Consider the following 56,451-nt stretch of genomic DNA (forward strand, 5'->3'; position numbering starts at 1 on the left):
GACAGCGACGACGTCCCCGTAGGTCTTGCGCAGGGCCACCACCGACAACGCCTTGCCGGTCGAGGCGGCCGGCGTGCCGCCGGCCACCTTGACGGACGGTGTGGCGACATCGAATTCAGCCACGAGCCCACTCCAACCAGCGCTTGGTGACGGCGGCTTCGTTCTTCAGCCACCAGTCGATGTCCGCGTCGAAACCCTGGTCGTAGAACTTCGGCGCGCCGGACAGTGCGTTGCGCTCGTCCTCGGTGAGCTTGTCGTAGGCCAGCGGAGAAGCCGGGTTCGACGGGAACGCCTTGGCCACGTTGGCCTGGCTCTCGGCCCGCAGCGAGAAGTCCATGAGCTGGTAGGCGCCGTCCACGTTGGCCGCGCCCTTGGCAATCGCGTAGCCCTGGAACTGGCGGCGCATACCGTTGAGCTGCCGCTCCACCGGCACGCCCTGCTTTTGCAGGTCGGCGAGCCGGCCGTCCCAGACGGTGGCCATCGTCACTTCCTCGCGGCTCAGGAGCACACCGGGCAGCGGGCCGCTGTCCCAGAACTTCTTGATGTCGCCCCGCAGCCGGGTCAGCACCTTGAAGGCACGGTCCACATCCAGCGGATACAGCTTGTCCATGGGCACACCGTCGGCCAGCAGCGCGAACTCCAGCTCCGGCAGGTCACCGTCCGGGCTGACCATCGAACGCCCGCCCTTGAACGCCTTGGTGTCCCAGAAATCCGCCCACGACTCCGGCTTCTTACCCCCGAAGGCATCCGTGCGGTACCCGATGCACTGGCCGTAGAAGGCGTGGCCGACGGCATGCTCGGTGATCTGGTTCTCCGGGATCTTCGCGCTCTTCACGCTCTTGACCCGGTCCAGGTCCAGCGCCTCCAGGGCGTCCTGCTTGACGTACTTGGTGTGCGACATCATCGAGTTGTTGATGAGGTCGCACTGCGGGCGGCCCTGCTTGATCTGGGCGAGCAGCGGAGCATCGTCCAGGTTGAGCACCTTGACGCTGATACCGGTCTCCTGCGTGAACGGCGTGTAGATCGCCTTCTGCAGGGCCGCACCGTAGGAACCGCCGCTGTCACGGACGACCACCGTCTTGCCGCCGCCCTTACCCCCACCGGACGACACACGGCTGGTGCCGGTGCCGCAGGCGGCGAGGGAGGGAAGAGCGGCGAGGGCGGCGAGGCCGCCTGCTCCGCGCAGGAGCGCTCTACGACCGATCTGGGCATCACTCATGGCAATACTCCTCATCTGGGGACGCGTGGACCAGCTGTGCGGGGCTTTACCTCGCAGGTGCGGGGGGGTGGGATGGTGCAGGGCGGCGAACGCGGACAGAGCATCGCCCGCTTGCGTTGCCGATCGCCGCTTTGGGCGCGTGATCGCCGTGGATCGAAGTCCCCGACGACCTTGTCGTCGGAGCGACGCCGGCTAGAGGACCGGGTGAGTAGCGATGGGGAAGCTGGAGCCGTGACAGGCGGTGACCAGCGGAGTGCCCGTATGGATCGACTCCCCACGGGCGACGTCCTGGGCCCAGGTCTTGAAGGCGGGGTTGCCGGAAATCAGGCGTTCCGGGAGCGGGCCGGACTCTCGCGGCGCGAAGGAGGGATTGGTGTCGATGGCCTTCAGGAGCGCTACGCCTCTCCTTTTTGAGCTTGAGAAGTTGGTAGCCGCGGCCACGGTCGATGAGCCGTTGCCGAGCGGCGTCTGGCACGCACTCGTGGGCGTTACGGGCGCACTGTGGGTGGCACCGTTCGAGTGCGGCGAATGGGGTACGCGCTCGACGCGTGTGCGATCGTTCATGCCGCAATCGGCGGTCGCCCGAGGCAGAAGGCGAGACGGAGAGCAGGTCGTTCAGTCCATTGCTGGTGGGGATGCCCAGCAGGGACGTTCAGAAAGCGGTGTACCCGCCGTCGACGGTCAGGACCGATCCGGTCACGTACGACGACTCCGACGAGGCGAAGAAGAGCACCGCGTCAGCGACCTCTTCAGGAGTGGCGAGGCGTTGGAGCGGGATCTGGCTCTCGCGCTCGCGGCGGTAGGCCTCGGGGTCGGGCTTGCTCTGGAACGCCGCTTCGATGATCGGGGTGGCGGTCAGGCCCGGAGCGACGACGTTGACACGGATGTTGCGCGGGGCCCATTCGATGGCAGCGCCCTTGGCGAGCATGATGAGGCCCCCCTTGGCGGCGGAATACAGCACCTGCCCGGCCATGCCGACCATGCCCAGTCGTGAACTGACGCAGACGAACGAGCCACCGGTCTCGGGCATCAGCGGCGCGAAGTGCTTCATCACCAGGAACGCGCTGAGCAGGTTGCTCTCGAGCACGTTCTTCGCGTCGTCGCAGGCCATCTCGGTGAGCGGACTGACGGCCTGCAGGCCGTGGTTGAGGACGACGACGTCGACGGTGCCGAGGGACTCGGCGGCCTGCTTGGCCAGGCTCTCGACGAACGCCTCGTCGTTGAGGTCTCCGGGAACGTACAGGTCGTCGGGCTGAGCGCTGTCGAGTCGCTCCTTGCGGCCGGTGAGCAGCAGCCGCGCGCCCTCGCGGCGGAAGTGGGAACTCACCGCCTGCCCGATGCCACTGCTGGCGCCTGTCACCAGGGCCGTGACGTTCTTGAGTCTCATGTCAGGCACTCCTTTACGGGGGAGATCGGTCGTCGGGTTGGGGCTCGGCCACGGGGTCTTGTCCCTGGGGCCGGTCAGTTGAGGAATCCGCGGGCGTCGACCGGCCAGCGCTGCAGCGACGTGCCCGTGCTGTCGGTGACGATCAGTTCCTCGAAACCGAGGACGACGGGGCATACGTGGTTCGGCACCACCGGTACGACGGTGCCGACGCTGGGGCGGAACTCGCCGTCCGGCAGCGGAAGGAACCCGTGGTACTCGTTGACCTTGGACAGGACCGCCTTCGTGCCGGCGATGCCGCCGTAGCCGATCTCGGGGCTGCCTTCCTTGCTGAGGGCCTTGTTGCCCACATCGACGATGACCTGACCGGGGATCCAGTCGCTGACCACGGTGCCGGCCACGAACAGCGCGATCTGGTCCTCCGTGCAGGAGCCCAGCCGGACGTTGTTCAGATCGCCGAAGACATACTCGCCGGGACGGATCTCGGTGATCACGCCGCTCGTGGAGAATTCGAGGGTGGGAGTGGAGCCGGCACTGACCACCTCCGCGGTGACTCCGACACCTTCGAGGCTGCGTACCGCGATGGTGAGCGCGGCCTCCTGGTCCTGCGCGGCGCGCCCGCGAGCGTCCCGACCCGCGCCGCCGTGACCGGGATAGGTGAAGACGCCCACCGGCATCAGACCGCGCTTGCGGGCGGCGAGCGCGAGATCGCCCGCAGCCTCGGGCGGCGCCCCGGAACGACGGGCGCCACAGTCGACCTCGATCACGACCTGTAGCCGGCCCGGTTCGTCTCCCATCGCGTCGGCGAGGGCCTCGATCGCCGCGACGTTGTCGACGCCGACCCGCAGCCGGACGGACTCGGCGAGCCGGCGGATCCGGGCTCGCTTCGTTCCCGCGGCCCAGATCGGGTAGGCGAGGAAGATGTCGTCGAACCCGGCCGCGGCGAAGACCTCGGCCTCACCGACGTTTCCCGCGGTGATTCCGACCGCGCCGGCCTCGATCTGGCGTCGCCCGATCTCCACACACTTGTGCGTCTTGACGTGCGGCCTGACCTTGAGGTTGCGCTGGTCGGCGAAGCCCTGAATGCGGTCGATGTTGCCCTGCATGACGTCGACCAGCACGATCGGCGCGGGGGTGTCGATCCGCTCGACCAGAGCGTCGAGTGCTCGTTGCAGCCGGTTCACGCTGCCCTCCTTGTGGTTATGCCTGGAATGATCGAGGGGCGCGGGTGCTGACTCCCCCTGGATGCCGAACGCGCGCGGCCCGCGATAGCGCTCGCTTGCGTACACCCCCGTCGGCCCCGGCCTACACAGCGGTGCAGACCATCTGGATCTCGACCGGACTGTTGAGCGGCAGCCCGGCGACACCGATCGCGGTGCGAGCGTGCCGTCCGTTCTCACCCAGCACCTCGATGAGCAGTTCACTGGCCGCGCTGGCGACGTTCGACTGCTCACCGAAGTCCGGCGTACTGGCCACGAAGACCAGCATCTGCACGATCCGGACCCGGTCCAGGTCGCCCACCGCCTGCACAGCGGCAGCGAGCGCATTGAGCACGGCATGGCGCGCGAGCTCACGAGCCGTCTCCAGCTCGACCTCCCGGCCGACAATGCCCTGACCCAGCAGCCAACCGTCCTTGTAAGGCAGTTGACCCGAGATGTAGATGCTGGAGCCCACGGTCCGGTGGTGCACGTAGTACGGGTTGTCACGGAGCTCGGGAAGGGCCAGCCCCAAGGCCTGGAGCCGATCGGAAGCCGAGTCGGTATTCGCTGCCGAAGTCACGGACTGGCTCATCGCGCCACCTCCGCGGACGGAGCAGGGCACAAACCCTCGCAGTTGGCCACGAGAACCTGCTTCGCGTGAATCTTGATCATCTGCACTCGGTTCTCCTCTCGAGCAACAGTGGCGACATAACGCCGTATGACGGCTTAAAGCCTCCACTCGATTGTCGTTTGTCGACCATATGGGTGCCCGTCGAGCACTGTCAATACAAACTTCGGCCTCGAATGCGACCTCGGAACACCACGTGCGGCGGGATTCTCGAGCGGTTGACACGGATGGTCGACCTCACGCCCGACGAGATCCCCATGCCACAAGAGCGGCTTGGCCTGCTGCCCGGTTGTTCCGGCAAGGCCTACAGCGACTGGCTGCAAGCCCGTGGTGACGAGCTCGGCAACGGCGTCGCGCGGCGACACTGGACCCGTTCACGACCAGAAGAACGCCGTCGGCCTTCAGGTGGATCCGGCAGGAAGACGACCGTGACGCGGAGGCAACTCACCGACGAACAGCGGAGGTTGATCGCGCCGTTCCCGCCGATAGGCAAGTACGGCCCCCTACGACATCTCGTCGTCCGCGGTCGCGCCTCCTGCATGGCGCACCCAGCCGTGGCCACGGCTGAGGCCCGGACGCTGCGGCAGTGATCAGGGACGGCGTCCGGGCAGGCCAAGAACGCATGCTCGGACGGACAGAGCGCATTCGGCGACCGGTGATGCGGGTGCGACATGCGCACCATGCGGTCAGTTCGCCGTCTCGGCCATATCGCAGGTGTGGCATACCACCCTGCGTGCCGGGATACGGCCGAACGCAGCACCCATGCCGACCTGGCGGGTGACCTGTACCTGACGTACGCGGGCGTGGTTCTCGCAGGTGGCCAAGCCGCAGCGCGAGCACACACCGATGCCGGTGGTGTCGCTGCGCGCCTCCTGGAGGCAGTCGTAGCACCTCATGTCCAACTCCGATTTCAGCAGGGGCCGGATGTGGCGGCCAACCGGCACGAACAAAACCACCCAGGCCACGCACACCTACTCAAGGAGCTTGAAAAGTAGGCTCTAGTTTAGACTTTGTCAAGACTAAGACTCGATCGTGATCGTATGGCCGGTGGTGATGCAGCGAAGCAAACGCCAGCACGGTGCGGACGGCGCTGCCGGGCTGCAACTCCGACCCGTCCGCCAGGAGAGCCCGGCTGAGGGAGGCGAGGCGTCCTCAGGGCAGTGGCCGACGGCGGGCCGGGACCGCAAGATCCAGGGAGCGGGCACCTTCATGGCCTCGCCTGGCTGCCCATGGCGGGCAGTTGCCTCCGGGTTCTGGCCGGCCTGGCCTACCGGATACCGGCGCTTCGCCCAGGGGGCCGAAGCCAGGGGCAGAACCGGTGATGGCGGTGACCTGCCTGGATGGCACCAGCCGCACCGAGTTGTATCGCTTCGCGTCCACCCCGCCCCGGCGCGACGTCGTCACCAGCCGGCGCTGTGCAGACCGGTTCCTGGAACGGGCCCGCCCGCGCAGCTGACCGCGCAGCCGTAAACGCCCACGTCGCCCCCTACCCGCCCCACCGTGCCGACGGCCGGCAACCGGCAACCGGCACTCAAGATCCGCTACAAGATCGGACGCTTCACGCACGCCGGCATGACCTCATGCATGCCGGGGCGCGCGTTCCCCTGGATCTCCCGTCTGGACCCCCAGCCCCATGGGGAAATGGGCAGCCAGTTCCTGGCGGAACGCGTCGGTGTCGCCTTCCAGGGCAACCGCGGCCAACCTCTCGTGCTCGACGACCAATTGATGCGGGTCGTCGCTGTAAGTGCGGTGATCGACGCTGAGGTGGAGGCGCAGCTTGGTCTCCCAGCCGTTCCAGAGACTCTGCAGGACGCCGTGCCCCGAGAGATCGTAGAAGAGCCTGTGGAAGCGGAGGTGCGCGTCGATGCTGGCCGGGATGTCGTCCTTCTCCATTGCCCGGCGGAGATCCTCGACGGTTTGCAGCAACTGGGGCCGCTCAGGACCGCGCAGGGCTTCGGCCGAGAGCTCGGCGGCGTACGGCTCGACACGCAGCCGGACCGAGTCGATCTCGGCGACCTCACGAGCGCTCACCTCTACGACGAACGCCCCACGGTAGGGGATCTTGACGACGAGCCCTTCCTCCTCCAGCTTGGTCAGCGCCTCGCGCAGCGGGGACCGGCTGATCCCGAGATCCCCGGCGATGTGCGCCTCGCGCAGCTGGCCACCGGGAGGTACGGTCCCGTCGAGGATGGCGGCACGCAGTGTGCGGTAGACGCCGTCCGGCGTCGTCGTCCGCTGCTCCTGCCACTCGAACTTGTGGTCCACCCCGTTGCCCTCCCTCAACACTTGCCGACCATTTGGTCGTTTGTCGACTATACCTCTGCTGGTGCATCCCCACCTCAAGTTGGTTGTCTGGCACGGAGCTCACTGAATTCACAGCGGTGCCCCATCCGGCTCACGGGTCGCGGTAACAGGTCGGTGTCTCGGGTGGTGCCGTTTGGTTGTCAGGCCGATGCCGGTCCGGCGACGCGAGTGCAGGACGCACGACGCAACACCTTCGCGTCTCCGGACGCCGACTCTTCGGCCTTCGTCGTCCAGTCGGTACCTGGTCTTGCGTGAGAAGCCGAGCATCTGGCCGGCCGCTGACGTTGCCGATACCACGACCTGGCGGAACGGCTCGCACTTGCCGAGGCGCTCCTCTGATGCTGTTGACAGTCGAGACCAGTTGGTCGACAATCGACTAAACGATGGTCGACAATCGACCAGGCATCAGACTGCTCCACTGAAACACTAGGAGGACCAGTGGGATTCGACGTCAAACCCAAGTTCGTGACGTTCGACATGAACGGAACGCTGATCAAGTTCAGCATCAACGACACGATGCGTGAGGTCCTGGGCGACCGACTGCCGGCCGAGGTCGCCGATGAGTACCTGCGGATCTGCAAGGCGTACCGGATCGACGAGTGCACGGGCGCGTACCAGCCGTTCCACCAGGTCGTCGCTCGTTCCATGGAACGCGCCTTGCGCAAGGTCGGTCTCGAGTACCGCGAGGACGAAGCGCGGGCGGTGTACGACCGCATCCCCACCTGGGGCCCGTACCCCGGTGTAACCGAGGCGCTGAACCGCCTGGCCGAGGCGGTCCCGCTGGTCATCATCACCAACAGCGACACCGCGCACGCCGTGCGCCTCGCGGAGAACCTCAAGGCCCCGTTCGCAGACGTCATCAGCGCCGAGGAGATGGGCGTCTACAAGCCGCGACTCAGCGCCTTCGAGTACACATTCGACAAGCTCGGCGTGACACCCGACGAGCTCGTGCACGTATCCGCGAGCCCGATGTACGACCATCGCTCCGCGGCGATCATGGGCATCAAGAACAAGGTGTACATGGACCGCGGCTGGGAGCACGACGAGCACTGGCTCGGCTACGAGCGGATCACCGACATCGCCGACCTCCCGGTCCTCTTCGGCCTGCCGCGCCCCTGATGCCCCTGACGCCCGAGCGGAGAACTGAGGAAATGATCCACAGCAAGGCGATGGCGGTGTGAGTCAGCCCCTGCCTCACACCGTCAAGGGTGACTCGGCTTCAGAAGGCTCCAGGCCCTAGGGCTGAAGCTACCCGTCCTCGCCGGCAGCGCGAACCTCGTGCACCACCGGACGGTGGGCTCCACCATCCACCTCTCCGGCCAACTCCCCTTTAAGGACGGCGAGCTGCTGGGTCAGGGCGTTGTCGGCCCGGGACGTGGAGCTGGAGACGGCGCGGGAGTTCGCGCGCCATGCCGTGCTCAACGCGCTCGCTGCCGCTGTGCAGGCGGTGGGCGACCTGGACCGGGTCCGGATCGTGCAGATGCTGGTCTTCGTGGCCGGCACGCCGGACTTCGGTGAGCAGTCGAACGTCGCCAACCCGGCCAGTGAACTCCTCATCGAGGTACTGGGCGAGAACGGACGGCACGCCCGCACCGCGATCGGTGTCGCCGGGCTGCCGCTCAACACCCCGGTCGAGATCCAGGTGATCTGCACTGCGGTGTAGCGGCGAGCCAATCATGAGCAGTGCGGCGGTGGCCCGGCTTCAACAGGCACTCGACGCCCTCGTCTGGCGAATCGACACCCCGCGCAGATCCGACCCAGAGGCCACCCGCCGTGAGCGTGAGGGGCAGATCCCGCTCCAGCGCCTCGCCACTCCCGAGGAGATCGCCGACGCCGTCCTGTTCCTCGCGTCGTCGGAGTCCTCGTACATCACCGGGGCAACGCTCCCCGTCGACGGCGGCTGCACCGCTTTCCAGCAGCGGCCCACGCGGTTCGCAGAGACAGATGAAGGACACACCATGAACGCTCTTGCGGCACCACCCCGAAACGGAGAGCTCGGCTTCTGGGTGGCCCAACTGGCCGACAAGAGGCCCTCGTTCCCCAGTTTCACCGGCCAGGACTGTGTGGACGTGGCAATTGTCGGCGGCGGCTACACCGGCCTGTGGGCGGCGTACTTCGCCAAGAAGCTGGAACCGTCGCTCTCGGTCGCGGTCTTCGAGGCCGAGCAGGTGGGCTACGGAGCATCGGGGCGCAACGGTGGCTGGCTCTCGGCGATGCCTCCGGGAAACCGTGCCACCTTCGCCCGCGCCGGGGGAGGGCTGGAGGCGAGCCGGGCGCTGCAGCAGGAATTCGTCGCCGGCGTCGACTCCGTCCTGGACATCCTCCGGGCCGAGGGCATTGATGCCGATCAGCACAAGGGCGGCGCGCTCGTCGCCGCTCACACTCGGGCGGGGCTGGGCCGGCTGGTGGCCAGGCGTGATGCCGATCTGAAGTACGGGCTGACCGAGGACGAAGTCCACATGCTCGACCAGGACGAGTTCCGGAGCCGGATCAACATCTCCACCGTCCACGGCGGGCTCTTCTACAAGCACTGCGCGCGCTTCCACCCCGCGAAACTCGTCTACGGCCTCGCCGACACCCTGACCTCCATGGGGGTCAGGATCTACGAAGACAGCCGAGTGGACAGTGTCGCGGACAAGACCCTCACCCTGGCCAACGGACGCGTCACCGCGGCCAAGACGTTCATCTGCACCGAAGGCTATTCGGGACAGCTGCTCGGCCGCCGGAGCCTGATCCCGGTCAATTCCTCGATGATCGTGACCAAGCCCCTGCCGGAGGAGGCGTGGCAGCAGATCGGCTGGGACGGGCCCCAGTGCCTCAACGACTCCGCGCACACGTTCATCTACGCCCAACGGACGTCGGACGGCCGTATCGCCATGGGGGGCCGAGGTGTCCCCTACCGCTTCGGGTCCGGCACCGGGGGAGCCGGTGCGACCGCCCAGTCCACCATCGACCTGATCTCGCACAAGCTCAGTTCCTTCTTCCCGGACATCCCCTTCGAGGTGGACCACGCCTGGTCGGGAGTCCTGGGTGTCACGCGGGACTGGAACGGCGGCGTGCACTGGGATCCGGCATCGGGGATCGGGTCGTCCACCGGCTACGCGGGACACGGTGTCACGTCGGCCTATGTCGGCGGCAGGACTCTCGTGGAGCTCGCCTTCGAGCAGGAAACCGAACGGACCACCCTTCCCTGGGTCGGCTACCGGGCACGGAAGTGGGAACCGGAACCCATCCGCTGGCTGGGCGTTCACGCCATGTACCGGCTCTTCGGCATTGCCGACCGGTGGGAAGAGCGCAGGGGTTCCAGCACGACCTCGCTGCTGGCCAGATTCGGCAGCAGACTCGCCGGACTTCACGAGTAAACGAAAAGGAAGCCGCTCTCATGGACGCACAACTCGCAGTCATCGGCCTGGGCAGCATCGGAAGCATGGCCCTGTGGCAGGCCTCCCGGCTGACCGACTCGGTAGTGGGCTTCGAGGCCGCCACCCCCGCCCACGGCCGCAGTGCCGTGGGCGGAGACACCCGCCTGTTCCGCATGATCTACCTCGGCAGGCCCGACTACTACCCCATCATCGAACGCTCCCGCGGCCTGTGGGCCGAGCTCGAAGCGGAAACCGGGCAGGACATCCTCACCACTACCGGAGGTCTGTCCATCGGGACCGCGAACGGCAGCTACATCACCAGCCTCCTCGAGGCCACGCGCGTCACCGGAGCCGAGCACAGCGTCCTCAGCCGGGAGGACATGGCCGAACGCTACCCCCAGCACAACCTCCGCCCCGACGACTGCGCCGTCCATGACCCCCACGCCGGCGTTCTGCGCACCGACCGCGCCGTCAGCGCCGCCGTCGCGGCGGCCCAGGCGAACGGCGCCACCGTCCTTCAGAACACGCCCGTGGACAGCATCACCGAAACCGAACACGGCGTGGTCGTCACCTCGGGCGACAGAACCTGGACGTTCGAGAAGGTCATCGTCGCCTCGGGCGGCTGGTCCCGAAGGCTCATGCCCGACCACCTCAAGGCCGTCACGGAAACCCATCGGATCGTCCTGACCTGGTTCATCGCCCAAGACGGCGAGCAGTTCTCGCCGGAGAACTTCCCCGTCTTCAGTCGGCTGTACGGCGATCGCTCCATGTACGGCGCACCGGCCGTCGACGGCGTGACGGTCAAGGCATCGGTGGACGGACCGCTGGACGGACGCGGAAGGGAAACCCCCGACCCGGACTCCGTACCCAGGGAACTCACCCGGGAAGAAGTCGAGAAGGTCACCGATATCGTCACCGAATTCTTTCCCGGTCTGACCCCCACCATCGTGCGCTCCGACGCCTTCCCCGACCTCTTCACCGAGGACAGGCATCCCCTCCTCGGCTGGCTGGACGAGAACAGCAGGGTCTACTGCGCCACCGGGTTCTCCGGAAAGGGCTTCAAGATGGCCACCGGCTATGGCCACATCGCCGCACACGAGGTGCTCGGCAAACAGACCATCGAAGGCCTGGACTTCGTGCGTCCGAACCGGTTCAAGACCAGGTAGCCCACCCACTACCGCCACCTCGGCGCAGTAGCCTCGGTATCGTCATTCGGCTGACGGTCATTGCGGACTCATCTCTGGATGTCCCGCAACGGCCGGCTGCCATCCGAAGGCACCGCCGTGGTCCGGCCTGCTGATCTACATCGGCTACGCCTGAGTCAACAACTCCATCACCCGCGCCCTGGGCCGCAAGCCACTCGACCTCGCAGCCTGACGCCACCACCCATGGGGGCCGACGCCCCTCCCGAACCGCGTACACCGCAGGATCAGACCTGCCGCCCGGCAGCCAACATCACCAGCCCTCCAGCCGCCCCGGCGCCAGCCGCTACACTGTGGGCGGTGGCACGGCTGCACGCACGCCTTCGTAGCTCAGGGGATAGAGCACCGCTCTCCTAAAGCGGGTGTCGCAGGTTCGAATCCTGCCGGGGGCACAGAGAAACACCTGGTCAGAGGCCCTTCCGTCCATCAGGCGGGAGGGCCTACGTACTCGCAGCACACATGCGGCTGCGGGCCGACGTGCCGATTGATGCCGACGATCACCCGCGGATCAGGCCCAACTCGCCCGCGCGTACTCCGGCTTGGAAACGGGAGCCCGCGTTGAGGGTGACGAGCAGTTCGGCGACCCGGCGGCGGTAGGTGCGCAGCGACATGCCGAGTTCCCGTGCGGCTGTCTCGTCGGTGACGCCGGAGGTCAAGGCGCGCAGGACCCTGCCGGTCTGGGCGTCGATCAGGGGCCGTTGCGGACTGAGGAAGGCAGCGAGGTCGGTCGCGCTCTCCCAAGCGGCTTCGAACAGCGCGTACGCCCCGTCGACCAAGGCCGGCGCGGCGCTCATGGTGTACGTGCGGTGTCCGTGAGCGGCCGGGGCGGACGTCATGGGACTGGTGAGGATCATGGTTCGCCGGTCGATGAAGAAGGTTCCCCGGGACAACGGGGTGGCGGCGATCCTGATCCGCATGCCGTGGGCAGCCATCTCGCGCAGGGCCTCCCGGTCGCGCTCGTCGGCGAGCACGGCGGGGCTGTACAGCTTGCGGGCCTGAACTGCCCCGTCACGACGCATCGTCAGGCGGGCGGCCTCACGGGCGCCGGGCCAGGTGTCGAGGTCGCGGGCGGCGTTGACCCATTCCACGTCGTTGGACTCCGTCAAGGGCTTGATCCGCGCCCAGAACTCAAGATCACCGCGAAGCATCACGACCTGTGGCATACGTCCATTGTGCCGGTGGCAGCAACATGCCACGGGCTCGTCGGCCGATGCCGAGCCTTGCAGGCTGGAGCTCATGAGCAATGACTTCCGCCTCGGCGGCGACCTCCCCGTCAACCGGCTCGGCTTCGGCGCCATGCGCCTGCCTTCCAAGGACGGCATGGGCGGTCCCGCCCGCGACCCCGAGGCCGGCCGTGCCGTACTGCGCCGCGCCGTCGAACTCGGGGTCGACCACATCGACACCGCCGACTTCTACTTCAGCGCCGGCGGTGCGGTGCGAGCGAACACTCTGATCCGTGAGGCCCTGCACCCCTACCCGTCCGACCTGGTCATCGCCACCAAGGTGGGCCCAGTCGTCGGCCCCGACGGCCTCTCCCACGGCACCCCGGCCGACATGCGTGGCTTTGTCGAAGCCAACCTCGATGGCTTGGGCGTGGACCGCCTCGACCTGGTCTACCTGCGCATCGGCGCCATGGAACCCCCGCACGGTGAGTCCCTCGCCGAGCGCTTCGAGGCGCTCGCGGCGCTGCGTGAGGAGGGCCTGATCCGTCACCTCGGCCTCAGCAACGTCGACCCCGGTCATCTCGTGGAGGCTCGCGCCATCGCACCTGTCACTGCCGTGCAGAACCACGCCGCCCAGGGCGACGAAGCGGACCTCCTGGCCGCATGCGAGGAGTCCGGCATCGCCTTCGTGCCCTTCTTCCCGGTGGGTGGCGGTCGGGAACTCGACGACGAGCGTCTGGCCAAGGTGGCCTCCCGGCACCGCGCCACCGTCCCCCAGATCGGCCTGGCCCGGCTGCTGGCCTCATCGCCGGTGGCCCTGGCCATCCCGGGCACGGGATCTCTTTCCCACCTGGAGGAGAACATGGCTGCCGCCGCGATCGCCCTCACCGACGAAGACCTCGCCGACCTCTCCTGACATCGCACACGAAAGAAGCCCCCTGTCATGAAGCTGCTGATCCTCGGTGCGACCGGTCCCACCGGTCGTCATGTCCTCGACCTGGCCGTGCGATCCGGCGACTCGGTCACGGCCTTCGTCCGCAATCCGGCGGCCCTGGGTGACCTGGCCGAGCAGGTCACCACGGTCACCGGCGACGCCACCTCGCACCGCGACCTCGCCGCCGCGGCGGCCGGGCACGACGCGATCGTCTCCGCGCTCGGCAGGGGCAATTCGGTGCGCGCCGACGGCTTGTTCACGCGCGCCTCTGCGGCCGTGATCGGCGCGGCCGGAGAAGCGGGTGTCTCCCGTCTGGTGTGGCTGTCCTCGTTCGGTGTCGGCCACACCTTCGGCTGGTCGAGCAGCGCGCAGAAGCTGATCTACGGCACGCTGCTGCGGTCGATCTACGCCGACAAGGCGATCGCGGACGAGAGCATCCGCTCCAGCGGACTGGACTGGACCGTGGTGTACCCGACCAGGCTGACCCACGGCCCCGTCAAGGGCACCTACCGGGCGGACGACCGGCTGCCGATGAAGGGCAACCCGACAATCAGCCGTGCGGACGTGGCCGCCTTCATGCACACGGCGGCACAGGGCAGCGAGTGGATCCACCGCACCGCCGTGATCTCCGGCTGAGCGCCCACACCGCCCTCTATGACAGTCGTTATAGACGGGTGTAATATGCCGACCTCTATAACGACTGTCATAGGAGGATGTTGTGACGATCATTACCGTGAACGCCCCGAGGGGCCGCCTGGGCCTGGAGCAGCGCCGCGAGCTGGCCGAGACGCTGACGGACGCGGTACTGGTACCCGAGGTGGGACAGCCGGCTCCGGCCGCCCGCGTCGGGTTCCAGGTGCACTTCGTCGAGCGCGAGCGGGACATGATGGCGATCGGCGGACGGCTGCTCTCGGACACCGACCAGGAACTCGACGTGATGGTGATCGACATCGCGGTCATGGACGCCGCCTGGCAGCCGGACGTACGAGGCCAGGTCATCGAGCGCGTCCTTGCCGCACTGGCGGCGGCCTTCGGACTGGAGAAGCCGTCACCGACGTGGTGGGTCAACTTCCGCGTGATCGACGAGGGCAGCTGGGGCTCGTCCGGGGGCGTACTGTCCGTCCTCCCGCTCCTCGACAGCGAGGTGTTCACGGAGGAGAGGGTCAAGGCCGTCCGCGCCGCGCTGGGCGTCTGAAGCCCGAGGCGTCGAGCGCGGGGCGACTCAGCCCTTGATCGTGGCGAGGATCAGCGCCTGCAGTTGCTCCGCAGCGCGGTCGAGGGGCTCGATGCTGCGCTTGGCGCGGCACATGGCCACGGTCCCCTCTACGGCCGCGACGACGAGGGTGGCGAGCTGGACCGCCTCCTCGCGCTCGGCGCCATGCTCGCGCAGCGAGGCGGACAGCAGGCTCTCCCATGCGGTGAAGACGTCTGCGGCGGCTACCACGGCGGGGGGCGTCTCGTCAGTGGGCGGCTCCTCGATGGAGACGGCGAGAACCGGGCAGCCCGCCCTGAAGTCACTGTCGACGACGATCTTGCGCCACAGGGCGAGGAACGCCCGCAACCCGGCGACCGGCCCCGCCTCCAGCTCCTTCCGCAGACGGCGCGCGACCCACTCGCCCGTATAACGGACGGCCTCGGTGGCCAACTGCTGCTTGCCTTCGGGGAAGTAGTGGTACGTCGAGCCGAGCGGCGCCCTGGCGTGCTTGGCCATCTCGCGGATGCTCGTCGCGTTCAGACCACGTCGGCTGATCATGTCGGCCGCACCGGCCACGATCCGCTCGCGCGCCGCCGAACTGGGCTTGGTCACGTACACGATCCCTTCTGACCCCACTGGCTATAACGGCCGTCATAGTCTAGCGTGACCGTCGCTTATAACGACCGTCATAGAACTGCGTCGTCGAGCGAAGAGTCGAACGAAACGAAGAGAGGTATGCCCATGCCGATGATCCGGCTCACGGCCCCGGCCGGCGCCCTGACCGAACAAGGCCGCCAGAGCATCCAGCGCGACCTCGCCGCCGTACTGCTGCGCTGGGAGGGCGCACCCGACACGGCGTTCTTCCGCGCCCAGGCGTGGAGCTACCTCACCGAACTGCCGGAAGATGCCCAGACCACCGCCGAGGACGACGCGCCGCGCTTCCTGGTAGAGGTCACCGTCCCGCAAGGAGCCCTGTCCGAGCGCCGCAAGGCGGGCCTGGTCGAGGAGGCGACGAAGGCCGTCCTGGCCGCGGCCGGCCTCGGCCTAGACGACGCCCTGCGGGTGTGGGTCCTTGTGCACGAACAGCCCGAGGGAACCTGGGGCGCGGGCGGCTCCGTCATCCGCTACGCCGACCTGATGGCACTGGCGAAGGGACAGCGCACCGATGCGTGAACTGACCTATGTCGCCAAGCGCACCGTCGAGTGGCGCGAGGCACCCGACCCGAAACTCCAGTCCGACGGGGAGGCGATCGTCGCACCGGTGGCCGCCACCTCCTGCGACGTGGACTCCTCCATCCTGGCCGGGCACGGTTTCATCGAGCCGCCCTTCGCCCTCGGCCACGAGTGTGTCGCCCGGGTCGTCGAAACCGGCGACGCCGTCACCGCCGTAGCCCCTGGTGACCTGGTCGTCGTCCCCTGGTCCATCAACTGCGGTACCTGCGAGCGCTGCCGGGCCGGGCTGACCGCGCACTGCACCGCAGTCCCCTACATGGCGATGTACGGCGCACCGATCGGCGGCAGTTGGGGCGGGCTCTTCTCCGACCTGGTCCGCGTGCCCTACGCCGACGCCATGCTGGTCCCGCTACCGGCCGGGCTGGACCCGGTCGCCATGGCGTCCGCCAGCGACAACTGGTCCCTGGCCTGGCGCCTGGTCGCCCCTCACCTCAAGGCCCGCCCCGGAGCACGCGTCCTGGTCGTCGCCCGCGGCAGCATCGGCCTCTACGTGTGCGACATCGCCCGCGCGCTCGGCGCCTCCGAGGTGCTCTACGTCGACCCCGACCCCGAACACCGCACCCTGGCTCGCGCGTTCGGAGCCGCCACCGCCGAAGCCCTGGAACCGATCCCCCAGGGCTACGACATCGCCGTCGAGGCCACCGGCCGCGTCGACCAGCTCGGCCTGGCCGTCAAGTCCCTGACTCCGGAGGGGATCTGCGAGTCGGCGGGCAACCATTTCCGCCCCGGCGAGCTGCCCCTGCTCGACATGTACCTCACCGGCGTCACCCTGCGCATCGCCCGCGACAACGTACGCGCCCACATCCCCGACGCCCTCGAACTCGCCGCCTCTGGCAAGGTCGCCCCCGAGAAAGTCGTCTCCCACGTCATCGACTGGGAGGACCTGCCGACCGCGCTGCCGGAGAAGCACCTGAAGCCGGTCTTCGTCCGGGCAAATGACTGACCCCACCCATCCCGCACCCCACCAGCCCACCGCACCGAGAAACCCGATGCACACTTCCCTCACCGACCCGTCACCCACTGGCTCTGCCACCGACCCCACGCGAGCGACAGCCGAGGAAGAGGAACTGGAAGACCAGAAAGCGGCCATCACCCGGCTCGGCTACGAACTGCGCGCGCTGGTGGAAGCCACCGTCCGCACCGCCGCCTCCTCGGACACCCTCCACCGCGTGGCGGACGGCGTCCGTCACGTCACCGGCCAGTTGACGGGGCGCCGGCGCTCGCGGGCGGAGATCCCCGAGGTGGACGAGTTTCCCTCGGGCGCACGGATGTACAGCCCTGTCACCGGGGTCGGCAGCCCGCTGGCCCCACCCGTGCAGGTGACGCCCACCGCTGACGGACTGGTGGGTCACTGCACCCTCGGCATCGCCCACGAAGGCCCGCCCGGCTACGGCCACGGCGGCATGAGCGCCATGCTCCTGGACGAACTCATGGGCCGTGCCTGCGCAGCAGCCGGGATGCCGGGCCTGACCGTCTCCCTCCAGATGCGCTACCACCGCCCGGTCCCACTGGAAACACCCCTGCGGATCCTCGCCCGCGTCACCGGCACGGACGGCCGCAAGATCTTCGTGAGCGGGTCGATCACCACCCGGACAGACCCTGGCACGAACCTCGTCACGGCCGACGGAGTCTTTGTCGCTCCCGACCTCCACCGCGCTCGCACCCTGTTCCCGGCGCTGCAAGCCGAACGGTGACCAGCCGGGCGCATACCGCAGCCCGTCAGAAGTTGTTGGCAGAACGGATTCAGCACACATGCGGCCGGGAAACCCCGTGAACACGTGAGAACTACGGAGGGGTGTTTTCCCAGGCCAGACACCCCATGGACGACGTTTCCGCAGGTCACAGCCCCACCCAGGGAAAACTCCTAAAGCGGGTGTCGCAGGTTCGAATCCTGCCGGGGGCACAGGGCTAAGGGCCAGTTCAGGGGCATGATCCCCTCGAACTGGCCCTTTCGCATGATCACGGTCTGTGTCGGCACCAACGGACGCGGCCTCCAGTCAGTTCGTCACACGGAAGGTGGCGTCGCTGCGGGCCGTCGTGGTGGTGATCGGGTCGAGGCGGAGTTCGTAGGCGTAGTGGCGGATGTACCGGTCGGGGTGGCTGTACGACTGGAAGGACGACCATGTCGAGTCGGCGAGGCCGGTGACCTGGCGGAAGGTGGCGTCCGCGGCGAACCGGGTGGTGCCGTCGTTGTGGGCCAGCTGGAAGTCGAACCCTGAGTGCCGCAGGAAGTGGCCGGGGAAGTTGACCGACTCGAAGGAGACGGTGCCCGAGCCCGCCAGGCCGGGCCGCAGCCGGAACTGGGCGTCCGGGCCGGTGATGTTCTGGTCGATGCGCACGTCCATGTTGGTGTGCCGCACGTATCGGTCCTGGAAGTTGAACGACTGGAGCCGCTTGGCGGGGGTGTTGGCCCAGCGGGCGAGCACGCGGCTCTCCTCGGCGGCCGTCAGCTTCAGGATCGCACCGTGGCGCTTCTTCGTCCCGCCCAGGTTGTAGCTTCCCGAGGTCGGGAGCCGGTAGGTGCCGGTGGCGGACGGGTTGGTCGTCGTGACCGGCATGTAGCCGCGTCCGGAGGCGTACTGGTCGAGGTACAGGGTCCACTCGTTGCGGTCCCTGAACTTCATCCACATCGGGCCCTCGACCTGGGCGCCGGTCAGGCCGATGCCGGAGAGGTTGCCGAGGTTGGTCCACGTACCGAGGATCGAGTCGCTGCCTTCGAGCGTGATCTGGCCGTCGCCGGAGGCCCGTACGTAACGGAAGTCACCGACGCCGGACGGCACCTCGACGATCTGGGTGTCGATGATGTTCTGGGTGCCGGGGCGGTCGATGTAGAGCTGCGGGGTGGTGATGGTGCGGAAGTCGGTGGTGCGGGCGTAGTAGATGCGGTGCTTGAGCACGCCGTTGAGGGTGGCGTTGGTCGCCCAGTACAGGACGTAGTCGTTGGTGGCGGGGTTCCAGATCGCTTCCGGCGCCCATGCGTTGCGCCCGTCGGGGATCGCACTGGCGACGTTGAGCAGCCGCGGCTGCGACCAGGTGACCAGGTCCGTCGACTCCCACACCACGAGGTTGCGGCTGGCGTTGTTCACGGAGTCGTCCCACGACTGTCCGCAGCCGATGCACAGGTCGGTCGCGATGATCCAGTACTTGTCACCGCCGGGGGCTCTGACCAGTGCGGGGTCGCGTACACCACGGGTGCCCACCGTGGAGCGCAGGGTCATCCCGCCGCCGTTGAGGTCGGTCCAGTTGAGGCCGTCCGTGCTGTGCGAGAAGTAGATCTGCTGACCGGTCGACCCCTCCCCGATGAAGTGCGTCATCAGGTAGCCCGGGTCAGCGGCGGCCGCCCGCTCGGGTGCGGTCAGTGCTTGGCCTGTGAAGAGGAGGCAGGCGGTGAGCAATATCGCCGAAAGCCGGGAGAGAAGCGTGCGCATGTGCATTTCCTCAGGTCTTCTGACGTGACGTCATGGTCCGCTGGATCAAGATGAAGGCGCACAGCAGCACACCGGTGGCGATCTTCGTCCACCAGGAGCTGAGCGTCCCCTCGAACGTGATGACGCTCTTGATCAGGCCGAGCACCAGCACACCGAAGAGGGTGCCCAGCACATAACCGGAACCGCCGGTCAGCAGGGTGCCGCCGATGACCACGGCGGCGATGGCGTCGAGCTCCATGCCGACGGCGTGCAACGGGTCGCCCGACTGGATGTAGAGCATGAACAGCAGACCCGCCAGGGCCGAGCAGAAGCCGCTCACCGTGTACACGGCGATCTTCGTGCCGCCCAGCGGAAGGCCCATGAGCAGAGCCGACTGCTCGTTGCCGCCGATGGCGTACACACGGCGTCCGAAGCGGGTGTACTGGAGCACGTAGTAGGCGACACCGAGAACGACCAGGGCCACGAGGGCGCCGATCGACAGTTCCCCCAGGCCGAGCGACACCCGCGTCTGGGCCAGGCTGCCCACCGAGGCGTCGCTGATGGAGATCGACTCCTTGCTGATGACCAGGCACAGTCCGCGGAAGAGGAAGAGCCCGGCGAGCGTGACGATGAACGGCTGAATATCGAAGTTGTGGATCACATAGCCCATCAGGAAACCGCCGAAGGCTCCGACGGCCAGTGCGAGGGGGACGACCAGGAGCAGCGGCAGTCCCTGACGTTCCACCAGCCACGCCGTGAACATGGTGGTGAAGCCGATCATGGAGCCCACGGACAGGTCGATGCCGCCGGACATGATGACGAAGGTGGCACCGACGGCCGCGACCAGCAGATAGCCGTTGTCGATGAACAGGTTGAGGAACACCTGGGGTTCGCCGAACCCGTAGTTCTGGTACCGGCTGAGGCCGCCGATATACATGGCGATGAAGAGGCCGGCCGTGACCAGGACAGGCAGACGCCTGTCGCCGAGCAGGCGCGCGCCACGGGAGACGGTGCTGCCGCTCGGAGCCGTCTTGGGGGTCTGGGTGGTCGCGCTCATCGCGACACCTCCGTCTTCGGGGCGGCGTCGACCGCCGGAGCGGGCTCCACCGGGGCGGCGTCCAGGCGCGGGCCCTTGGGGCCCTTGGCGCCGAAGATCTTGGCCCGGAACTTCGGGGACTGGAGCAGGCAGACGACGATGACGACGGCGGCCTTGAAGACCAGGTTGGTCTGGGTCGGCACGCCGATGGTGTAGATCGTGGTGGTCAGGGTCTGGATGACGAGGGCGCCGATCACCGTGCCGCCGATGGAGAACCGGCCACCGAGCAGCGAGGTGCCGCCGATCACCACGGCGAGGATCGCGTCGAGTTCGATCCACAGACCGGCGTTGTTGCCGTCCGCGGCCGAGGTGTTGGAGCTGATCATCAGGCCCGCGATGCCCGCGCACAGCGCGCAGAACATGTAGACCATGACCTTGATGCGCGTGGACCTGATGCCGACCAGGCGACTGGCCTCGGCGTTGCCGCCGACCGACTCGACGAGGAGGCCGAGAGCTGTGCGGCGGGTCAGGGCCACCGTGATGGCCACGACCGCGGCGACCACGAAGATGGAGAAGGGCAGGGTCAGCCAGTAGCCGCCGCCGATCAGCTTGTACGGCTCGCTGTTGATGGTGATGATCTGGCCGTCGGTGATCAGCTGGGCGACGCCTCGGCCCGCGACCATGATGATGAGGGTCGCGATGATGGGCTGAATGCCCATCCTGGCCACCAGGAAGCCGTTCCACAGACCGCAGACGACCGCGGCCACCAGCCCGATGCCCATCGCCAGGAACACCCCGGACAGGGCGCTCTGGTCGGTCTGGTCGCTGATGTACGAACAGGTCAGGGCGCCGGTGATGGCGACCACGGCACCGACGGAGAGATCGATGCCGCCGGTGGCGATGACCAGGGTCATGCCGACCGCCACCAGGATCAGCGGTGAGCCGAACAGCACGATGGAGACGAGGCTGCCGTACAGGTGGCCGTCCGTCATCCTGATCGAGAAGAAGTCGGGTGTGAAGGGGACGTTGACGAGCAGCAGGGCGATCAGGACCGCGACCGGCCAGAACAGGTGGTGATGCGTCAGTCCTCGCCAGCGGGAGGTGGTGGTCACTGGTGTTCTCCGCTCGCGATGGTCTCGAGGATCTTGCTGGTGGTGATCTCCGGCCCGTTGGTCAGCCGCGCCACCAGCCGGCGGTCGCGCAGCACTCCGATGGTGTGGCTGAGCCGGAGCACCTCCTCCAGTTCGGCCGCGATGTACAGCACCGACATGCCGTCCTCGGAGAGGGACACCACCAGTTTCTGGATCTCCGCCTTGGCGCCGACGTCAATGCCGCGCGTCGGCTCGTCCAGGATCAGCAGCTTCGGCTGGGTGATCAGCCAGCGGGCGAGCAGCACCTTCTGCTGGTTGCCGCCGCTGAGCCGGCCCACCCGGGCCTCCGGGTCGGCGGGGCGGATGTCCAGCGCCTTGATGTACTTGGCGACGAGTTCGTCGCGCTGGGCGGCCGGGATGGGCCGGGTCCAGCCGCGGGCCGCCTGGAGGGCGAGGATGATGTTCTCGCGCACCGTCAGATCGGGGACGAGGCCCTCGGTCTTGCGGTTCTCCGAGCAGAACGCGACACCCGCGCCGATCGCGTCGTTCGGGGCGCTCATCGAGACCTGCTTGCCGCCGATGGTCACCTTGCCGCTGTCGGGCTGGTCGGCACCGAACAGGAGCCGGGCAAGCTCCGTGCGACCCGAGCCGAGCAGGCCGGCGAGCCCGATCACCTCGCCCTTCTTGATCTCCAGGTCGAAGGGGGCGATGCCGCCCGTCCTGCCAAGGCCGTCCGCCTTGACCAGCGTCTCGCCGACGTCGGAGCGCAGCTGGTGCTCGTGGAGCTCCTCCAGCTGGTCCAGGGCCTTGCCGATCATCAGCTCGATCAGCCCGACCTGGTCGAGGTCACGGACCATGTGCTCGCCGACGAGGGTGCCGTTGCGCAGGACGGTCATGCGGTCGCAGATCTCGTAGATCTGGTCGAGGAAGTGCGACACGAACAGGATCGCGACGCCCTCGTCCCTCAACTGCCGCATCAGACGGAACAGTTCGAGAACCTCGTCGCGGTCCAGGCTGGAGGTGGGCTCGTCCAGGACCAGCACCTTGGTGCCGGATCCCTCGCCGTCGCTGTCGCCGGTGCCCACCGACCGTACGATCGCGACCAGTTGCTGCACGGCCAGCGGGTACGAGGACAGCGGCGCGGCGACGTCGATGTCGAGTCCGAGCCGGTCGACCAGCTCCGCCGCCTCCTTGCGCATGCGCTTCCACTGGATGCGGCCGGCGCGGGTGGGTTCGCGTCCGATGAAGATGTTCTCCGCCACCGACAGGTTGGGGCAGAGGTTGACCTCCTGGTAGACCGTGCTGATGCCGGCCTGCTGTGCCTGCAGCGGGCTGCCGAACCGTACGGACTCGCCGTCCAGGGTGACCGTGCCGCCGTCCAGGGAGTAGACGCCCGTCAGCACCTTGATGAGAGTGGACTTCCCCGCACCGTTCTCGCCCATCAGGGCGTGGATCTCGCCGGGGAAGAGCCGGAAGTCGACGCCCGACAGAGCCCGTACCCCCGGAAACTCTTTGACTATGCCCGTCATCTCCAGGACGGGCTGCGGCTCTGCCATGGCAGCGCTCCTCGTGAAATGGTCCAGGTCCGCGGGGAGCCTCCCGGCCGAGGGATGTCGGCCGGCCGGAGGCTCCCCGCTGGTGGGGACGGGCGGTCAGTACTTGCGGGTGGGGAGCGCGTCCTTGGCCTGGTCCTGCATGAAGTCGCTCTCCTTGGTCTTGATCCAGCGTTCGACCGTCTCGCCGTCCTTGACCTTCTTCACGACCTCCATCAGCTGAGGGCCGAGCAGCGGGTTGCACTCGACGATGGCGTTGATCTTGCCCTCGGACATGGCCACGAAGCCGTCCTTCACGCCGTCGATCGTGACGATCAGGATGTCCTTGCCGGGCTTCTTGCCGGCCGCCTCGATGGCCTGGATGGCGCCGATGCCCATGTCGTCGTTGTGCGCGAAGAGCACGTTGATGTCCGGGTTGGACTGGAGGAAGGCGGCCATGACCTGCTTGCCGCCGGCGCGTGTGAAGTCACCGGTCTGGCTGACGACGATCTTCCAGTCGTCCTTGTGCTCGGCCTCCATGACCTCCTTGAAGCCCTTGGCGCGCTCGATCGCGGGGGCGGCGCCGGTGGTGCCTTCCAGCTGGGCGATCTTCACGGCGCCCTTGTGGCCTGCCTTCTCCAGGACCTTCTCCAGGATCTTGGCGGCGCGCCGGCCCTCGTCGGTGAAGTCGGAGCCGACCAGGGTCACGTACAGGGACTCGTCGGAGGTCTCGACGGAGCGGTCGGTGAGGACCACCGGGATCTTCGCGGCCTTGGCCTCCTGGAGCACCGCGTCCCAACCCGTGACGACCACCGGCGAGAAGGCGATGACGTCGACCTTCTGCGCGATGTAGTTGCGGATCGCGGAGATCTGGTTCTCCTGCTTCTGCTGGGCGTCGGAGAACTTGAGGTTGTAACTCGCCTCCTTCGCGGCCGACTTCACCGAGTCGCTGTTGGCGGTGCGCCAGCCGCTCTCCGAGCCGACCTGGGAGAAGCCGAGGGTGATCGCCTTGCTGCCGCTGCCGGCGGAGGCGGCAGCTTTGCCGTCCTCCTTGGCGCAGGCCGCGAGTCCGGTCGCAGCCGCCACACCGACCGCCGCAGTGAGGAAGTTCCTTCTGCTGAGCATGCTTGATCTCCTTCGTTGGGCCGGCCCGGGGATTGGACTCGGTTGCTGCGGCTTCTGACGTTCCGTCGGAAACCGTGGAAGTGATGTGGTTCTGAGGACCGACCAACGTTCGAAATATTGAACATGCGTGGCGCGTGCCGTCAGAGGGTGGTCAGGGCGGGGTGAGGCCGGGAGCGGCCGGATGCAGGCGGTGGGGGGTGGAGGGCCGGCGATGTGCTCGGTGCCGGAGGAGCGGATCGGTGGGCAGGGCGGGATCAGGGTGGGGTCAGCGAAGTGGTCGCGGCGATGACGTCGTCCGACCGGCGCGGGCGATGAGCCCGGGCTCAAAGACGACCGGAGGTGCTCCGGTCAGGCCGCGCCGTCGTTCCACCTCGACGGCTCCAGGAGCAGGGTGCGGCTCCACTCCGCCACCGCGAAGAGGTCCTGGCGGACCACACTCGGCGGCGTCGCAGGGCGTCCGGGCGCTCACCTCGCCGGCTTCCGCAACAAGAAGCGCCGTCTAATCGTTGGCCGCGACCTGCCAGGGACGTACCGCTGTGCGCCGGATGTGCCACGGCCGTACCCCCTCAAGTGGTCAGTGATGCGGAGGTCATATGAGCGCCCTCAGTCCCCCCTGGTCAAGAGGTTGCGCGAGAAGCGGGCCATTACGGTTGCGTAACGCGGGGCAGCGAGCGAGGCGGACGGCCTGCCGGTCGCCCGGCGCGAGGCGCCTTCTTCGGCAGAGATGTTGACGCTCGGCAGGGATGGCCATACTTTCAATCTCTGAACGAAGTCTCGAACTCCGTGCGAAATACCGGACGGTCGGCCCGCCGACGGTCCCTCCTTGCACGCTGGTCCGGGTCGGAGCCGCGAAATGAGGACACCATCATGACGGCGACAGATCCGGCAGCACCGCGGTCCGTGCGGCCCGTCCCTCCCTGCTACCGCCCATGGAACGGGATCCCGAACGCCGAGCGCCTCGCGCCCGGACCACAGCAAACGGCATGGCTCGGCTTGGGGCAGCGCCCCTCATCGCACGGTGCGCACCCCTGAGGAGCTGGGCATCGTGCGCAGGCTGAGGCTGCACACCCGGATTCAATTCCGGACGCTGGCTCGCAGCCATGACCTCACCCAGGAGAACTCCTAAAGCGGATGTCGCAGGTTCGAATCCTGCCGGGGGCACCACGCGTTTGATCCCCCGAGCTCTTCCTCGTCGGCCGCACGGCCGTCTCAGTCCCGCACCGCCCCGGCCAGAGACAGCTCCCAGTACGCGGCGTACCGGCCGGCGCGGCGCAGCAACTCCTCGTGGCTGCCCTGTTCGACCACCCGCCCGGCGTCCAGGAAGGCGACGCGGTCGGCCCGGCGCACGGTCGCCATGCGGTGCGCCACCAGCACCACGGTCCGGCCCGCCATCAGCTCCTCGATGCCGGCGTGTACGGCCGCCTCGTTCACCGGGTCCAGGGCCGAAGTGACCTCGTCGAGCAGCACGATCGGCGCGTCCTTCAGCAGCGCGCGGGCGATGGAGACGCGCTGGCGCTCGCCGCCCGACAGCAGCGCCCCGCCCTCGCCCACGTCCGCCGACCAGCCGCCGGGCATCCGCTCGATCACCTCGTCGAGACGGGCCGCGGCGGCCGCGGCCCGTACCTCGGCGTCGGTGGCGTCCGGGCGGCCGAGGCGCACGTTCTCCTCGATCGTGCCGTCGAAGAGGTAGACGTCCTGGAAGACGATGGCGATCCGCGCCATCAGCGCCGCGGTGTCCATCTCCCGTACGTCCACGCCGCCGATCCGCACCGCGCCCGCGTCGACGTCGTAGAAGCGGGCGAGCAACTGCAGCAGTGTCGTCTTGCCCGCGCCCGACGGCCCGACGACGGCGAGCCGCCGGCCCTCGAGTACGGACAGCGTCACCCCGTCGGCGACCGTCCGGTCCCCGTGCCGGAAGGTGACCGCGTCGAACTCGACGTCGTGGCAGGACGGTTCGCGCGGCGCGCGGGGCTCCGGCAGCGGCTTGGTGTTGAGGACGTCGTCGAGGCGGGTGAGTTCGGCGCGGGCGGCGCGGATGCCACCGCTCATCTCGGCGAGGGACAGCAGCGGGTCGGCGCAGCGGGCGGCGAGCACCAGGACTGCGAGCAGCTCGGCCGCGCCGATGTCCCCGCCGAGGGCGAGGTAGGCGCCGAGTGCGAGCAGCGCGGTGAACACCGCCTGCACGGTGACCGCGAGCCCCAGCACACCTGGCAGCGCCGAAAGGGTGGAGCGACGCGAGGCGCGGCGCAGTTCCTTCAGGGAGTCGTCCAGCAGACCGAAGCGCTCGCCGGTGCGGCCGCCGGCGCGCAGCACCGGCTGGGCCTGGAGGTACTCGATGACGCGGCCGGTGGCCGCGCGCTCGCGTGCCACGCGCTCCGCGTCGGTCGCCGTCGTCGCGCGGGCCGTACGCAGCTGGACCGCGGCTACCAACGGCACGGCGGCCAAACCGGCAAGCCCCAGCTGCCAGTTGAAGGCGAGCATCACGGCGACGATCGTCAGCGGCGTCACACAGGCGGAGATGAACGGCGCCAGCAGGTGCGCGATCACGCCCATCGCCTGCAACACGCCCTGGCTGGCGAGGACGGACACCTCGCCGGTGCGGCCGGGTTGATACCAGCCGATGGGCAACCGGGCGAGGTGGTCGCCGAGACGCTCGTACATGCCGTGCAGCATCGTCGTGCCCACGCGGAAACCGGAGCGGTCGCTGACGTACCGCAGCACCGCGTAGACCGCGACCGCCGCGCCGAAGGCGGCCAGCCAGGGCCGGGCGTCCTCGGGTGTGCCGCCGAAGAGCGCACGCAGCACGGGCACCAGCAGGGCGTACGACAGTCCCTCGGCGAGGGCGGTCGCCGTCATCAGGGCGACGGTGCGGCGCACCGGCCCGGCGTACTCGTGGCCGAGCACACGCAGCAGTGTGCTGATCATCGGGCCTCTTCCCCTTCCATAGCACCGGCTTCCAGTGCACTGGCTTCCATGGCACCGGCGTGGATCTTCCAGAATTCGGCGAATGCGCCGTTCCGCGCGAGGAGTTCCGCGGTCGTGCCCCGCTCCACGATCTCGCCGTCGCGCAGCATCACGACGGTGTCGGCGTCGGCGATCGTCTCCAGGCGGTGGGCGATGACCAGCGTCGTCCGCTTCTCCCGGGTCTGCGCCAGCGCCTCACGCACCGCCTGCTCGGTCTGCGGGTCGGCGAAGGCGGTGGCCTCGTCGAGAACCAGGACGGGGGCGTCCGCGAGCAGGGCGCGGGCGATCGAGACGCGCTGCGCCTCGCCGCCGGAGAGGCGGGCGTCCTCGCCGATCACCGAGTCGTAGCCGCGGGGCAGTTCGAGAACGCGGTCGTGGATGCTCGCCCGGCGGGCGGCGCGGACAACGGCGTCGCGGTCGGCGTGCGGGACGGCGAGGGCGATGTTGTCCGCGACCGAGGCGCGCAGCAGCCGGACGTCCTGGAAGACGAAGGACACCCGCCGGTACAGCTCCTGGCTGCCCACCTCACGCAGGTCGACGCCGCCGAGGAGCACGGAGCCGTGCGTCGGGTCGTAGAACCGCGGCAGCAGTTGCACCAGCGTGGACTTGCCGCTGCCGGACGGCCCGACCACGGCCGTGGTCGTCCCCGGCTCCAGCACCAGGTCGATACCGCGCAGCACCTCGCGCCCGGCGGCGGCACCCTCGTACCCGAAGCGGACGTCCCGCAGCTCCACCCGGTGTCCCTCGGGCGCCACCGGCCGTACAGGCTCGGGCAGCGACGGCTCGGCGAGTACGTCCCGGATGCGGCCGACGGCGCGCCGCGCGGCCTGCAGGTCGTCGAAGCCGTGCCCGAGCGCGGCCACGGGCGCGGTCAGCCCGAGGCCGAGGAGCAGGAACGGCACCAGGTCCGCCGGGGCGAGCCCGCCCCCGGTGATCCGGTACGCGCCGCCGACCAGCACCGCCAGCAGCACGAACGGCGGCGACAGCACCACCTGCATCCCGGCGGCGACCCCGGCAAGACCGCGCACCATCCGGTAGAAGCTCCGGGTGAAGTCGCCCACCGCGGTACGGAACTTGCCGTGCGCCCGCTCCGACCCGCCGAACGCCTTCACCACCGCGATGCCCTGCACGAACTCGACCACCGACGCCGAGATCCGCCCCATCGCGGCGTCGAACTCCTTCTGCTCGCGCAGCCGCGCGGGAGTCATCATCAGCGGCACCAGCGCGACCGCCAGCAGCACGGGGATCAGCGTGATCAGCGTCAGCCGCCAGTCCACGGTGAAGAGGTAGCCGAGCGAGACCAGCGGCACCACGAAGGCGGAGACCAGTTCGCCCGGCGTGTGGGCGATGACCGGGTGCACGGCGCTGACATCCTCGCCCACCACCTTCGCCAGCTCCCCGCTGTGCCGCCTCGCCAGCCAACCGATCGGCACCCGCCCGAGCCGCGCGGCGAGTTGCCGGCGCAGCGACAGCTGCACCCGGGTGTCGAGGAGGTGTCCGACGCCGGACGAGGCGGCCGTGAACAGCAGCCGTACGAGCAGCCCTGCCGCGCCCGCGATCACGACGTCGCGCACGTGCCCGTCGTCGGCCGGCCCCGGCGCCAGCAGCGTACGGCCGAGCTCGACGACCGCGAGGAGCGGCGCCAGGCCGGCGACAGCGCCGATGACCTGCAGGACGACGACGGCGACGAAGCCGCCCGCGTACGGGCGCAACAGACGGGCCACGCCCGGTGGTTGCGGCGCGGTGGTTCCGGTGGAAGTCATGCGCTCACCTTCGCCGCGGCGGCGGCCCGCTGGATTGAAGAAATGTTCCGCCCGGGCAGGTCCGTAGCATGCAGGTCCGTAGCATGGACGTATGTCAACTGCCGTGCGCCGCCGCGTCGTTGCCCCCGTGTGGCAGGTCACGCGCCCGGCCCGGCCCAGCCGCGTACCCGGCGTCGTTCTGTCGGGATTCCGCGACCGCGGCCCGGCTCCGGTCGACCACCGGCTCGACCCGCACCCCGTGCTGACGCTGGCGCTGGCCTGCGGCGAGGCGGCGCTCGGCATCGACGAGTCGACGGGGCGGCAGCATCGCGGCAGCCTTGTCACCGGGCTCGGGTTCGGCGTCGGCGGTGCGGCGCGGGTGCGGGCCGCGAACGTCGAGTGGATGCAGGTGCGCCTGTCCCCCGCCATCGCGCGCGCCGTGCTGGGCGTGGACCCTGCTGAGCTGGAGAGCTCCGTGGTGGCCCTGGACGACCTGTGGGGAGAGCGGCGGGCGGCCCGGCTGCGCGAGCAGCTGGCCCAGGCCGCCTCGTGGGAGGAACGTTTCGCACTCGTCGAAGCGTCCCTCGCCCGGCTGACCGCCGCGGGGCCCGCCATCGAGCCGGAGCTGGCCTGGGCCTGGGACCGTATGGTCGCCGGGCACGGCCAGGTGCGGGTCGAGGAGTTGGCCGACGAGCTGGGCTGGAGCCGCAAGCGCCTGTGGTCCCGCTTCCACGCCCAGCTCGGCCTGCCGCCCAAGCGCGCCGTGAAGCTCGTCCGCTACGACTGGGCCGCCACCCGACTGGCCGGGGGCCAGGAGGCGGCCAGGGTCGCGGCCGACTGCGGCTACGCCGACCAGTCGCATCTGCACCGGGACGTCGTGGCGTTCACAGGTGTGACCCCCGGGGTCGTGGCCGGCCAGTCGCTCATCGCGACCGCCGACATGGCGTGGGTGGACCACGTGCCGCGCCTCTAGGCGGACGCGCGCTCGCGGCGCGGCCACACGGGTGGTTCGGCGCGGAGCGCCTACGCCGCGCTCGGCGTCGTAATGCCTTGACGGCACAGGGAACTTCAGCCGGCCGCCGAGCCGACGCCCGCGCTCGTTGATCAGACGATCCGGCGTGCCGACGAGTCAATATCGGACATTTACCTATTAACCTCTCGCCATCTTATGACGTGGTGGATCGCATACGCGTCCGCTTCAACGCTCGGAGAAGACATGCGCAAAACTCTCAAGACGGCTGTCGTTACCGTCCTCCTCGGCACCGTCGGCTTTCTCGGCGCCGGCACCGCCTACGCCCACGGGGACGGGCACGAGAAAGGGCACAGGAAGGAACACGGGAAGGGGCACGGGAAAGGGAAAGGGCACAAGCACCGCGGCGGGGTGAGCAAGACGATCGTCATCACCCAGAGCACCTCATGCAGTACGACCGACAGGAACACCGACGTACAGGGCCAGTCCGTGTACGGCAACTGGTCCAACGGCAAGGTCTCACCCGGCCCGCAAACCACCGACATCGGCTCACGCCTGGGGTGCAACAACACCCTCGTCCTCGGCAAGTAGCGGCGCGGTCACCCGGCGGCTGTCACCTCCACGGAGAGGTCGTTGTCGACCGTGTAGTAGGGACGCACGGCGGCACCGCCGACCGTGGCCGACGGATACACGTAGATCTCCTTGCGGTCCGCCACGTCGTCGAGCAGGCGACCGACACGGATGGGAGGGGATCCCTCCGCAGGTCCAGCCTGAACGCTGATGTCCCAGACGCGGGTTCCGATGGCGTCGGCGGCCAACTCTTCGTGGTCCACGGTGAAGGAGAAGCGCCGGCCGGCGCTCTCGACCTGGGGTTCCCGGGTCCGTACAGCGCCCTTGGGACCCCTGGCACGCAGACGTACGACGGCTCCCGCGGAGAGCGTGGCGCCATGCAGCCGCCCCCTGACCGTCATCGACCGGTCCGTCACCTCGATGCCCTCGACCTCGGCATGGGCGGTGCGCAGCCAGGCCCGTACCGCGAGATAGCCATCCTTGGTGGTGTACGGAACCCGCACCGCCACCGGCGACGGCCAGTCACGGGTGTGTCCGTCGACGAGGGCTCGCAGGTCCCGCAGACCGGGGCGGAGCCGCTGTCGCGGCGCTCCCGGTTCGGGGAGCAGGTACACGTCCCACCGTCCCTCGGCGAGAGAGGGCCGCGACTCCAGGATGGCGCGACGGCCGCCGCCGTCGCCGCCGTCAACCGCTTCGACATCGAGGACATGAAGAGTGTCCTCGGGCTGTCCCTTCTTGGGACGCAGCCGCAGCAGCAACTGGGCCGACCGGGCCGACCGGGAGTCTGCTTCCCCAAGTGGTGGAAGGTGAAAGGTGATTCGGCCATCCGCGTCGGCCGTGCAGTCGACACGGAGCTGTGCGTCCTGTGTCGTGCCCGGTTCGCTGTTCATCGCCGTCCCCTCCGTACCGTGCGCAGCGCACTGCCGGCCGCGGCATGGGCGGCGTCGCGCGCGCCGAAGCCCCGGCTGATCAGGGCGCGATGTATCCGGCCGGGTTCCTGTGCGACCGGCCGCCCGGCCCTTCTCGCCGATATCGCCTCGCCGATCAGGCGCTCGGCCTGCTCCACGACGGGGGCCGGGGCGAAGCGTCGCGCGTTCTCCATGGCCGTACGGCCCATCCGGCGGCGCCGCTCGTCGTCACCGACGAGTTCCAGCAGAGCGTCGCCCAGCGCGTCGCGGTCCCCGACCGGCACCAGCCGACCGTCGACCCCGTCCTTGATGATCTCGCCGGGTCCGTGCGGGCAGTCGGTGCTCACCACGGGCAGTCCGCAGCGCATCGCCTCGACGAGGGTCATGCCGAACGGCTCGAAGTTGGACGCGGCCGCGCCGATCGAGCCCTTGACCCACTCCGCCTCCATGGGTGCGGCCGCACCCATCAGAAAGACGTTGTCGTACAGGCCCAGGCTCTGGATGAGCTGCCGCAGCCGGGCCTGCTCCTCCCCCTTTCCGTAGATCCGCAGCTGCCAGTCCGGGTGCTCGGCGGCGACCCGGGCGAACGCCTCGACGAGCAGGTCGTAACGCTTCACCGGAACCAGCCGCCCGGCCGCGACCACCACTTTCGCGGTGCCGTCCGCGGCAGGCAGCACCGGATCGGGAACACTGTTGGGAAGCACCTCCACTCTGACGCCCGGCAACCGCATCTTGCGCCGGTACGCGGCAGCGTCCGCCTCCGTGACCGTGGTGAGCACATCGAGCCGGCGGTAGGCCCGGCGCAACGCGGTGCGCAGCCGCGGTGAGTGGTTGTCGAGCGTGAGGTGCTCCTGCCCGACGCGGATGACATGGTGCGGGGCCTGCGACGCGAGATGTACGTTGAGCCCCGGTCGAGTGCCGATGACCACGTCGGCGTCGGTCGCGTTCAGCCACTCACCGATCCGCTGATCGGTCAACTCGCTGTACTGCCCATAGCGGTACTCGGAGACCGGGAACACTCTCGCGGGTCTCAGATGAAGTGGATGTTCCTTCTCCTCCCGCAAGTCCACCAGCGGCCGCAGGGAAACCCTCGGGTCCAGGGCGAAGTTCGGACGCTCCCTGTGCCGCAACACCGAGACGACCTCCACATCGTGCCGCGCGGCCAGCGCCTGGGCCAGATTGAAGGTCGTGGTGATCGTGCCTCCGATGCCGTAGGCGTTGTGGATCAGGAAAGAGATCTTCATGGCGGACTAGACCTCACCAGCCCCCTTCCCGTTGCCTGCTGTTATCACTTTGTTCCCCTTCAGTGAGTGCGGAGGTCGCCTGACGACTGGAGTTCGAGTACGGCCCAGGCGTGCGGGGCGACCCGGTGCGTCGGGCCGGCGTCGGCAGCGTCGTCGTACGGGGCGCCGGCGAGCAGTCGTTCGGCGGAGGCGTCGACGGACGGGAAGTCCACCGGGGAGTCGGAGATGTTGAGCAGCACGGCGAGTTGCGCGCCGCTCTCGGGGTCGACGGTCCGGTAGGCGAATGCCTGGTTGTCCAGGTGCAGCACCTCGGTACGGGCCCGGACCAGCCAGGGGTGGCGCCGCCGCAGCCCGATCAGTTTCTGGTGCAGCCGGTACACGGGCCGGCCGTGGGGCGCGAGCCCGGAGGGGCTGTCGGGGAACGCCGGCCGGATCTCCGCGTCGCCGTCCTCCCGCTCGTACTTGACGCCGCGGAAGGCCTGTTCGTCACCCGCGTAGACGCTGGGCGTCCCGGCGACGGTGAACAGCACGGCCAGGGCATGGGCGAGGTGGCGCGGGTCGTCGAGCCTGCTGGCCATGCGGGTGACGTCGTGGTTGCCGACGAAGGTGAGCGGCTGGAAGCGCGCGGCGAGGCCGTTGTGCCGGTCCAGCGTCCAGGCCAGTTCGAAGAAGTTGTGGTCGTTGAGGGAGCTCCACAGGGCCTTCCACAGCTCGTACTGCGTCACCGAGTCGAGCCCGCCGTCGCGTACGGCCGCGGTGTAGTCGCCGTGGATCACCTCGCCGAGGAACCACGCGTCCGGATGGTCCGCGCGCACGGGGCCGATGACCTCCCGCCAGAAGGACGACGGCACGGCGTAGGCGGCGTCGAGGCGCCAGCCGTGCGCGCCGCGCCGCAGCCAGTGGTCCATCACCCGGCGGACGTGGTCCTGGACGGCGGGCTCGGCGTGGTCGAGGGCCACCAGGTGGCGGTGGCCCTCGAAGTCGGCGTAGCCGAAGCCGTCCGGGCCGTCGGCCGACCAGTCGATCCGGAACCAGGAGGCGTAGGCGGACGCGGCGCCGTGTTCCCGTACGTCCCGGAAGGGGCCGAAGTCCCGGCTCACGTGGTTGAAGACACCGTCCAGCAGCAGCTTCACCCCGCGCTGCCGGCAGGCGGCGACGAGCCGGTCGAAGTCCTCGTCGGTGCCCAGGCGCGGGTCGACGCGGAAGTGGTCGACCGTGTCGTAGCCGTGGGTGGAGGAGGCGAAGACCGGGCCCAGCGCCAGTCCGTCGCAGCCGAGTTCGACCAGGTAGTCGAGCCACGGTTCGAGCCTGCCGAGCCGGTGCGCGCAGGGGGCGTCGGCGGGGAGCGCCCGCGGTTCGGCGCCGAGGAAGGTCAGGGGGTGCAACTGCCACCAGATGGTCTGGACGGGGGCGGTGTGGAGGGGTGCGGTACTCATCGGCACTCGGCTCGCCTTCGCGGTTGAACACGCGTTCAATAGCCTGCGTTCAGGACCCTAGCGACAGCCTTGGCGGACGCAGAACGGGTTCGGGCGAATGCCACACAGTGGAAACCGGGGCGGGCACGGAGGCGAGGGGACGACGGCCGCCCCGGCACGGGAGCCGGGCGCCGCGACGCGACGGCGGCTGGAGCCGCGGGAGCGCCGGGAGGCGATCCCGCACGCGGCACGCGAGCTGCAACGGCGTCGGCGGGGACGGTGCCGCCGTAGGGCCGGACACCATCGCCGCGCTCGCCGTCGGGGCGTTCACCGGCGGGCTGTCCGCGGTCGCCTCCCCCCTCACCTCGTCCACGCCACAACGTATGCCCGCGGATCCAGATCCGGGGTAGCGCTGACCACGGCGCGCGGCCCTGGGCGCGGCACGGCTGAGGGGCCCGATCCAGAAAGCGGATCGGGCCCCTGGGCTTCGCGTGCCCCGTACTCACCGAAGAGGCGCGGCCTTAGAAGGCGCTGTTGTTGCAGCCCATCGTCGAGCCCACGTGGGTGTCCTGGCTGCCCGCCTTGCCCTCGCCGTTGAGCGCGTTGCCCAGGACGCCGTTGAGGATGCCGACCTGGCCGAGGACGTCGACGTTCAGGTCGTGCGACTTGCAGTGCGAGCTCTGCATGACGCTCTTGCCGCCGTGCCCGTCGTTGGCGGTGGCGGTGCCGGCGCTCAGGATCCCGACGCTGCCGAGAGCGACGACCACGACGGCAGCCTTGTGAAGCTTGTGCATGTCATCTCCGGAAGTGAGGTGTGGTGCTGGTGTGTGCGATCCGCGACAGATCGACTTCCTACAGTTACGGGAGGTTAATATGAAAAATGGTGACAGAAACCAGCGACGCGCCGTGATCCGCGAGCCGGCGAGGAAGCACCCGGACGGCCCCAAGCCGGGCGCACACTGGAGGCACAGGACACACAGGACACACAGGACCGTGCGTCATGAGCCGAACCCGGAGGTGGGCCATGAGCACCCTCGAAGAGCACATCGATGTCGGAGTCCCGGTGGACAGGGCCTGGGACAGACTGCACCGGGTGGAGGACTATCCGCGCTTCGTGGCGGGAGTGCGGGGCGCCCGTCCGGAGGCGCAGGGGCGGGCACATCTGGACGTCGAAGCCGGCGGACGCGCCCGGGAGTTGGCGGCCGAAGTCTCCGACCACGGCGACGAACGTGTGATGGAGTGGCACACCACGGGTGCCGCGGAGCTGACAGGTTCCTTCTCGCTGCAGCCGATCGACCAGAACCACACCCGGGTCCAGGCGCGACTGGAGTACGACCCCGGCACCATCAGGGAGATCTTCGGCGGACCGAAGGGATTCGCGCAGGCCAACGCGATCGAGCGGCTCGTCCGCGGTGATCTGGAGTCCTTCAAGGAGTACGTGGAAAGGGAGCAGTGAGCGACAGGAGCGACAGGACAGCGGTGGACGCGGTGGGCGGTGACGGTGTCGTATGCCGTACGTCGCCGTGAGTGCGCTGAGTCATCCGGGGCTGCTCAGGGACCGCAACGAGGACAGTCTCGTCGTCGGCCCGTGGACCCTGTGCGCCACCGTCACCGAGAACCCGCAGACCCTGGCCTTCCCGCTGGGCACACCGCTCGTCGTCGCCGTCGCCGACGGACTCGGCGGGCATCCCGGCGGTGAGGTGGCCAGCGCCTTGGTCGTACGCCAACTCGCGGCGGTCGGCGCGGCACTGAGCGACGAGGACGCCGTACGCAGCGCCCTGAGCACCTGCAACCGCGCCGTGTACGAAGCGGCCGGCGGCGACGAGGGCGGCGAACTCGCCACGATGGGAACGACGGTGGCCGGCGCCGTCGTCCAGCCCGATGCGCTGCTCGTGTTCAACGTGGGCGACAGCCGCGTCTTCGCCGCCTCCCCCGACGGGCTGCGTCAGGTGAGCGTCGACGACAGCGGCCCACTCGAACCCGGGCAGCGCACCACCTCCCTCGTCACCCAGTGCCTGGGCGGCAGCCCGACCTACCGCACCATCCGCCCCCATCTGACGTCCCTGCCCCTGTCCCCCGGCGACCGCTACCTCATCTGCACGGACGGCCTGACCGACCCCGTACCGACCGACATCCTCGACAAGGTGATGCGCGAACACGACGACGGACGGGCCGCGTTCGAACTGTGGAAGGCCGCGATCGAGGCCGGCGGCCCCGACAACATCACGCTGGCGGTCGTGCGTGTCGGGGACGACGAGTAGACACCGGCCCCACAGTTCACGCGCTCGCGCAGACCGCCCCGTTGAGCCTGAAGGACGTCGGCGCCGTGTTCGTGGCCCCCTTGCTCCCCGTGAACCCGACCGTCACCGAGCCCGCCGCCGGGATGGTGGACGTGTACGACGCGGGCGACACCGTCACCGCGCCCGCGTTCTGGGTCGCCGTCCCGCCCCACATGTTGGCGACGGTCTGCCCGTCAGCGAACGTGAAGGCCAGGCTCCACCCGCTCAGTGGCGTCGTGCCGGTGTTGCGGATCACGAGCTCGCCCTGGAAGCCGCCCGGCCACTCGTGCACCGCCCGGTAGCCCACCGAGCAGCCCACCCCCGCCGCCTCGTCCGTCGTGACGCTCACCGTCGCCGAGCGTGCCGAGCGGTTGCCGGCGGCGTCGCGGGCGTGGACGGCGAAGGTGTACGTCGTGTCGGGGGTGAGGTCGGTGAGGGTGACGGTGTTCGTACTCGAAGCGGCGACCGGCAGATCGGACGTCCCCTGGGCCCGGACGACGTCGTACGCGGTGACGGCGACGTTGTCCGTGGCTGCGGGCCAGGTGAGGGTGGCCGACGTGGCGGTCACGGAGGACGCCGTCGGGGTGCCGGGGGCCGTCGGGGCCTGGGTGTCCGCCCCCGTGCCGCCGAAGATCGTGGCCTCCTTCGACGTCTGGACGATGCCGTTCGGACCGTTGAAGATGCGCTGGCCCCAGGAGCTGAGCCGGCCCGGGTCGAAGTCGATCGCCAGGTCGAGGATCGGGTCGGTGTTGCCGCTCCAGGACCAGGCCAGGTAGCCGAGGTCGAGCTGCTCGGCCGCCGCCATCATCGTGTCCTCGTCGGGGTCGCCGTACTGGTCGGGAGGACCGCCGAACTCGCCTATCAGGATGGGAAGTCGGGCCGTCACGAAGGCGTTCAGGTAGTCGGTGATCTCCTGTGCCGTGTCGAAGACGCTGTACATGTGGATGGAGAAGATCAGGTTGCCGGTGGGGTCGGCGTCGTACACGGTCCGGGCGTTCGCCCGCATCACGCCCTGCCAGTCCTGGCCCCAGTTGGGCGCGTCCACCATGATCGTGTGCTCGAATCCGGCGGCGCGCAGCTTCTGTACGGCGGCGACGGTCGGCGCGGTCCAGCCGGCGGGATTCGTGTTGCCCCAGGGCTCGTTGCCGATGTTGACGATGACGTAGTTCTCCTGGTCGGCCAGGACGTCCTTGAGGCCGATCCAGTAGTCGGCCGCCGAGTCCAGCGTGGCGGCCGCGGCCTCCTCGCCGTAGCCGGTGGTGTCGTGCACCTCCAGCACGCAGATCAGCCGGTTGGCCTTGCAGTCGGCGACGACCGCGGCCACGTCCTCGGCGCTGTTGCGCGTCCAGCGGTGGCCGTTGGAGAGGACGACCCGGACGGTGTTGGCGCCGAACGCCTTGATGTCCGCCAGGGACTGCGTCTCGCCGGGGTACCAGGTGTGGGCGTGGTTCACCCCGCGTATGACGAAGTCGTTGCCGTTGCCTTCGAGCAGACGGCCGTCGCTGATGTGGAGGCCGGCGGCACGGGCGCGGGGCGGCTCCGCGTGGGCGGGGACCGCGGCCAGGGCGCCGAGGACGACCAGCCCCATCAGGAGGGTGAGTAACGCGGTGACGGGACTCTTTGCGCTCTTCGTGCTGCTTCTCGTAGTTCTCACTGCGACTCCAGAGGCTCCAGAGGAATGAATGAGCGTGAGCGACGCGAGCATCGACAGAAACGTGGGAGCGCTCCCATAAACCCACGAGGGCAGGGACACGTCAAGACAGTGTGCAAGCGCTTTCTCGAACACCCTCGCATGCGCGCCGAGTTGACCTAAGTTGGTGACTCGATCACTGCACCGATCACCCGCACTCCCGAGGAGGAGGGTCTCCCGTGTCGTCGGACCCCACGACCAAGCCGCACTCGGCCCGCTTCTGGAACTACTTCGTCGGCGGCAAGGACCACTACCCGGTCGACCGCGAGATCGGGGACCACATCAAGGAGATCTTCCCCGGCCTGGTCGACGTGGCGGTCACCAGCCGGCACTTCCTGGGGCGTGCCGTCCGCCACCTCGCCGGTGAGCAGGGCATACGACAGTTCCTGGACGTCGGCACCGGACTGCCGACCGCCGACAACACTCACGAGGTGGCCCAGCGCGTGGCACCGGACGCCCGGATCGTGTACGTCGACAACGACCCGATCGTGCTGACCCACGCCAACGCCCTGCTCACGAGCACACCCGAGGGCAGGACCGCGTACCTCGACGCCGACCTGTACGACCCGAAGGGCATCCTGGAAGCCGCCACCAGCACCCTCGACTTCTCTCAGCCGGTCGCCCTGATGATCCTCAACACCCTCGGCCACGTCGCCGAGTACGAGCACGCGCGCGGGCTGGTGCGTGAGCTCATGGCGGGCCTGCCCCCAGGCAGCTACCTCGTGATCAGCGACAGCACCGCCACCAGCGAGGGCATGATCGCCGCGTCGGAGGCCTACAACGCGAGCGGCGCGGTGCCGTACCACGTACGCAGCATCGAGGAGATCGCCGGCTACTTCGACGGCCTCGAACTCGTGGAGCCCGGCGTCGTCCAGGTCACCGAGTGGCGCCCGGAATACGGCGACCCGGTCGCCGTCGACGCCTACTGCGGGGTGGGGCGTAAGCCGTAGCGCTCCGCTGGGAGCGGTGGCGACCTGCGGGCCGGTGGGGGCTGGTCGCGCAGTTCCCCGCGCCCCTTACGGGCCCTTGCGGGCCCTTACAGGCCCGCGGACGCTCAGCGCCCCCGTCACGCCGAGCGACGCCACCGCCATGACTGTCATCGCGGCGGCGGGCGAGGTCAGTTGGGCCACTGACCCCGCCAGGGCCGCGCTCACGCCCTGCATCGTGAGCATCCCCGCCGAGTGCAACCCCAGGGCGTGGCCCGCCAGTTCGTCCGGGGTGAGGGACATCAGGCGTTCCTGCTGGACCAGGCTCGCGCCGAAGCCCACCGAGGCGACGGCGGTCGCCGCGGCGGCGAGCGGGAGCGCCGGGTGCAGGACGAAGACCGTGTACGGGGCGGCCAATAGCACCAGCAGCGGTACGCCGAGCCGTCCGCGCACCCTCCGCGGCAGCAACCGGCCCACCGTCACGTCTCCGACGAACATCCCCAGCGCCGCACAGGCGAACAGCGTGCCCGCGTCGGCGGGGGCGTAGGAGACGTACAGCGACTCACAGCCGACCACCAGGCCGTTGGGGATCCAGAGGGCGAGAAAGACGTACCGGCGTGGGCGGGAGGACCACAGCAGGGCGTTCGCTCGCCAGGTCGCCGTCACCGACGGGCGGCCCGACGCGCGCGGCGGGCGGGCCGTCAGGCCGAGCCGGAGGCCGAGCGCGGCCGTGATGTGCAGCACCGCCGCGAGCAGCAGGACCCTGCCCGGGGACAGGACCGCCAGCAGCGCGCCGCCCACCGCGTATCCGGTGATCTGCACGAGCCCGCTCATCATGTTGAAGACCGAACGCCCCAGCATGAACCCGCCCTTGGCCACCACCTCGTTCAGCAGCCCCCACCGCACTCCCCCGCCGAGCGACGCGACCAGCCCCTGCGCCAGGACGACGACGAAGACCGCCCAGATCGGCAGTCCGGGCGCGGCCAGCACCGCTGTAGCGGCCGCGAAGGCGACCGAGATACCCGCAAGCGTCGCCCTCGGCGGCAGCCGGTCCGCGCCCGACATCAGCAGCGTCGCGCCCACCATCTGTGCTAGCGACGGACCGAACATGCTCACCGCCGACAGCAGCGGTGACGCCGTCGCCCGGTAGACGAGCGTGCCGAGCGCCAGCCCGGCCATCGTCTGCGCGGCGACGCTCGCCGCGGAGGTGAGGAAGAGCGGGGTGAACTCCGGTGTCCGGAACAGGGACTTGTAGCCGTAGGTCGCGCCGTTGGTCACGCGTTTGGTCATGCGCGGAGTCTCGGGTGCCCGCGGCCGCGGGAGTTATTGTTTCGCGCAGACGCGAAAGGTGGCGCACTCCATGGGCTGGTGGCAGATCAACGCCGACACCCTCGCCCGCAGCCGCTTCGTCCTCTCCCCGCTCGCCGAGACCTTCGCGAGCCTGAAGCTGCTGCACGCGGGCACGGCCGCGCACCCCGGCGAACGTGCCTGGCTGGAAGCCCATCTCCCCGCCTACCAGCAGCACTTGGACACGGACCCCGTCACCGCACTCCTCATCCGCTCCGGACTCGGCCGCAGCTGGATCGCCGACTTCCTCACCCCCACTCCACGCGACGGCGAGACCTTCGAGGAGGGCCTCGCCCGCGTCCGCGCGGCCCGCCCGGAGGACGCCCGCGCGCACCTGAAGATCTCCCTCGCTGGTCCCCTCCCCACCGCCCTCGACCGCGACGACCTCCCCGACCGCGCGGCCGACCTCCTGTCCTACGTCTGGACCGAGACCGTACGGCCGTACTGGCACCGGCGCCGGCGCATCCTGGAGGCCGACGTGATCGCCCGGCTCGCCCAGGTGAGCCGGGGCGGCTGGGCAGCCGTACTGGACGGGCTGCGGCCCGGGACACGCTGGCTCGGCGACAGCCGGTTCCAGGTCAACCTGCACGAATATCCGCCCCGCGAGATCTCCGGCGCGGAGCTGGTGTTCGTGCCGGTGACTCCGAAGGCGGGCTGGGTGTCCTGGGCGGAACCCGAGCGCCGGTACGCGGTGATCTACCCGTGCCGGGGCGCCCTGGCCGACGTATCGGACAGACCTCCGCCCGCGAGCCTCGGCGCGCTGCTCGGCACCGCGCGGGCCGCGCTCCTGGTCCTGCTCGACTCCCCGCTGAGCACGACCCAGCTCGTCGTCCTGACCGGCCAGGGCCTCGGCTCGGTCGGCCGCCATGTGAAGATCCTGCTGGACGCGGGGCTGGTGGAACGGCGCAGGGCGGGCCGGTCGGTGCTGTACTCGCGGACGGCGGCCGGTGAGGTTCTCGTCGAGGCCCAGAACGGTGCCGACACCTGTCGCGGTTAGCATCCGCTCATGACTACTGACACCACCGGCAATTCCGTACTCGACGTCGACATCGCTGCGCTCCAGGGCGGTGCGGCCGACCTCGGCCAGTACAAGGGCAAGGCCGTCCTCATCGTGAACGTGGCCTCCAAGTGCGGGCTGACCCCGCAGTACGCGGGCCTGGAGCGGCTCCAGGAGCGTTACGCCGCGCAGGGCTTCACCGTGCTCGGCGTGCCCTGCAACCAGTTCATGGGCCAGGAGCCCGGAAGCTCCGAGGAGATCGCCGAGTTCTGCTCGGCGACGTACGGCGTGACCTTCCCGATGACCGAGAAGGTCGAGGTCAACGGTGACGGCCGGCATGCGCTGTACGAGCGCCTCACCGGCTTCGCCGACGCCGAGGGCCACACCGGCGACATCCGCTGGAACTTCGAGAAGTTCCTGATCGGCCGGGACGGCGAGGTCGTAGCCCGCTTCTCACCGCAGACGGAGCCGGAGTCGGCGGAGGTCGTTGCGGCGGTGGAGGGGCAGCTGGCCTGAGCGACGGTTCCGGCAGCGCCCTCTTCTTGACCTTGCCCTTGGGGCAAGGGTGAGCGTCCTTGTCACCGGGCGGAAGGCGCCCGGTGACGGAGGATGACGTGGTGGACGACGAACTGCTCACCATCGGGGCGTTCGCCGCCAAGGCCCGGCTCTCGGCCAAGGCCCTGCGGCTGTACGACCGGCTCGGACTGCTGACCCCGGCCCAGGTGGACGAGGCCAGCGGCTACCGCTACTACCGCGCCGACCAGGCCGAGCGCGCCCGGCTCGTGGCCCTGCTGCGGCAGCTGGACATGCCGCTCGCCCGGATCGCCGAGATCGTCGAGGCGGCCGACGATGGCGAGGCCGCGCGACTGCTCGCCGCGTACTGGGCGGACGTAGAGGCGCGGGTGGCGGGGCAGCGGACGCTCGCCGAGTACCTCCGTGGACGACTGTCGGGGAGGAGCTCCGAGATGTACGGGAAGTTCGAGGTCGAGACGGTCGACGTACCGGCGCAGGTGGTGATCACCGAGACCAGGCACACGCTGGCGGACGAACTGCCGGCGTGGATCGGCGCCTCGCTGGGGCGCCTGGAGGCGGCCTCACGGGAGTGCGGGGGCATCACGGCGCCGCCGTTCGTCGTGTACCACTCCGAGGTGTCCATGGAGAGCGACGGGCCCGCCGAGGCCTGCGTCCCCGTCGCCGACGAGACCGCGGCCCGGGCGTGGGCCGAGGCACAGGGGCGGGCCTGGGAGACCAGGGTCCGGGTGGACCCCGCAGCGCGGTTCGCCTACACCCGGATCACCAAGGCGCAGGTGGCCTACCCGCAGATCATCGCCGCGTTCGAGGCGGTGGAGGAGTGGATCGCGGCCCAGGGGCTGGAACAGGCGGGCCCCTGCCGTGAGGTGTACTTCGCCGACTGGGATGCGGCGGGGGCGGAGGATCCGGTGTGCGACATCGCGTTTCCGGTAAAGGTGGACGCGAAGGATCGCTGAGGGCTCAGTGCCTCGCAGGGCCGAGCGGCCGGCCGGTGAACGCGTCCAGCAGGACTCGGTCGCCCACCGGCCGGTCCAGCTCCACCGTCTTTTCCTGGGCGTGCAGGCTGTCCTGGCACAGACCGTCGTCCGTCCCGACCATGTACCCCGACAGCACCACACTGCCGTCCGTCTCGAGTACGTCCACGGCGGGCCCGTCGTCGCAGGCCCCATGGTGGGCCACGACGGTCACCGACCGGCCGTTCCCGGCCACCTCGACCACCCCGCCGAGATTCCACAGATCAGCGGAGACCCCCTGCGCGGCCGGACCTATGGGCGGCTTCGGGACCTTCGACGGGCCGATGGCGACCCGTTTGAGCGGGGTGTCGTAGCCCTCCAGCGTGAACAGCCAGGCCGGGACGGTCGCCGGACCACGGCTCGTGGCCTGGGTCATCTCGCCCAGCTCCGCCCCGGTCACGGTGAGGCGCGGTCCCTCGCCGCTGTTGCGGGCCAGGGTCTCGTACGCCTCCCGCGCGCCCATCAGGTCCAGCGTGAGCGTCTCTCCGCTCTGCCATGTCACCTTGCCGCCCTTGTGCGTCTTGGGCAGTTCGGCGCTCAGGGCGAAGTTCTGGGTGGCGTAGGCCTCCTCGTCCTCCGCGTCGCGCCAGCCGCCCTCGGGCCGCTGGACCGGGCCTTGCATCGGGTAGTAGCCCTTGCTGTACGCATCGGCGGCCGCAGACCCGTCCCAGGCCTCGGCGACTTGTCCGGCGCGCTCCTTCGTGTGCGGTGCCGGGTCCGGCGCCGGGCTGTGGCCTCCGGCCCCACCGGCCGTCTCACTGCCGCAACCGACGACGGCGAACAGGACGAGCGCGACGGTCCGTGTCAGGTGTGTTCGCATGGGTCCCCCAGGGCATGACGAGCGATACACACCTGTGACGCCCGGCCCCCGGCCCGCGTTCGCCTCGTTGTCCTTCCGTTACGCGGGTCCGTCACGTGGGTCCGTCACGTGGGTCCGTCACGCGGGTCCGTCACGCGGGTCCGTCACGCGTGGACTACCTCAGCTCCTCCGGACACGGCGTCCCCCGCGGCACCCCGTAAGGCGCTCCCAGCCGGTAGGTTCCCGCCTTCGGTGCCAGCAGGACCGTCCACTTGTCGCCGTCCGGGTCCTCCTCGGCCTCCATCAGGCAGCCGTTGACGTTGTCGTACGACTTCGGGGCGCCGTCGGGGCGGTCCTTGGAGGCCTCCGTCTCCTGCGGAGCCTCGAGCTTCTTGCCCTCGGCGTCGACGATGCTCAGCCACGGCGAGTACGGGATGCGGACGAGGATGCGGCCGGGCACGGTGACCTTCATGGTCAGCTCGGTCTGCTCGGTGCGCTCGACGACGGCGTTGGGCTCGGCGAGCGGCGTCGGATCGGTGACGCGGAACAGCTGCCAGTTGGCATCGCCCCAGATCTGCTTCAGATACGGCATGCCGCGCTGGACCAGCTCCCGCTCGCGCTCACCGCCGTCGCCGTCCGCCTTGCCCTTGGGCAGCACGACGAAGTGGACGGCCCAGCGCCTGAGCCACTCGTAGTAGTTCGCGGAGTTGAGCGTGTCGTCGTAGAAGAGGGGGTTGCGTCCCATGTCGGCCTGGCGGTTCCAGCCGCGGGCCAGGTTGACGTACGGGGCGAGCGCGGAGGCCTCGCGGTGGGAGCTGGCCGGGACCACCTCGACGCGGCCCTTCTCGGCGCCGACCTCCTGGAGTTCGTTGACGAGCGGCGCCAGCTCGCGGGCCCAGGAGGCGGTCGGGGTCGTGTTCACGACGTCGTCCACGGACTTGAAGCCGATCCACGCGTTGAAGCCGACGGTGACCACGACGAGCGCGTACCACTTGCGGGTGCGCGGCACGGTGAACGGCAGCGCGGCGACCAGCGCCACGCCCGCGAACAGCATCGGCAGCCGGGTGATGTTGGAGCCGATCTGCGAGCTGATCAGCCACACCAGCAGGACCGAGAGCCCGTACACGGCGGCCGTGATCCGTACGGTCTTCCACTCGCGCGGCACGGCGGCGTAGACGAACACCGAGTACAGCAGCGGCAGCGACGCCGAGCCGACGGACATCGGCTGGGTGCCGGAGAAGGGGAACAGCCAGGCGGAGACGGCGACCACGGCCGCGGGCGCGAGCCCCAGCGCCCAGGCGCCCGGCCGGCGCTTCTGCAGGAAGAGGGCCACGGCCACCAGCCCGACGAACAGTCCCGCGACCGGCGACGCCATCGTGGCGAGCGCCGCCAGCGGGGCCGCGCACAGCGCCTTCGCCCAGCGCTTGTAGCGCCAGCGGTACGGCCAGCAGAACACCACCGCGACCGCGCCCAGCGCGAACACCGTGCCAAGACCGAAGGTCACCCGCCCCGAAGCGGCGTTGCACAGAAACGCGAACACCCCCGCGAGCGCGGCCCACAGCGGGTTCTTCACGGACCGGCTGCGCAGCAGGATCAGCGTCAGCAGGCCGGCCGAGATCGTCCCCGCGATCATCATCGACGTACGGACGCCGAAGACGGACATCAGATACGGCGACACCACGCTGTACGACACCGGGTGCATACCGCCGTACCAGGCGAGGTTGTACGCGGAGTCCGGGTGCCGGCCGACGAACTCGGCCCAGGCGTCCTGTGCCGCGAGGTCGCCACCGCTGTTCGCGAACGTGAAGAACCACACGATGTGCAGGGCGCCGGAGAGGGCGGCGACGGACAGGACGGGGTGGCGCAGGAACCGTTCACGGAGGGTCAGGACGGCACGCTTGAGCGCCGCCGTCGCACCATCGTGCTCAGTGTCGGCCTGCGGGGCGGGCACGCGTATTCGCGGGCCTGATCCCGGATCCGGACCGGCGTCGTCTGCGTGTTTCGGCTCCGCAGTGGCCACCTGAAGGCACTCCCCGTGTCCCGTCTTCTGTTCTCTTCAGGACGCGTCCCGTTCCCCGCGCGTTGCCTGCCGCGTCCCTGCGGCTTTTCCGGGCGCGTCCCGTGAGCGGTGACCTGCCCCGATTCGCGACGCTAACACGTGGCCCGCCGCTCGGCTCCCGGGTGGGTGCCGAGCGGCGGGCGACGGCGGAAAACGTCGCGCCCGGGATCAGGCGACGCGCGTGAGCTTGTCCGTGAAGCCCGGTTCGCCGAGGTCGGTCTGCAGCGCCACCGGCACCTCCACGGCGCCGCCCGAACCGTCACCGACGGTGAGCGCGCCCACCTTGGTGCCGGCCTTCGCGGTGTGCGGTACCTCGTCGGAGGCGAAGGACACCTTCACCTTCAGGCCGGCCCAGCCGACCGCGGCGACGTCCTTGGTGACGACGATCGGCGTCTGCCCGCCGAGCTGGTCGTCCACGTACCCGACGACGTCGCCCTTCTTCAGGATCCTCTCCGACGTGATCGCGTCCTGGGCGGCGAGCATCGCTGTTTTGCTGACGGCGTTGACCGTGTCGATGATCGGGGCCGTGTGCTGCCCGAGGATGGCACCGACGACGGTCACCGTCTCGCCTTCGATCTCCTTGGTGGCGGCGTAGAGCAGGTTGCCGCCGGCGGCCGTGGTGGTGCCGGTCTTGATGCCGATGCCGTCGTTGTAAGGGACGAGCTTGTTGTAGTTGTTCCACCGCTGGCCCGACGGGTCGTGCCAGTAGGGCAGCTTGGTGATGTCGACGAGCGCCTGGATCTCGACCAGTTCGTTGCCGAGCTTCACCTGGTCCTCGGCGGTGGAGACGGTGGTCTCCTTGAGCCCGGAGGCGTCGGTGTACGTCGTGTTCTTCATCCCGAGTTCCTTGGCGGCGTCGTTCATCTTCTCGATGAACGCCTTCTCGGAACCCGCGTCCCAACGGGCCAGCAGGCGGGCGATGTTGTTCGCCGACGGGATCATGATGGCCGACAGCGCCTGCTTCAGGGTGAGCGTGTCGCCCGCCTTGACGGTGTTGAGCGTCGACTCGCCGGCCTGGTTGTAGCCGCCCTCCTTCTCGGCGAGGGCGTCGACCTTGATCTTCGGCCCTTCGTCGCCGGGCTTCAGCGGGTGGTCCTTGAGGACGATGTACGCGGTCATGGCCTTGGCGACCGACCCGATGGCGACCGGCTTCTGCTCGCCGAAGTTCCCCATCGTCCCTATGCCGTTGACGTCCATCCAGCCCTGGCCCTCGCCCGGCCACGGCAGGTCGACCTTGTTGCCCTCGAACGTGTACGAGTCGTCGGCGGTGAGCGCGAGTTCCGGCGTCGGCAGCGGACGTACGGCCTGTACGACCGCAAAGACAACCGCCAGCAGCAAAACCAGCGGCGTCCAGATCTTGACCCGCCGCGCCGCCGTACGCAGCGGCGTCTGCGGAGGCGGCGGCGTGTTCGTCAGCTCCGCCAGCAGATCCAGCGGCGGCTTCGGCGGCAACGGCTGCTGCGTCGTCCGCTCCGGCCCGACCTGCGGCACGGGCGAGGTGGCATCCGGCGTGGCGGGCTTCGGCTCGTCCAGCGGCTTGAGCGCGACGAACCGACTCGTCCGCTCGACGTCGGCCACGGGCTTGCGGGACTGCGCCTCGTCGGGCTTGTCGGCGTCCGTGGGCTCCGGCTTGGCCGCCCCGCCAAACTTCAGCATGGTGGTCGGCTGATCGACAGCGGGCGCGGTGGGCCGCACAGCCTTGAAGACAGCGGTGGGCTGGTCTACGGGGCGCTTGTCGGCCTTGGGAGCGTCCTCGGCGTCGACGCCACCATCACCGGCGTCGGCACCCGGCTCAACGTCGGCGTCGGGCTCGGAGTCGGCCTCACCGTCGGCGTCACCCTCAGGCTCGGCGTCAGCCTTCGGCTCGGAGCCGGAGTCAGCCACAGCCGCATCGTCGGCAGCGCCCTCAGGCTCGGCGTCAGCCTCGGAACCGACACCGACACCGACCGCACTGCCGGCCTCGGCCGCCGCGTCAACGTCGGCATCCGCCTCATCCGCAGAGCCGGCACGCGTCTCACCCTCGACGTCGCCCTCAGACTCGGAATCGGCCTCGGCCTCCGGCGCGGCGTCAGCCTTCGGCCCGGACTCAGCCTCGGAGTCAGCCGCGACCTCACTGCCGGCCTTGCCCTCCGCGTCAGCCTCAGCACCACCCTCGGAACCGGCACCCGTCTCGGCCTCGACGTCGCCCTCCGGCTCAGCGTCAGCCTCGGGTTCTCCCCCGGCTCCACTGCCGGCCTCAGTCTCCGCATCCGCATCGCCCTCGGACTCGGACTCGGCCTCCGGCTCGGCGTCAGCCTCCGCATCGGCCCTGGCCGTCGCGTCAGCCTCAGCATCACCGTCGGCGTCCGCGTCGCCCTCAAGTTCGGCGCCAGCCCCGGAAGCGACCTTGCTCTCCCCGCCGGCCTCGGTTCCGGCGTCAGCCGCCCCAGCGTCACCGGCGGTGTCCACGTCACCAGAGGAGCCGACGCCAGTCTCGGCGTCGGCGTCCGGCTCAGCATCGACGGCACCCTCTGACTCGACGTCGGCCTCCGGCTCCACGTCGGCCCCGGCAGCCACCTCAGCCCCACCAGCAGCCTCGTCACCGCCCTCCGCGACCTCATCGGCGCCCTCGGACGTCGCCACGTCTCTGTCGGCGTCCTCGGCGGCTTCAGACGTCGCCGCGTCTCCGTCGGCGCCCTCGGACGTCACCGCGCCTTCGGTCTCACCCTCGTCGCCCTCGGCTTCCGCGTCCCCTGCCGACGGCTCCTCGTCCGCCGTGGCCACCCAGGCAGCCACAGCCGCCCGCAGCCGGTCGTCACCCCCGGCGCTCACCTCGCCACCACCGACGTCCGCAGCGCTCGCCTCGCCACCACCGGCGTCCGCAGCGCGAGCCTCGTCCCCGTCCGCGGCATTCTCCGCGTCCCCGCCCGAAGAGTCCTCCGGCACGGCGGAATCCGCAGCACCGTCGCCCTCGGCCTCACCGGCCTCACCGGCGGCGCCGTCCGCGTCCCGGACATCCTTCGGGAGGTCTCGTACGGAGAAGATCTTCGTCGCCGTATCCACCCCACCACGCGCCTCGGACGTCGAGGACGAGGACGACCCCGCGTCCCGCGCCACCGCGAGGCGCGGATCCGCGGCCTCGCTCCTGGCTTCGGGAACCGGACCCGCGCTCCCCGACGTCGGTTCTGCCGACGACTCGCGCTTCTTCGACCTGTCGGGGGACTCGCCCGCCACCGATGCCTCCTCCATGCGCCGCACGGAGCCTTCCGTGCGCGTACCGAACCGTGAATCGCCGCCCGGACACAGCATCCCTACCCCTGTCCGAACCATGTACCAGTGTCCTGTGTGCGGGCTTAACCCCTGCGGTAGACGAGAACGACATACCTGCCGGTTCCACTACATTCCGGTCACGCGCTCTCGACAGACCAATGTGAGAGGGGTCACCCTGTCATTCATCCACGCGGGGAGGCATGGATGGGCAGGAGCCGCAGAACACTTCCGGAGGAGCTTCTGCTGCTGGCGTTGGACCCGACCACGGGTACCACCGCACAGCCGCAGTCGCTCGACCTTGGTCTGGCCGGAGCACAGCTAGTGGAGCTGGCGCTGGCCGGACGGATAGCCCCTGACGGGGATCGTATCGCCGTGGTGTCCCCACGGCCGACTGGAGATCCGACTCTGGACTGCGCGTTGGAGTTGCTGCGAAGGCGCGGCGCCCCGGTGCGGGCGGTCCACTGGATTGGCGGGCCCCGACTGGGGCTGCGCCAGACCTATCTCTCGCATCTGGAGCGGTGCGGCATGGTGCATGCCGTGGCGGGCCAGATGTGCGGGGTATTGCCGACGACTCGCTACCAGGCGAGTCAGACCGAGATCAGCCGGGAGATCAGGGCCCGGCTGGACTCCGCGATCCGCACCGGCGTCCCGCCGGACCCGCGGACCGCGGCGCTCGCCGCACTGGCGCACGCGGTCGGCCTCGGCAAGCACCTGTATCCGGGTAATGAGGGACGCTCGTCCCGCTCCCGGCTACGGGATCTGATCAGGCACGACCCCATGGGCGGCCTCGTGGCGCACGCCGTGATGGACGTCCAGAACGGCGTGGCGGCCCAGCCGCGCCGCAGCCCGGCATCATCGGCCGGCCGCCAGGCCGCCCCCGGTGGCAGGGCCGCACCGGAACCCGCCCGCGGTGTTCCGATGCAACCGCGTCGCGGTTCCATGACGCGTGTCGTGGCGCACTGAGCCGCAGTCCCACGGCACGAGCAGCACGACCCGAACCGCCGCAACAACAGCACGACCGCACCACCGCACCACGCACATCAGCGCCGCACCGCATCCCCCGGACCCGGTACGGGAGCCGCTGGACCGCGCGGGGCAATGAGGCCGTACGTCCGGACGACGACGCGGCCTCACCGCCCCGCGCGGCCGTGCGTCGCGGCGCCTGCATGCCGCGCCACCCGGCGCCACCGCGTCCGAACTGGCGCGTACCCGCCGTATATCCACCGTTTCCCAGCGGTAAGAAGCACCTTGGTGGCAGTCTGCTCAGCAGCAGATACGCAAAGTGGCAATCAAGGCACGCAGCCGGAGGTGCACGTCCCGTGGCGTCCAATGTCAATCCCACCGTCAGGCGGCGCCGGCTGGGCCAGGAGCTGCGCAGGCTCCGCGAGCTCAAGGGCATGACGGCCGAGGAAGTGGCGGAAAGACTGCTGGTGTCGCAGTCGAAGATCAGCCGGCTGGAGAACGGCCGGCGCAGTATCAGCCAGCGTGACGTCCGCGATCTGTGCGGGGTCTACGAGGTGGAGGACCACCGGATCGTCGACTCGCTGATGCAAATGGCCAAGGACTCCCGCCAGCAGGGCTGGTGGCATTCGTTCGGCGACATCCCGTACAGCGTCTACATCGGTCTGGAGACGGACGCGGCGAGCCTTCGGGTGTACGACCCGCAGGTCGTCCCCGGTCTGCTGCAGACCCGGACCTACGCGGAGGCGCTGATCGCGGGCGCGCTGCCGGAGACCGCGGCCGCCGAGGTCGAGAAGCGCGTCCAGGTGCGCCTGCGCCGGCAGGAACGAATCACCGCCCCGGACAACCCGCTGCGCCTGTGGTCCGTCCTGGACGAGGCGGCCCTGCGCCGGGTGGTCGGCAACCGCACCCTGATGCGCGAGCAGTTGGAGTACCTGGTCGAGCAGTCACAGCTCCCGCACGTCACCGTGCAGGTGATCCCCTTCGACATGGGCGCCCATCCCGGCCTGAACGGGCAGTACGCGATCCTGGAGTTCCCGGACGCGGCCGATTCCAGCGTCGTCTACATCGAGGGCGTCACCAGCGATCTGTACCTGGAGAAGGCGAACGACGTCCAGAAGTACGCGGTGATGTACGAGCATTTGCGGGCGCAGGCGCTGAATGTGGATCAGTCCCGGCAGTTCATCGCGGACATCGCGAAGGACTACGCCCGCTAGCGGCGAGGAGGGCCAAGGGCCTGAATCCCGCCCCCTGGGCAGAAAGAAGCGCACAGTACACCTTCGCCCGGCCGGGATGGAAGATCCAATGGAATATGCCATCCGGTCGAGTGAATGGTCGCTTCATCAGCCGATGTTGGCGAGTAGCGTCGATCACGCCATCGGCCAACACCGTTGGCGCAATCTCAGCAACTCATCAACTGGCAATGCGGAGCGAACATGGCAATTCGTCAGGGCGCCACGGACACGTGGACCAAGTCCTCGTACTCCACGGGAAACGGCGCGTGCATCGAGATCAAGTCACCGGTTCTCGCGGCCATGGCCGTCCGGGACTCCAAGGTCCCCGAAGGACCCACGCTGGCCTTCCCGGCCGACGCGTGGAACGCCTTCGTGGCTCAGGCCGGCCGGGGAGCTTTCGACCTCGGCTGATGCCGCACCGTCTCCCACAACTCCATAAGCACCACAGGAAGAGCCCTCTCGACTAGCCCGCCGTCCTTGCCGAGGGGGCTCGGCTTATGGTCCCGCGCCTCCTCCTCGCTACCTCAGCCGGTCCACGTACATGTCCGTCCCCGGCACGGTCGGCACGAACGGCGCCACCAGCTCCACCCTCCCCAGTCCCGCCTCCCCGACCGCCGCGTCCAGCCCGGTGAAGTACTCCTCCCAGCACTCCCGCGGGTCCGCCTGAAGGAACCACAGCAGGGTCAGCCGCGTGTCGACGCCCTCGACCTGCTTCACGTACGACATGCGATCCCCCGGCAGCGGGGTCGGCCGGAAGACGGTGACCATCGCCGCCGGGGAGCCCGCGAGCCGCTTCGGCAGATGGCGTGAACGCAGCCATTCCAGCAACTCGGCCCGCTGCCCGGCCGATTCGGCGTCGACGACCTCCACGACCAGTCCGGCGTAGGGGTGGTCGAGGGCGTGATAGTCCCGCGGTCCGGCCGCGCCGTCCCGGTAGACCGTCGCCTCGTGGTCCTGGAACGCCGTGAAGACGTGCGTACGGTCCTGGTAGACGCGGCCGTCGCGGTTGAGGCGCTTGTTGATGCCGACGGTCCACTTCATGTGGTCGTCGTAGCGGCCGTCGGTGATCCAGTACGTCGAGATGTAGCAGCCGGCGGTCACCGGCTGGGCGATCGCCGACTTCTCGGGGTAGCGGAGGAGTTGGAGGTCGCGGGTGGCCACCCAGCGGCGCCCGGCGTACATCCAGGGCATGGCCATCGCGCCGGCGTAGTAGTGATCGTCCTCGTACCAGCGGTTGTAGGCGTACTCGTGGCCCGGATGTGGTTCGACCATGGTGATCAGGGCGTGGCCCGGATGGACCCCGTACGGGCCTACGGCGGCCAGCTCGGCGTAGGTGTCGCTGCGGGTGTCGTCGCTCATGCGGTTCCCCTTTCCTGCGGTCGCCCATACTCTGACGCTCCGTCAGATAGAGCGGAAGAGGCGGGAGGCATCGGGATGTCACTGCTCGCGGGCAAGACGGTCGTCGTGTCGGGAGTCGGGGCCGGGCTCGGGCATCAGGTCGCGGCGGCTGTCGTACGGGACGGGGGCAATGCCGTGCTGGGGGCGCGGACGGAGGCGAATCTGGCCAAGAGCGCCGCCGAGATCGATCCGGACGGGGCGCACACGGCGTACCGGGCGACGGACATCACCGACGAGACGCAGTGCGAGGCCCTCGCCGGGCTGGCGCGGGAGCGGTTCGGGGGGATCGACGCGGTCGTCCATGTGGCCGCGTGGGACGGCTACTTCGGCGGTCTGGAGGATGCCGACTTCGTGACGTGGCAGTCGGTGATCGACGTGAATCTGCTGGGGTCGCTGCGGATGACGCGGGCCTGTCTGCCCCCGCTGAAGGAACGCGGGGGCTCGGTGGTGTTCATCGGGACGCAGTCGGCGGTGGCGGCGCCCTCGGAGGTGCGGCAGGCGGCGTACGCGGCGTCCAAGGGGGCGCTGACCAGCGCGATGTACTCGCTGGCGCGGGAGCTGGGGCCGTATCGGATCCGGGTGAACACCGTGCTGCCGGGGTGGATGTGGGGGCCGCCGGTGCGGGCGTTCGTGCAGTTCGCCGCGCAGACGGAGGCGGTGCCGGAGGGGGACGTACTCAAGCGGCTGTCGGATCGGATGGCGCTGCCGGAGCTGGCCACGGACGGGGACGTGGCCGACGCGGCGGTTTTCCTGTCGTCGGACCGGGCGCGGGCCATCACGGGGCAGTCGTTGCTGGTCAACGCGGGGGAGCTGATGCGCTGAGCCGTTTCCTGGGGTTCATGTCTGTGAACGCAGGTCATCAAGAAGAACATTTTTACTGTGCCTTGACCTGACGCTTGCTTGTCGTGCTCGTGTAAAGACACTCACGATGAGCGGGCCGTTCACATGGCGGACCCTGGAAGGGGGCACATGAACAGTCTCGACTGGGCCGTGCTCATCGGCTATTTCGGTGTGATGGTCGCCATCGGCGTCTGGTCGCACAAGCGCGTGGACAACGTCAGCGACTTCTTCACGGCCGGCGGCAAGATGCCCTGGTGGCTCTCCGGCATCTCGCACCACATGTCGGGCTACAGCGCGGTGATGTTCACCGGGTACGCGGGCATCGCCTACACCTACGGCGTCACCTCCTTCGTGACCTGGTCCTTCCCGATCGCCCTCGGTATCGCCATCGGGTCGAAGCTGTTCGCGCCGCGCATCAACCGGCTGCGCTCCCGGCTGCGCGTAGCCTCCCCGCTCGAGTACCTGAAGAACCGCTACGACCTCAAGACCCAGCAGGCGCTGGCCTGGTCCGGGATGCTGCTGAAGATCGTGGACGTGGGCGCGAAGTGGGCCGCGATCGCCACGCTGCTGTCGGTGTTCACGGGTGTGTCGCTGAACCAGGGCATCCTCATCACCGGTTCCATCACCGCGATCTACTGCACCATCGGCGGCCTGTGGGCGGACGCGCTGACCGAGCTCGGCCAGTTCGTCATCCAACTCCTCGCCGGTGTCGCGATGTTCATCGCGGTGATCGTCGAACTCGACAACAAGGGCATCGGGTTCTTCGGCGCGTGGAACGAGCCGGCGCTCCAGGGCCACGACAAGCCGCTGGTCGGCCCGTACGGCACGGTCTTCCTGCTCGCGTTCCTCTTCATCAAGCTCTTCGAGTACAACGGCGGCATGCTCAACCAGGCCCAGCGCTACATGGCCACGCGCGACGCGCATGAGGCCGAGCGCTCGGCACGGCTGTCGGCGATCCTCTGGCTGGTGTGGCCCCTCGTCCTGTTCTTCCCCATGTGGATGTCGCCGCTGCTGGTCGAGTCGCAGAAGCCGGACGGTTCCGACTCCTACGGCCTGATGACCGAACAGCTCCTCCCGCACGGCCTGTTGGGCCTGGTCATCGTCGGCTTCTTCTCGCACACCATGGCCATGTGCTCCTCCGACGCCAACGCGATCGCGGCCGTCTTCACCCGTGACTGCGCGCCGGTGATCTGGCGCAGGGCACGGACCTGGAGCGAGGGTCAGGGTCTGCGTGTGGCCCGCGTGGCCACGGTCGTCTTCCTGGGCCTGTCCATGGCGGCGGCGACCCAGGTCAACTCCCCGACGTTCAAGGACATCATCACGGTCGTGATCAAGTGGGTGGCCGGTCTGATGGGCCCGATGGCGATCCCGATGATGCTGGGCCTGCTGCGCCCGTTCCGCCGCTCGGGACCGACCGCCGCCCTCACCAGCTGGGCCATGGGCCTGCTCGCCTTCTGGCTGGTCAACTACCCGATCAACTGGAACGTCGAGGGCGGCGTCCCGCTCCAGTACCAGGTGTCGATCCCGCTGGCGGTGTCGCTGGTCCTGTACATCCTCATCGGCTTCGCGAAGCCGGAGGACACCCCGGAGCGGCTCGCCATCATCGAGAAGATCAACACGGACGGGGACGGGGCGGCGGCCGCCGCGGTACCGGCTCCGGCGGGGGCGGGGGACGACGTGGTGCGTACGACGGTGAAGGACTGAGCGCGGCGCTCCGCGGGGTGCGGCGTTTGGCCGTCGTTCGTCTGCGGGTGCGTCGTGGCTGGTCGCGCAGTTCCCCGCGCCCCTGCGGGGCGCTGCTGCTCAGGCCCTCGGATAGCGGGCGATCCACCCCGGGGCCGAGCCGGCCGGACCATGCAGGGCAGGTCCCTGCGTCATCTCCATCGCGAAGTCGTCGGCGAGTTCCAGGATCGTGGGACGGCCCTCCAGCTCGGCCAGCCAGGCCGGGGGGAGGGCCGTTTCGCCGTGCAGGGCGCCCAGCAGCCCGCCGGTCAGCGAGCCGGCCGCGGCCGAGGGCCCGGCCTGGTTCACGGCGAGGCAGAGACCGTGCCGTACGTCCTCCCCCACCAGCGCGCAGTACACGGACGCGGCCAGCAGCCCGTCCGCCGTCCCGTCCCCCGCCAGCTCCTCCACCCGCGAGGGTGTGGGCATGCCCTGCCGTACGGCGCCCAGGGCGTGCTGGAGGGAGTCGGAGACGGGCTGGTGCCCGGGCCGGGCGGCGAGCAGCGCGAGGGCCCGCTGCACGGCGGCGTCGAGGGTCTCGCCGCGGGCCAGGGAGTGCACGATCACGGCGTACGCGCCCGCGGACAGATAGGCGGCCGGATGACCGTGCGTCTGCGCGGCGCACTCCACGGCGAGCTGCACGACCAGCTGCGGCTCCCACCCCACGAGCAGCCCGAACGGCGCGGAACGGGCGGCGGCCTCGGGCCCGGTCTCGCCGGGATTCTTGGGAGCGTCGAGCGTCCCCATGCTGTCGTCCCCGAACCCGACGATCAGGGAGCGCGTCGGATCACGCCGGGCGTACAGCCACTCCTCCCGCGCCAGCCACCCGTCGTCCTTGCGTCGCTCGTCGGGCCCCCAGTCCCGCTGGGTCGCCGCCCAGCGCAGATACGCCCGGTGCAGATCGGTCGGCGGATGCCAGGCGCCGGTGTCGCGGCGCACCTGGGCGCGTATCAGCCCGTCGACGGAGAAGAGACTGAGCTGGGTGAGATGCGTGACGGCTCCCCGCCGCCCGTACCCGACGGCGAGATCCACGAGTCCCTCGGCGCCGTACGCCTCCCGGATCTCCTCACTCCCGAGCGCGTCGACGGGCGCGCCCAGCGCATCCCCCAGCGCCGCTCCGAGCAGCGTCCCACGCACCCGGCTACGGAAGTCCTGCTGCTCGGCACGTCCCCAGACGGCCCCGGCTGCCGCACCCACCAAGACCTCCGTTGGTATCGCCCGCACGTACGACAGCTCAGCACTGTAATCGAACGGGGACGGTGGGTTCAGGGGGCGGATCGGTTTGCGGGGTGTGACCTGGGTCGTCCGGGGTGGTCGGTTATGGGCGGGAACGGCACTCCGCTCACGGACGATGTGCTCCAACTCCCGTACCAGGAAGGTTTTCCCGACTCCCGCATTGCCGTGCACGTGGAACAGGAACCGATGCCGCTCGTCCACCGGCCCGAGTTCGAGGTTCCGCCGGAACGTGGCCCGCTCGTCGCTCCGCCCTACGAACCCGGCCCGACTGCGCTGCCGGATCAGCTCCTGCATCGACGGCCGAGTCGGCCTCATCCGCTCCACCCTCGTAGCCGGTCTGCCT

At 69.4% G+C, this 56,451-nt stretch carries 50 protein-coding genes, 1 tRNA gene and 1 pseudogene; 25 read left to right on the top strand and 27 right to left on the bottom strand.

All coding sequences use genetic code 11. The annotated features are described in order from the left end of the window. Nucleotides 1–115: 115 nt before the first annotated feature. The 5 genes and pseudogenes from KCH48_RS36635 to KCH48_RS36655 all read right to left on the bottom strand — a co-directional run bounded on the left by KCH48_RS36635 (nucleotide 116) and on the right by KCH48_RS36655 (nucleotide 4,394). Nucleotides 116–1,219, bottom strand: coding sequence for an ABC transporter substrate-binding protein (locus tag KCH48_RS36635; RefSeq protein ID WP_210581619.1), 1,104 nt, complete (start codon nucleotides 1,217–1,219; stop codon nucleotides 116–118). A gap of 69 nt (nucleotides 1,220–1,288) precedes the next feature. Then, nucleotides 1,289–1,468: pseudogene (locus KCH48_RS36640) on the bottom strand (transposase); the annotation flags it as partial. A 403-nt stretch (nucleotides 1,469–1,871) separates the two neighbouring features. Beyond that, nucleotides 1,872–2,606: an SDR family NAD(P)-dependent oxidoreductase gene (locus tag KCH48_RS36645; protein WP_210581479.1), complete on the bottom strand. Its 735-nt coding sequence runs from the start codon at nucleotides 2,604–2,606 to the stop codon at nucleotides 1,872–1,874. A gap of 74 nt (nucleotides 2,607–2,680) precedes the next feature. Next, nucleotides 2,681–3,787 carry an alanine racemase gene (locus tag KCH48_RS36650; protein ID WP_210581481.1) on the bottom strand — a complete coding sequence of 369 codons (1,107 nt, stop codon included), beginning with the start codon at nucleotides 3,785–3,787 and terminating at the stop codon, nucleotides 2,681–2,683. A gap of 121 nt (nucleotides 3,788–3,908) precedes the next feature. Then, the gene (locus KCH48_RS36655; protein ID WP_210581483.1) at nucleotides 3,909–4,394 is read right to left on the bottom strand and encodes a RidA family protein; all 486 of its coding nucleotides are present in this window, start codon (nucleotides 4,392–4,394) and stop codon (nucleotides 3,909–3,911) included. A 263-nt stretch (nucleotides 4,395–4,657) separates the two neighbouring features. Between KCH48_RS36655 and KCH48_RS36660 the strand changes: the two genes are divergently transcribed. After that, nucleotides 4,658–5,020, top strand: a complete 363-nt coding sequence (locus KCH48_RS36660; RefSeq protein WP_210581485.1) for a hypothetical protein — start codon at nucleotides 4,658–4,660, stop codon at nucleotides 5,018–5,020. A 96-nt stretch (nucleotides 5,021–5,116) separates the two neighbouring features. On the opposite strand, the gene KCH48_RS36665 is transcribed toward KCH48_RS36660, so the two are convergent. Together KCH48_RS36665 and KCH48_RS36670 are read right to left on the bottom strand one after the other, a co-directional pair. Continuing rightward, nucleotides 5,117–5,326 carry a DUF2180 family protein gene (locus KCH48_RS36665; RefSeq protein WP_210581487.1) on the bottom strand — a complete coding sequence of 70 codons (210 nt, stop codon included), beginning with the start codon at nucleotides 5,324–5,326 and terminating at the stop codon, nucleotides 5,117–5,119. A gap of 682 nt (nucleotides 5,327–6,008) precedes the next feature. Beyond that, complete coding sequence (locus KCH48_RS36670) at nucleotides 6,009–6,695, bottom strand: GntR family transcriptional regulator (protein WP_189326175.1); 687 nt, start codon at nucleotides 6,693–6,695, stop codon at nucleotides 6,009–6,011. Nucleotides 6,696–7,172: 477 nt separating this feature from the next. Here KCH48_RS36670 and KCH48_RS36675 point away from each other — a divergent pair, with 477 nt between their 5' ends. The 5 genes from KCH48_RS36675 (at nucleotide 7,173) to KCH48_RS36700 (ending at nucleotide 11,690) form a co-directional block, all read left to right on the top strand. After that, nucleotides 7,173–7,853 (top strand): haloacid dehalogenase type II, encoded by a 681-nt coding sequence (locus KCH48_RS36675; protein WP_210581489.1) that lies wholly within the window; start codon nucleotides 7,173–7,175, stop codon nucleotides 7,851–7,853. Nucleotides 7,854–8,094: 241 nt separating this feature from the next. Next, nucleotides 8,095–8,397, top strand: a complete 303-nt coding sequence (locus KCH48_RS36680) for a RidA family protein (RefSeq protein WP_246886440.1) — start codon at nucleotides 8,095–8,097, stop codon at nucleotides 8,395–8,397. Nucleotides 8,398–8,410: 13 nt separating this feature from the next. Further along, nucleotides 8,411–10,096, top strand: a complete 1,686-nt coding sequence (locus KCH48_RS36690) for an FAD-binding oxidoreductase (RefSeq protein WP_282615232.1) — start codon at nucleotides 8,411–8,413, stop codon at nucleotides 10,094–10,096. A gap of 20 nt (nucleotides 10,097–10,116) precedes the next feature. Then, nucleotides 10,117–11,262: an N-methyl-L-tryptophan oxidase gene (solA, locus tag KCH48_RS36695; protein ID WP_210581491.1), complete on the top strand. Its 1,146-nt coding sequence runs from the start codon at nucleotides 10,117–10,119 to the stop codon at nucleotides 11,260–11,262. A gap of 355 nt (nucleotides 11,263–11,617) precedes the next feature. Continuing rightward, nucleotides 11,618–11,690: transfer RNA gene (locus tag KCH48_RS36700), tRNA-Arg, on the top strand. 105 nt (nucleotides 11,691–11,795) lie between these two features. Here KCH48_RS36700 and KCH48_RS36705 read toward each other — a convergent pair. Continuing rightward, nucleotides 11,796–12,461 (bottom strand): response regulator transcription factor, encoded by a 666-nt coding sequence (locus KCH48_RS36705; RefSeq protein WP_210581493.1) that lies wholly within the window; start codon nucleotides 12,459–12,461, stop codon nucleotides 11,796–11,798. A gap of 73 nt (nucleotides 12,462–12,534) precedes the next feature. On the opposite strand from KCH48_RS36705, the gene KCH48_RS36710 reads away from it, so the two are divergent. The 3 genes from KCH48_RS36710 to KCH48_RS36720 all read left to right on the top strand — a co-directional run bounded on the left by KCH48_RS36710 (nucleotide 12,535) and on the right by KCH48_RS36720 (nucleotide 14,590). Beyond that, entirely contained in the window at nucleotides 12,535–13,377 is an 843-nt protein-coding gene (locus KCH48_RS36710; protein ID WP_210581495.1) for an aldo/keto reductase, read from the top strand. A 27-nt stretch (nucleotides 13,378–13,404) separates the two neighbouring features. Beyond that, nucleotides 13,405–14,031, top strand: a complete 627-nt coding sequence (locus KCH48_RS36715) for an NAD(P)-dependent oxidoreductase (protein ID WP_210581497.1) — start codon at nucleotides 13,405–13,407, stop codon at nucleotides 14,029–14,031. Nucleotides 14,032–14,113: 82 nt separating this feature from the next. Continuing rightward, nucleotides 14,114–14,590: a tautomerase enzyme gene (locus tag KCH48_RS36720; protein WP_210581498.1), complete on the top strand. Its 477-nt coding sequence runs from the start codon at nucleotides 14,114–14,116 to the stop codon at nucleotides 14,588–14,590. Between the two features lie 27 nt (nucleotides 14,591–14,617). Here KCH48_RS36720 and KCH48_RS36725 read toward each other — a convergent pair whose 3' ends face one another. After that, nucleotides 14,618–15,202, bottom strand: coding sequence for a TetR/AcrR family transcriptional regulator (locus tag KCH48_RS36725; protein WP_210581500.1), 585 nt, complete (start codon nucleotides 15,200–15,202; stop codon nucleotides 14,618–14,620). Nucleotides 15,203–15,331: 129 nt separating this feature from the next. On the opposite strand from KCH48_RS36725, the gene KCH48_RS36730 reads away from it, so the two are divergent. From KCH48_RS36730 to KCH48_RS36740, 3 genes are read left to right on the top strand one after another with little or no spacing between them, the layout of a single operon-like run. Beyond that, entirely contained in the window at nucleotides 15,332–15,763 is a 432-nt protein-coding gene (locus KCH48_RS36730; protein WP_210581502.1) for a tautomerase family protein, read from the top strand. Beyond that, nucleotides 15,756–16,766, top strand: a complete 1,011-nt coding sequence (locus KCH48_RS36735) for a zinc-binding dehydrogenase (RefSeq protein WP_210581503.1) — start codon at nucleotides 15,756–15,758, stop codon at nucleotides 16,764–16,766. The genes KCH48_RS36730 and KCH48_RS36735 overlap by 8 nt, the downstream gene beginning before the upstream one ends. Nucleotides 16,767–16,812: 46 nt before the next feature. Beyond that, the gene (locus tag KCH48_RS36740; RefSeq protein WP_210581505.1) at nucleotides 16,813–17,517 is read left to right on the top strand and encodes a PaaI family thioesterase; all 705 of its coding nucleotides are present in this window, start codon (nucleotides 16,813–16,815) and stop codon (nucleotides 17,515–17,517) included. 303 nt (nucleotides 17,518–17,820) lie between these two features. Here KCH48_RS36740 and KCH48_RS36745 read toward each other — a convergent pair whose 3' ends face one another. The 7 genes from KCH48_RS36745 to KCH48_RS36775 form a co-directional block, all read right to left on the bottom strand. Continuing rightward, nucleotides 17,821–19,251: a glycoside hydrolase family 43 protein gene (locus tag KCH48_RS36745; RefSeq protein ID WP_210581507.1), complete on the bottom strand. Its 1,431-nt coding sequence runs from the start codon at nucleotides 19,249–19,251 to the stop codon at nucleotides 17,821–17,823. 10 nt (nucleotides 19,252–19,261) lie between these two features. After that, nucleotides 19,262–20,287, bottom strand: a complete 1,026-nt coding sequence (yjfF, locus tag KCH48_RS36750) for a galactofuranose ABC transporter, permease protein YjfF (protein WP_210581509.1) — start codon at nucleotides 20,285–20,287, stop codon at nucleotides 19,262–19,264. Further along, on the bottom strand, nucleotides 20,284–21,378 hold the full coding sequence (locus KCH48_RS36755; protein WP_210581511.1) for an ABC transporter permease: 1,095 nt from the start codon (nucleotides 21,376–21,378) through the stop codon (nucleotides 20,284–20,286). Before KCH48_RS36755 ends, yjfF begins: the two co-directional genes overlap by 4 nt. Further along, nucleotides 21,375–22,913, bottom strand: a complete 1,539-nt coding sequence (locus KCH48_RS36760; RefSeq protein ID WP_210581513.1) for a sugar ABC transporter ATP-binding protein — start codon at nucleotides 22,911–22,913, stop codon at nucleotides 21,375–21,377. The genes KCH48_RS36755 and KCH48_RS36760 overlap by 4 nt, the downstream gene beginning before the upstream one ends. Nucleotides 22,914–23,009: 96 nt before the next feature. Beyond that, the gene (locus KCH48_RS36765; RefSeq protein ID WP_210581515.1) at nucleotides 23,010–24,014 is read right to left on the bottom strand and encodes an ABC transporter substrate-binding protein; all 1,005 of its coding nucleotides are present in this window, start codon (nucleotides 24,012–24,014) and stop codon (nucleotides 23,010–23,012) included. A gap of 1,209 nt (nucleotides 24,015–25,223) precedes the next feature. Further along, entirely contained in the window at nucleotides 25,224–26,939 is a 1,716-nt protein-coding gene (locus tag KCH48_RS36770; protein WP_210581517.1) for an ABC transporter ATP-binding protein, read from the bottom strand. Beyond that, complete coding sequence (locus KCH48_RS36775) at nucleotides 26,936–28,741, bottom strand: ABC transporter ATP-binding protein (protein ID WP_210581519.1); 1,806 nt, start codon at nucleotides 28,739–28,741, stop codon at nucleotides 26,936–26,938. Before KCH48_RS36775 ends, KCH48_RS36770 begins: the two co-directional genes overlap by 4 nt. Nucleotides 28,742–28,832: 91 nt before the next feature. On the opposite strand from KCH48_RS36775, the gene KCH48_RS36780 reads away from it, so the two are divergent. Both KCH48_RS36780 and KCH48_RS36785 read left to right on the top strand, forming a co-directional pair. After that, nucleotides 28,833–29,693, top strand: a complete 861-nt coding sequence (locus KCH48_RS36780) for an AraC family transcriptional regulator (RefSeq protein ID WP_210581521.1) — start codon at nucleotides 28,833–28,835, stop codon at nucleotides 29,691–29,693. 243 nt (nucleotides 29,694–29,936) lie between these two features. Further along, a complete protein-coding gene (locus KCH48_RS36785) occupies nucleotides 29,937–30,281 on the top strand; it encodes a hypothetical protein (RefSeq protein ID WP_210581523.1) in 345 nt (114 codons plus the stop codon). Between the two features lie 8 nt (nucleotides 30,282–30,289). Here the strand turns inward: KCH48_RS36785 and KCH48_RS36790 are convergent, their stop codons facing one another. The 4 genes from KCH48_RS36790 to KCH48_RS36805 all read right to left on the bottom strand — a co-directional run bounded on the left by KCH48_RS36790 (nucleotide 30,290) and on the right by KCH48_RS36805 (nucleotide 34,621). Beyond that, entirely contained in the window at nucleotides 30,290–31,150 is an 861-nt protein-coding gene (locus KCH48_RS36790) for a transferase (protein WP_210581525.1), read from the bottom strand. Next, nucleotides 31,147–32,412, bottom strand: a complete 1,266-nt coding sequence (locus tag KCH48_RS36795; RefSeq protein WP_210581527.1) for a glycosyltransferase family 4 protein — start codon at nucleotides 32,410–32,412, stop codon at nucleotides 31,147–31,149. The genes KCH48_RS36790 and KCH48_RS36795 overlap by 4 nt, the downstream gene beginning before the upstream one ends. Before the next feature lie 59 nt (nucleotides 32,413–32,471). Further along, nucleotides 32,472–33,848 (bottom strand): alpha-amylase family glycosyl hydrolase, encoded by a 1,377-nt coding sequence (locus tag KCH48_RS36800; protein WP_210581529.1) that lies wholly within the window; start codon nucleotides 33,846–33,848, stop codon nucleotides 32,472–32,474. Between the two features lie 500 nt (nucleotides 33,849–34,348). After that, nucleotides 34,349–34,621, bottom strand: coding sequence for a hypothetical protein (locus KCH48_RS36805; RefSeq protein ID WP_210581531.1), 273 nt, complete (start codon nucleotides 34,619–34,621; stop codon nucleotides 34,349–34,351). Nucleotides 34,622–34,851: 230 nt separating this feature from the next. Here KCH48_RS36805 and KCH48_RS36810 point away from each other — a divergent pair, with 230 nt between their 5' ends. Continuing rightward, on the top strand, nucleotides 34,852–35,283 hold the full coding sequence (locus KCH48_RS36810) for an SRPBCC family protein (protein WP_210581532.1): 432 nt from the start codon (nucleotides 34,852–34,854) through the stop codon (nucleotides 35,281–35,283). A 52-nt stretch (nucleotides 35,284–35,335) separates the two neighbouring features. Further along, nucleotides 35,336–36,088, top strand: coding sequence for a PP2C family serine/threonine-protein phosphatase (locus KCH48_RS36815; RefSeq protein WP_210581535.1), 753 nt, complete (start codon nucleotides 35,336–35,338; stop codon nucleotides 36,086–36,088). Nucleotides 36,089–36,104: 16 nt separating this feature from the next. Here KCH48_RS36815 and KCH48_RS36820 read toward each other — a convergent pair whose 3' ends face one another. Next, on the bottom strand, nucleotides 36,105–37,760 hold the full coding sequence (locus KCH48_RS36820; protein WP_307841051.1) for a cellulase family glycosylhydrolase: 1,656 nt from the start codon (nucleotides 37,758–37,760) through the stop codon (nucleotides 36,105–36,107). Nucleotides 37,761–37,975: 215 nt separating this feature from the next. Here KCH48_RS36820 and KCH48_RS36825 point away from each other — a divergent pair, with 215 nt between their 5' ends. Further along, the gene (locus KCH48_RS36825; RefSeq protein ID WP_210581538.1) at nucleotides 37,976–38,746 is read left to right on the top strand and encodes an SAM-dependent methyltransferase; all 771 of its coding nucleotides are present in this window, start codon (nucleotides 37,976–37,978) and stop codon (nucleotides 38,744–38,746) included. A 66-nt stretch (nucleotides 38,747–38,812) separates the two neighbouring features. On the opposite strand, the gene KCH48_RS36830 is transcribed toward KCH48_RS36825, so the two are convergent. Next, nucleotides 38,813–40,012 (bottom strand): MFS transporter, encoded by a 1,200-nt coding sequence (locus KCH48_RS36830; RefSeq protein ID WP_210581540.1) that lies wholly within the window; start codon nucleotides 40,010–40,012, stop codon nucleotides 38,813–38,815. 70 nt (nucleotides 40,013–40,082) lie between these two features. On the opposite strand from KCH48_RS36830, the gene KCH48_RS36835 reads away from it, so the two are divergent. The 3 genes from KCH48_RS36835 to KCH48_RS36845 all read left to right on the top strand — a co-directional run bounded on the left by KCH48_RS36835 (nucleotide 40,083) and on the right by KCH48_RS36845 (nucleotide 42,553). Beyond that, nucleotides 40,083–41,066, top strand: coding sequence for a winged helix-turn-helix domain-containing protein (locus KCH48_RS36835; RefSeq protein ID WP_210581542.1), 984 nt, complete (start codon nucleotides 40,083–40,085; stop codon nucleotides 41,064–41,066). A gap of 9 nt (nucleotides 41,067–41,075) precedes the next feature. Next, nucleotides 41,076–41,582, top strand: coding sequence for a glutathione peroxidase (locus KCH48_RS36840; RefSeq protein ID WP_210581544.1), 507 nt, complete (start codon nucleotides 41,076–41,078; stop codon nucleotides 41,580–41,582). Between the two features lie 83 nt (nucleotides 41,583–41,665). After that, nucleotides 41,666–42,553 carry a MerR family transcriptional regulator gene (locus KCH48_RS36845; protein ID WP_210581545.1) on the top strand — a complete coding sequence of 296 codons (888 nt, stop codon included), beginning with the start codon at nucleotides 41,666–41,668 and terminating at the stop codon, nucleotides 42,551–42,553. 4 nt (nucleotides 42,554–42,557) lie between these two features. Here the strand turns inward: KCH48_RS36845 and KCH48_RS36850 are convergent, their stop codons facing one another. From KCH48_RS36850 to KCH48_RS36860, 3 genes are all read right to left on the bottom strand, one after another. Further along, entirely contained in the window at nucleotides 42,558–43,430 is an 873-nt protein-coding gene (locus tag KCH48_RS36850; protein WP_210581547.1) for a hypothetical protein, read from the bottom strand. Nucleotides 43,431–43,584: 154 nt separating this feature from the next. Beyond that, a complete protein-coding gene (locus KCH48_RS36855; RefSeq protein WP_210581549.1) occupies nucleotides 43,585–45,429 on the bottom strand; it encodes an MFS transporter in 1,845 nt (614 codons plus the stop codon). Between the two features lie 207 nt (nucleotides 45,430–45,636). Continuing rightward, nucleotides 45,637–48,696, bottom strand: coding sequence for a D-alanyl-D-alanine carboxypeptidase (locus KCH48_RS36860; RefSeq protein WP_210581623.1), 3,060 nt, complete (start codon nucleotides 48,694–48,696; stop codon nucleotides 45,637–45,639). Nucleotides 48,697–48,921: 225 nt separating this feature from the next. Here KCH48_RS36860 and KCH48_RS36865 point away from each other — a divergent pair, with 225 nt between their 5' ends. The 3 genes from KCH48_RS36865 to KCH48_RS36875 all read left to right on the top strand — a co-directional run bounded on the left by KCH48_RS36865 (nucleotide 48,922) and on the right by KCH48_RS36875 (nucleotide 51,323). Beyond that, nucleotides 48,922–49,680, top strand: coding sequence for a GPP34 family phosphoprotein (locus KCH48_RS36865; RefSeq protein WP_210581551.1), 759 nt, complete (start codon nucleotides 48,922–48,924; stop codon nucleotides 49,678–49,680). A gap of 356 nt (nucleotides 49,681–50,036) precedes the next feature. After that, a complete protein-coding gene (locus KCH48_RS36870; protein ID WP_210581553.1) occupies nucleotides 50,037–50,894 on the top strand; it encodes a helix-turn-helix transcriptional regulator in 858 nt (285 codons plus the stop codon). Nucleotides 50,895–51,113: 219 nt separating this feature from the next. Further along, nucleotides 51,114–51,323, top strand: a complete 210-nt coding sequence (locus tag KCH48_RS36875) for a DUF397 domain-containing protein (RefSeq protein ID WP_210581554.1) — start codon at nucleotides 51,114–51,116, stop codon at nucleotides 51,321–51,323. 108 nt (nucleotides 51,324–51,431) lie between these two features. Here the strand turns inward: KCH48_RS36875 and KCH48_RS36880 are convergent, their stop codons facing one another. Further along, nucleotides 51,432–52,271: a hypothetical protein gene (locus tag KCH48_RS36880; RefSeq protein WP_210581556.1), complete on the bottom strand. Its 840-nt coding sequence runs from the start codon at nucleotides 52,269–52,271 to the stop codon at nucleotides 51,432–51,434. A 75-nt stretch (nucleotides 52,272–52,346) separates the two neighbouring features. On the opposite strand from KCH48_RS36880, the gene KCH48_RS36885 reads away from it, so the two are divergent. Next, a complete protein-coding gene (locus KCH48_RS36885) occupies nucleotides 52,347–53,132 on the top strand; it encodes an SDR family oxidoreductase (RefSeq protein ID WP_210581558.1) in 786 nt (261 codons plus the stop codon). Between the two features lie 147 nt (nucleotides 53,133–53,279). Further along, nucleotides 53,280–54,854: a sodium:solute symporter family protein gene (locus KCH48_RS36890; RefSeq protein ID WP_210581561.1), complete on the top strand. Its 1,575-nt coding sequence runs from the start codon at nucleotides 53,280–53,282 to the stop codon at nucleotides 54,852–54,854. Between the two features lie 99 nt (nucleotides 54,855–54,953). Here the strand turns inward: KCH48_RS36890 and KCH48_RS36895 are convergent, their stop codons facing one another. Then, nucleotides 54,954–56,069: an ADP-ribosylglycohydrolase family protein gene (locus tag KCH48_RS36895; RefSeq protein ID WP_210581626.1), complete on the bottom strand. Its 1,116-nt coding sequence runs from the start codon at nucleotides 56,067–56,069 to the stop codon at nucleotides 54,954–54,956. Nucleotides 56,070–56,451: the final 382 nt, after the last annotated feature.

The organism is Streptomyces sp. GESEQ-4 (assembly GCF_017948455.1).
Taxonomy (GTDB): Bacteria; Actinomycetota; Actinomycetes; order Streptomycetales; family Streptomycetaceae; genus Streptomyces.

Coding starts and splice junctions, on each gene's coding strand:
- KCH48_RS36635 (WP_210581619.1), bottom strand. CDS start 1,219: ATGAGTGATGCCCAGATCGGTCGTAGAGCGCTCCTGCGCGGAGCAGGC.
- KCH48_RS36645 (WP_210581479.1), bottom strand. CDS start 2,606: ATGAGACTCAAGAACGTCACGGCCCTGGTGACAGGCGCCAGCAGTGGC.
- KCH48_RS36655 (WP_210581483.1), bottom strand. CDS start 4,394: ATGAGCCAGTCCGTGACTTCGGCAGCGAATACCGACTCGGCTTCCGAT.
- KCH48_RS36660 (WP_210581485.1), top strand. CDS start 4,658: ATGGTCGACCTCACGCCCGACGAGATCCCCATGCCACAAGAGCGGCTT.
- KCH48_RS36665 (WP_210581487.1), bottom strand. CDS start 5,326: ATGAGGTGCTACGACTGCCTCCAGGAGGCGCGCAGCGACACCACCGGC.
- KCH48_RS36690 (WP_282615232.1), top strand. CDS start 8,411: ATGAGCAGTGCGGCGGTGGCCCGGCTTCAACAGGCACTCGACGCCCTC.
- solA (WP_210581491.1), top strand. CDS start 10,117: ATGGACGCACAACTCGCAGTCATCGGCCTGGGCAGCATCGGAAGCATG.
- KCH48_RS36705 (WP_210581493.1), bottom strand. CDS start 12,461: ATGCCACAGGTCGTGATGCTTCGCGGTGATCTTGAGTTCTGGGCGCGG.
- KCH48_RS36710 (WP_210581495.1), top strand. CDS start 12,535: ATGAGCAATGACTTCCGCCTCGGCGGCGACCTCCCCGTCAACCGGCTC.
- KCH48_RS36715 (WP_210581497.1), top strand. CDS start 13,405: ATGAAGCTGCTGATCCTCGGTGCGACCGGTCCCACCGGTCGTCATGTC.
- KCH48_RS36730 (WP_210581502.1), top strand. CDS start 15,332: ATGCCGATGATCCGGCTCACGGCCCCGGCCGGCGCCCTGACCGAACAA.
- KCH48_RS36735 (WP_210581503.1), top strand. CDS start 15,756: ATGCGTGAACTGACCTATGTCGCCAAGCGCACCGTCGAGTGGCGCGAG.
- KCH48_RS36740 (WP_210581505.1), top strand. CDS start 16,813: ATGCACACTTCCCTCACCGACCCGTCACCCACTGGCTCTGCCACCGAC.
- KCH48_RS36745 (WP_210581507.1), bottom strand. CDS start 19,251: ATGCGCACGCTTCTCTCCCGGCTTTCGGCGATATTGCTCACCGCCTGC.
- yjfF (WP_210581509.1), bottom strand. CDS start 20,287: ATGAGCGCGACCACCCAGACCCCCAAGACGGCTCCGAGCGGCAGCACC.
- KCH48_RS36760 (WP_210581513.1), bottom strand. CDS start 22,913: ATGGCAGAGCCGCAGCCCGTCCTGGAGATGACGGGCATAGTCAAAGAG.
- KCH48_RS36765 (WP_210581515.1), bottom strand. CDS start 24,014: ATGCTCAGCAGAAGGAACTTCCTCACTGCGGCGGTCGGTGTGGCGGCT.
- KCH48_RS36770 (WP_210581517.1), bottom strand. CDS start 26,939: ATGATCAGCACACTGCTGCGTGTGCTCGGCCACGAGTACGCCGGGCCG.
- KCH48_RS36775 (WP_210581519.1), bottom strand. CDS start 28,741: ATGACTTCCACCGGAACCACCGCGCCGCAACCACCGGGCGTGGCCCGT.
- KCH48_RS36780 (WP_210581521.1), top strand. CDS start 28,833: ATGTCAACTGCCGTGCGCCGCCGCGTCGTTGCCCCCGTGTGGCAGGTC.
- KCH48_RS36785 (WP_210581523.1), top strand. CDS start 29,937: ATGCGCAAAACTCTCAAGACGGCTGTCGTTACCGTCCTCCTCGGCACC.
- KCH48_RS36790 (WP_210581525.1), bottom strand. CDS start 31,150: ATGAACAGCGAACCGGGCACGACACAGGACGCACAGCTCCGTGTCGAC.
- KCH48_RS36795 (WP_210581527.1), bottom strand. CDS start 32,412: ATGAAGATCTCTTTCCTGATCCACAACGCCTACGGCATCGGAGGCACG.
- KCH48_RS36800 (WP_210581529.1), bottom strand. CDS start 33,848: ATGAGTACCGCACCCCTCCACACCGCCCCCGTCCAGACCATCTGGTGG.
- KCH48_RS36805 (WP_210581531.1), bottom strand. CDS start 34,621: ATGCACAAGCTTCACAAGGCTGCCGTCGTGGTCGTCGCTCTCGGCAGC.
- KCH48_RS36810 (WP_210581532.1), top strand. CDS start 34,852: ATGAGCACCCTCGAAGAGCACATCGATGTCGGAGTCCCGGTGGACAGG.
- KCH48_RS36815 (WP_210581535.1), top strand. CDS start 35,336: ATGCCGTACGTCGCCGTGAGTGCGCTGAGTCATCCGGGGCTGCTCAGG.
- KCH48_RS36830 (WP_210581540.1), bottom strand. CDS start 40,012: ATGACCAAACGCGTGACCAACGGCGCGACCTACGGCTACAAGTCCCTG.
- KCH48_RS36835 (WP_210581542.1), top strand. CDS start 40,083: ATGGGCTGGTGGCAGATCAACGCCGACACCCTCGCCCGCAGCCGCTTC.
- KCH48_RS36840 (WP_210581544.1), top strand. CDS start 41,076: ATGACTACTGACACCACCGGCAATTCCGTACTCGACGTCGACATCGCT.
- KCH48_RS36850 (WP_210581547.1), bottom strand. CDS start 43,430: ATGCGAACACACCTGACACGGACCGTCGCGCTCGTCCTGTTCGCCGTC.
- KCH48_RS36860 (WP_210581623.1), bottom strand. CDS start 48,696: ATGGAGGAGGCATCGGTGGCGGGCGAGTCCCCCGACAGGTCGAAGAAG.
- KCH48_RS36865 (WP_210581551.1), top strand. CDS start 48,922: ATGGGCAGGAGCCGCAGAACACTTCCGGAGGAGCTTCTGCTGCTGGCG.
- KCH48_RS36875 (WP_210581554.1), top strand. CDS start 51,114: ATGGCAATTCGTCAGGGCGCCACGGACACGTGGACCAAGTCCTCGTAC.
- KCH48_RS36880 (WP_210581556.1), bottom strand. CDS start 52,271: ATGAGCGACGACACCCGCAGCGACACCTACGCCGAGCTGGCCGCCGTA.
- KCH48_RS36885 (WP_210581558.1), top strand. CDS start 52,347: ATGTCACTGCTCGCGGGCAAGACGGTCGTCGTGTCGGGAGTCGGGGCC.
- KCH48_RS36890 (WP_210581561.1), top strand. CDS start 53,280: ATGAACAGTCTCGACTGGGCCGTGCTCATCGGCTATTTCGGTGTGATG.